The 56,180-nt window shown below is 67.7% G+C and carries 56 protein-coding genes and 1 riboswitch (2 of these 57 running past the window's edge); of the genes, 28 read left to right on the top strand and 28 right to left on the bottom strand.

Features of this window, described 5'->3' with window-relative positions; translation table 11 throughout:
- Positions 1-1,171, top strand: partial view of an ABC transporter permease gene (locus L0M17_RS05820; protein ID WP_241052773.1) — the 3' portion only. It extends 44 nt beyond the left edge of the window; only the last 1,171 of its 1,215 coding nucleotides appear in the window; its start codon lies beyond the left edge, outside the window; its stop codon occupies positions 1,169-1,171.
- A 28-nt stretch (positions 1,172-1,199) separates the two neighbouring features.
- On the opposite strand, the gene L0M17_RS05825 is transcribed toward L0M17_RS05820, so the two are convergent.
- Entirely contained in the window at positions 1,200-1,823 is a 624-nt protein-coding gene (locus tag L0M17_RS05825) for a PH domain-containing protein (protein WP_241052776.1), read from the bottom strand.
- Between the two features lie 188 nt (positions 1,824-2,011).
- On the opposite strand from L0M17_RS05825, the gene L0M17_RS05830 reads away from it, so the two are divergent.
- Positions 2,012-3,787, top strand: coding sequence for an ABC transporter ATP-binding protein (locus L0M17_RS05830; RefSeq protein ID WP_241056322.1), 1,776 nt, complete (start codon positions 2,012-2,014; stop codon positions 3,785-3,787).
- Positions 3,788-4,001: 214 nt separating this feature from the next.
- Entirely contained in the window at positions 4,002-5,927 is a 1,926-nt protein-coding gene (gene typA / locus L0M17_RS05835) for a translational GTPase TypA (protein WP_241052779.1), read from the top strand.
- A gap of 452 nt (positions 5,928-6,379) precedes the next feature.
- On the opposite strand, the gene L0M17_RS05840 is transcribed toward typA, so the two are convergent.
- Positions 6,380-6,871, bottom strand: coding sequence for a helix-turn-helix domain-containing protein (locus L0M17_RS05840; protein ID WP_241052784.1), 492 nt, complete (start codon positions 6,869-6,871; stop codon positions 6,380-6,382).
- Between the two features lie 66 nt (positions 6,872-6,937).
- Between L0M17_RS05840 and L0M17_RS05845 the strand changes: the two genes are divergently transcribed.
- Positions 6,938-8,212 carry an MFS transporter gene (locus tag L0M17_RS05845; RefSeq protein ID WP_241052788.1) on the top strand — a complete coding sequence of 425 codons (1,275 nt, stop codon included), beginning with the start codon at positions 6,938-6,940 and terminating at the stop codon, positions 8,210-8,212.
- 16 nt (positions 8,213-8,228) lie between these two features.
- Here L0M17_RS05845 and L0M17_RS05850 read toward each other — a convergent pair whose 3' ends face one another.
- Entirely contained in the window at positions 8,229-8,480 is a 252-nt protein-coding gene (locus L0M17_RS05850) for a putative acetyltransferase (protein WP_241052791.1), read from the bottom strand.
- A gap of 210 nt (positions 8,481-8,690) precedes the next feature.
- Here L0M17_RS05850 and fdxA point away from each other — a divergent pair, with 210 nt between their 5' ends.
- The 3 genes from fdxA to L0M17_RS05865 all read left to right on the top strand — a co-directional run bounded on the left by fdxA (position 8,691) and on the right by L0M17_RS05865 (position 11,603).
- Positions 8,691-9,014 carry a ferredoxin gene (gene fdxA, locus L0M17_RS05855; protein ID WP_043125416.1) on the top strand — a complete coding sequence of 108 codons (324 nt, stop codon included), beginning with the start codon at positions 8,691-8,693 and terminating at the stop codon, positions 9,012-9,014.
- A gap of 2 nt (positions 9,015-9,016) precedes the next feature.
- Complete coding sequence (gene dapC / locus L0M17_RS05860; RefSeq protein ID WP_308196817.1) at positions 9,017-10,207, top strand: succinyldiaminopimelate transaminase; 1,191 nt, start codon at positions 9,017-9,019, stop codon at positions 10,205-10,207.
- Between the two features lie 112 nt (positions 10,208-10,319).
- Complete coding sequence (locus L0M17_RS05865; RefSeq protein WP_241052794.1) at positions 10,320-11,603, top strand: citrate synthase; 1,284 nt, start codon at positions 10,320-10,322, stop codon at positions 11,601-11,603.
- 306 nt (positions 11,604-11,909) lie between these two features.
- Here the strand turns inward: L0M17_RS05865 and galE are convergent, their stop codons facing one another.
- Positions 11,910-12,926 carry a UDP-glucose 4-epimerase GalE gene (galE, locus tag L0M17_RS05870; RefSeq protein ID WP_241052797.1) on the bottom strand — a complete coding sequence of 339 codons (1,017 nt, stop codon included), beginning with the start codon at positions 12,924-12,926 and terminating at the stop codon, positions 11,910-11,912.
- Positions 12,927-13,042: 116 nt separating this feature from the next.
- On the opposite strand from galE, the gene L0M17_RS05875 reads away from it, so the two are divergent.
- Together L0M17_RS05875 and L0M17_RS05880 are read left to right on the top strand one after the other, a co-directional pair.
- Positions 13,043-13,615: a TetR/AcrR family transcriptional regulator gene (locus L0M17_RS05875; RefSeq protein WP_241052799.1), complete on the top strand. Its 573-nt coding sequence runs from the start codon at positions 13,043-13,045 to the stop codon at positions 13,613-13,615.
- Positions 13,616-13,663: 48 nt separating this feature from the next.
- Entirely contained in the window at positions 13,664-14,275 is a 612-nt protein-coding gene (locus L0M17_RS05880; protein ID WP_241052801.1) for a hypothetical protein, read from the top strand.
- Positions 14,276-14,290: 15 nt separating this feature from the next.
- Here L0M17_RS05880 and L0M17_RS05885 read toward each other — a convergent pair whose 3' ends face one another.
- Positions 14,291-15,142: a hypothetical protein gene (locus tag L0M17_RS05885; RefSeq protein ID WP_241052803.1), complete on the bottom strand. Its 852-nt coding sequence runs from the start codon at positions 15,140-15,142 to the stop codon at positions 14,291-14,293.
- Positions 15,143-15,208: 66 nt separating this feature from the next.
- Positions 15,209-16,228: a 2,3,4,5-tetrahydropyridine-2,6-dicarboxylate N-succinyltransferase gene (gene dapD / locus L0M17_RS05890; RefSeq protein WP_241052808.1), complete on the bottom strand. Its 1,020-nt coding sequence runs from the start codon at positions 16,226-16,228 to the stop codon at positions 15,209-15,211.
- Between the two features lie 60 nt (positions 16,229-16,288).
- On the opposite strand from dapD, the gene dapE reads away from it, so the two are divergent.
- Positions 16,289-17,419: a succinyl-diaminopimelate desuccinylase gene (dapE, locus tag L0M17_RS05895; protein ID WP_241052813.1), complete on the top strand. Its 1,131-nt coding sequence runs from the start codon at positions 16,289-16,291 to the stop codon at positions 17,417-17,419.
- Positions 17,420-17,438: 19 nt separating this feature from the next.
- Here dapE and L0M17_RS05900 read toward each other — a convergent pair whose 3' ends face one another.
- The 4 genes from L0M17_RS05900 to L0M17_RS05915 form a co-directional block, all read right to left on the bottom strand.
- The gene (locus tag L0M17_RS05900) at positions 17,439-18,320 is read right to left on the bottom strand and encodes an amino acid ABC transporter permease (RefSeq protein ID WP_241052816.1); all 882 of its coding nucleotides are present in this window, start codon (positions 18,318-18,320) and stop codon (positions 17,439-17,441) included.
- A complete protein-coding gene (locus L0M17_RS05905) occupies positions 18,317-18,964 on the bottom strand; it encodes an amino acid ABC transporter permease (RefSeq protein WP_241052823.1) in 648 nt (215 codons plus the stop codon). Before L0M17_RS05905 ends, L0M17_RS05900 begins: the two co-directional genes overlap by 4 nt.
- A 70-nt stretch (positions 18,965-19,034) precedes the next feature.
- Positions 19,035-19,943 carry a glutamate ABC transporter substrate-binding protein gene (locus tag L0M17_RS05910; protein WP_241052826.1) on the bottom strand — a complete coding sequence of 303 codons (909 nt, stop codon included), beginning with the start codon at positions 19,941-19,943 and terminating at the stop codon, positions 19,035-19,037.
- Positions 19,944-20,006: 63 nt separating this feature from the next.
- Complete coding sequence (locus L0M17_RS05915) at positions 20,007-20,762, bottom strand: amino acid ABC transporter ATP-binding protein (protein WP_372497992.1); 756 nt, start codon at positions 20,760-20,762, stop codon at positions 20,007-20,009.
- 92 nt (positions 20,763-20,854) lie between these two features.
- On the opposite strand from L0M17_RS05915, the gene L0M17_RS05920 reads away from it, so the two are divergent.
- From L0M17_RS05920 to L0M17_RS05935, 4 genes are all read left to right on the top strand, one after another.
- A complete protein-coding gene (locus L0M17_RS05920; RefSeq protein ID WP_241052828.1) occupies positions 20,855-21,706 on the top strand; it encodes an LOG family protein in 852 nt (283 codons plus the stop codon).
- A complete protein-coding gene (locus L0M17_RS22645) occupies positions 21,703-22,029 on the top strand; it encodes a DivIVA domain-containing protein (RefSeq protein WP_241052830.1) in 327 nt (108 codons plus the stop codon). Before L0M17_RS05920 ends, L0M17_RS22645 begins: the two co-directional genes overlap by 4 nt.
- A complete protein-coding gene (locus L0M17_RS05930) occupies positions 22,026-23,291 on the top strand; it encodes a putative hexosyltransferase (protein WP_241052833.1) in 1,266 nt (421 codons plus the stop codon). The genes L0M17_RS22645 and L0M17_RS05930 overlap by 4 nt, the downstream gene beginning before the upstream one ends.
- A 158-nt stretch (positions 23,292-23,449) precedes the next feature.
- On the top strand, positions 23,450-23,617 hold the full coding sequence (locus L0M17_RS05935) for a DUF3117 domain-containing protein (protein ID WP_241052834.1): 168 nt from the start codon (positions 23,450-23,452) through the stop codon (positions 23,615-23,617).
- 226 nt (positions 23,618-23,843) lie between these two features.
- Here the strand turns inward: L0M17_RS05935 and L0M17_RS05940 are convergent, their stop codons facing one another.
- Entirely contained in the window at positions 23,844-24,473 is a 630-nt protein-coding gene (locus tag L0M17_RS05940; RefSeq protein ID WP_241052836.1) for an O-methyltransferase, read from the bottom strand.
- 194 nt (positions 24,474-24,667) lie between these two features.
- Here L0M17_RS05940 and sigE point away from each other — a divergent pair, with 194 nt between their 5' ends.
- From sigE to L0M17_RS05955, 3 genes are all read left to right on the top strand, one after another.
- The gene (sigE, locus tag L0M17_RS05945) at positions 24,668-25,285 is read left to right on the top strand and encodes an RNA polymerase sigma factor SigE (protein WP_241056325.1); all 618 of its coding nucleotides are present in this window, start codon (positions 24,668-24,670) and stop codon (positions 25,283-25,285) included.
- Between the two features lie 8 nt (positions 25,286-25,293).
- Positions 25,294-26,043 (top strand): anti-sigma factor, encoded by a 750-nt coding sequence (locus L0M17_RS05950; protein ID WP_241052839.1) that lies wholly within the window; start codon positions 25,294-25,296, stop codon positions 26,041-26,043.
- A gap of 108 nt (positions 26,044-26,151) precedes the next feature.
- On the top strand, positions 26,152-26,547 hold the full coding sequence (locus tag L0M17_RS05955) for a twin-arginine translocase TatA/TatE family subunit (protein ID WP_255732529.1): 396 nt from the start codon (positions 26,152-26,154) through the stop codon (positions 26,545-26,547).
- Positions 26,548-26,588: 41 nt separating this feature from the next.
- On the opposite strand, the gene L0M17_RS05960 is transcribed toward L0M17_RS05955, so the two are convergent.
- The 3 genes from L0M17_RS05960 to L0M17_RS05970 are packed head-to-tail and all read right to left on the bottom strand — an operon-like array spanning position 26,589 to position 29,594.
- The gene (locus L0M17_RS05960; protein ID WP_241052845.1) at positions 26,589-27,704 is read right to left on the bottom strand and encodes an Mrp/NBP35 family ATP-binding protein; all 1,116 of its coding nucleotides are present in this window, start codon (positions 27,702-27,704) and stop codon (positions 26,589-26,591) included.
- Positions 27,701-28,330, bottom strand: coding sequence for a DUF1003 domain-containing protein (locus L0M17_RS05965; RefSeq protein ID WP_241052849.1), 630 nt, complete (start codon positions 28,328-28,330; stop codon positions 27,701-27,703). Before L0M17_RS05965 ends, L0M17_RS05960 begins: the two co-directional genes overlap by 4 nt.
- Positions 28,311-29,594 (bottom strand): magnesium transporter MgtE N-terminal domain-containing protein, encoded by a 1,284-nt coding sequence (locus L0M17_RS05970; RefSeq protein WP_241052855.1) that lies wholly within the window; start codon positions 29,592-29,594, stop codon positions 28,311-28,313. The genes L0M17_RS05965 and L0M17_RS05970 overlap by 20 nt, the downstream gene beginning before the upstream one ends.
- Positions 29,595-29,680: 86 nt before the next feature.
- Here L0M17_RS05970 and L0M17_RS05975 point away from each other — a divergent pair, with 86 nt between their 5' ends.
- Positions 29,681-30,649, top strand: coding sequence for a general stress protein (locus tag L0M17_RS05975; protein ID WP_241052856.1), 969 nt, complete (start codon positions 29,681-29,683; stop codon positions 30,647-30,649).
- A 163-nt stretch (positions 30,650-30,812) separates the two neighbouring features.
- Here the strand turns inward: L0M17_RS05975 and L0M17_RS05980 are convergent, their stop codons facing one another.
- From L0M17_RS05980 to L0M17_RS06000, 5 genes are all read right to left on the bottom strand, one after another.
- Positions 30,813-32,072 (bottom strand): sugar ABC transporter permease, encoded by a 1,260-nt coding sequence (locus L0M17_RS05980; RefSeq protein ID WP_241052857.1) that lies wholly within the window; start codon positions 32,070-32,072, stop codon positions 30,813-30,815.
- Entirely contained in the window at positions 32,069-32,881 is an 813-nt protein-coding gene (locus L0M17_RS05985) for an ATP-binding cassette domain-containing protein (protein WP_043125615.1), read from the bottom strand. The genes L0M17_RS05980 and L0M17_RS05985 overlap by 4 nt, the downstream gene beginning before the upstream one ends.
- 191 nt (positions 32,882-33,072) lie before the next feature.
- Complete coding sequence (locus L0M17_RS05990; protein ID WP_241052860.1) at positions 33,073-34,182, bottom strand: ABC transporter substrate-binding protein; 1,110 nt, start codon at positions 34,180-34,182, stop codon at positions 33,073-33,075.
- 108 nt (positions 34,183-34,290) lie between these two features.
- Positions 34,291-35,490: an ROK family transcriptional regulator gene (locus L0M17_RS05995; RefSeq protein WP_241052862.1), complete on the bottom strand. Its 1,200-nt coding sequence runs from the start codon at positions 35,488-35,490 to the stop codon at positions 34,291-34,293.
- Positions 35,491-35,643: 153 nt separating this feature from the next.
- Positions 35,644-37,188 (bottom strand): aminopeptidase P family protein, encoded by a 1,545-nt coding sequence (locus tag L0M17_RS06000; RefSeq protein WP_241056326.1) that lies wholly within the window; start codon positions 37,186-37,188, stop codon positions 35,644-35,646.
- A gap of 137 nt (positions 37,189-37,325) precedes the next feature.
- Here L0M17_RS06000 and L0M17_RS06005 point away from each other — a divergent pair, with 137 nt between their 5' ends.
- Complete coding sequence (locus L0M17_RS06005) at positions 37,326-38,174, top strand: PHP domain-containing protein (RefSeq protein ID WP_241052867.1); 849 nt, start codon at positions 37,326-37,328, stop codon at positions 38,172-38,174.
- A 52-nt stretch (positions 38,175-38,226) separates the two neighbouring features.
- Here L0M17_RS06005 and L0M17_RS06010 read toward each other — a convergent pair whose 3' ends face one another.
- On the bottom strand, positions 38,227-39,114 hold the full coding sequence (locus tag L0M17_RS06010) for a DNA-methyltransferase (protein WP_241052868.1): 888 nt from the start codon (positions 39,112-39,114) through the stop codon (positions 38,227-38,229).
- Positions 39,115-39,121: 7 nt separating this feature from the next.
- Positions 39,122-40,933, bottom strand: coding sequence for a DEAD/DEAH box helicase (locus L0M17_RS06015; protein WP_241052869.1), 1,812 nt, complete (start codon positions 40,931-40,933; stop codon positions 39,122-39,124).
- 1,260 nt (positions 40,934-42,193) lie between these two features.
- Between L0M17_RS06015 and L0M17_RS06020 the strand changes: the two genes are divergently transcribed.
- Positions 42,194-42,349 (top strand): hypothetical protein, encoded by a 156-nt coding sequence (locus tag L0M17_RS06020; RefSeq protein ID WP_241052870.1) that lies wholly within the window; start codon positions 42,194-42,196, stop codon positions 42,347-42,349.
- A gap of 314 nt (positions 42,350-42,663) precedes the next feature.
- Here L0M17_RS06020 and L0M17_RS06025 read toward each other — a convergent pair whose 3' ends face one another.
- The 3 genes from L0M17_RS06025 to thiE all read right to left on the bottom strand — a co-directional run bounded on the left by L0M17_RS06025 (position 42,664) and on the right by thiE (position 45,818).
- Positions 42,664-44,175 (bottom strand): RNB domain-containing ribonuclease, encoded by a 1,512-nt coding sequence (locus L0M17_RS06025; protein WP_241056327.1) that lies wholly within the window; start codon positions 44,173-44,175, stop codon positions 42,664-42,666.
- Positions 44,176-44,277: 102 nt separating this feature from the next.
- Positions 44,278-45,120, bottom strand: coding sequence for a prephenate dehydratase (locus tag L0M17_RS06030; protein ID WP_308196821.1), 843 nt, complete (start codon positions 45,118-45,120; stop codon positions 44,278-44,280).
- Positions 45,117-45,818, bottom strand: a complete 702-nt coding sequence (gene thiE / locus L0M17_RS06035) for a thiamine phosphate synthase (RefSeq protein ID WP_241052871.1) — start codon at positions 45,816-45,818, stop codon at positions 45,117-45,119. Before thiE ends, L0M17_RS06030 begins: the two co-directional genes overlap by 4 nt.
- A 14-nt stretch (positions 45,819-45,832) precedes the next feature.
- Positions 45,833-45,966, top strand: a riboswitch (TPP riboswitch).
- On the opposite strand from thiE, the gene thiO reads away from it, so the two are divergent.
- The 3 genes from thiO to L0M17_RS06050 all read left to right on the top strand — a co-directional run bounded on the left by thiO (position 45,963) and on the right by L0M17_RS06050 (position 48,254).
- Positions 45,963-47,180: a glycine oxidase ThiO gene (gene thiO, locus L0M17_RS06040; protein ID WP_241052874.1), complete on the top strand. Its 1,218-nt coding sequence runs from the start codon at positions 45,963-45,965 to the stop codon at positions 47,178-47,180. (Overlaps the previous riboswitch by 4 nt.)
- Positions 47,177-47,431 carry a sulfur carrier protein ThiS gene (gene thiS, locus L0M17_RS06045; RefSeq protein WP_241052876.1) on the top strand — a complete coding sequence of 85 codons (255 nt, stop codon included), beginning with the start codon at positions 47,177-47,179 and terminating at the stop codon, positions 47,429-47,431. Before thiO ends, thiS begins: the two co-directional genes overlap by 4 nt.
- A 7-nt stretch (positions 47,432-47,438) precedes the next feature.
- Positions 47,439-48,254, top strand: coding sequence for a thiazole synthase (locus L0M17_RS06050; RefSeq protein WP_255732538.1), 816 nt, complete (start codon positions 47,439-47,441; stop codon positions 48,252-48,254).
- Between the two features lie 122 nt (positions 48,255-48,376).
- On the opposite strand, the gene L0M17_RS06055 is transcribed toward L0M17_RS06050, so the two are convergent.
- The 3 genes from L0M17_RS06055 to L0M17_RS06065 all read right to left on the bottom strand — a co-directional run bounded on the left by L0M17_RS06055 (position 48,377) and on the right by L0M17_RS06065 (position 49,598).
- A complete protein-coding gene (locus L0M17_RS06055; RefSeq protein ID WP_241052879.1) occupies positions 48,377-48,688 on the bottom strand; it encodes a hypothetical protein in 312 nt (103 codons plus the stop codon).
- Between the two features lie 3 nt (positions 48,689-48,691).
- Positions 48,692-48,916: a DUF3107 domain-containing protein gene (locus L0M17_RS06060; protein WP_241052881.1), complete on the bottom strand. Its 225-nt coding sequence runs from the start codon at positions 48,914-48,916 to the stop codon at positions 48,692-48,694.
- 85 nt (positions 48,917-49,001) lie between these two features.
- Positions 49,002-49,598 (bottom strand): TetR/AcrR family transcriptional regulator, encoded by a 597-nt coding sequence (locus L0M17_RS06065; protein WP_241056330.1) that lies wholly within the window; start codon positions 49,596-49,598, stop codon positions 49,002-49,004.
- Between the two features lie 124 nt (positions 49,599-49,722).
- Between L0M17_RS06065 and moeB the strand changes: the two genes are divergently transcribed.
- On the top strand, positions 49,723-50,910 hold the full coding sequence (gene moeB / locus L0M17_RS06070; protein ID WP_241052883.1) for a molybdopterin-synthase adenylyltransferase MoeB: 1,188 nt from the start codon (positions 49,723-49,725) through the stop codon (positions 50,908-50,910).
- Positions 50,911-50,966: 56 nt separating this feature from the next.
- Here the strand turns inward: moeB and L0M17_RS06075 are convergent, their stop codons facing one another.
- Positions 50,967-52,316 (bottom strand): glutamyl-tRNA reductase, encoded by a 1,350-nt coding sequence (locus L0M17_RS06075; RefSeq protein ID WP_241052885.1) that lies wholly within the window; start codon positions 52,314-52,316, stop codon positions 50,967-50,969.
- A gap of 120 nt (positions 52,317-52,436) precedes the next feature.
- On the opposite strand from L0M17_RS06075, the gene hemE reads away from it, so the two are divergent.
- From hemE to L0M17_RS06095, 4 genes are all read left to right on the top strand, one after another.
- Positions 52,437-53,492 carry a uroporphyrinogen decarboxylase gene (gene hemE, locus L0M17_RS06080; RefSeq protein ID WP_241052894.1) on the top strand — a complete coding sequence of 352 codons (1,056 nt, stop codon included), beginning with the start codon at positions 52,437-52,439 and terminating at the stop codon, positions 53,490-53,492.
- A gap of 18 nt (positions 53,493-53,510) precedes the next feature.
- Complete coding sequence (gene hemG, locus L0M17_RS06085) at positions 53,511-54,974, top strand: protoporphyrinogen oxidase (RefSeq protein ID WP_241052896.1); 1,464 nt, start codon at positions 53,511-53,513, stop codon at positions 54,972-54,974.
- An 83-nt stretch (positions 54,975-55,057) separates the two neighbouring features.
- A complete protein-coding gene (hemQ, locus tag L0M17_RS06090) occupies positions 55,058-55,786 on the top strand; it encodes a hydrogen peroxide-dependent heme synthase (RefSeq protein ID WP_241052901.1) in 729 nt (242 codons plus the stop codon).
- A 74-nt stretch (positions 55,787-55,860) separates the two neighbouring features.
- Positions 55,861-56,180, top strand: the 5' portion of a protein-coding gene (locus L0M17_RS06095; protein WP_241056331.1) for a ferrochelatase. Its footprint extends 850 nt past the window's final position; only the first 320 of its 1,170 coding nucleotides appear in the window; the start codon lies at positions 55,861-55,863; its stop codon lies off the right edge, out of view.

Raw genomic sequence — 56,180 nt, forward strand, 5'->3', positions numbered from 1 at the left:
CGGCGATGCCGCGACCACCGCTCAGCCCGCCGCCGGCATCGAACCGGTCGTCGAGGCGAAGGGCCTCAGCCTCGGCCAGATCGTCCGGAAGCGCTTCTTCGGCCACACCGGTGCGCTCGCTGGCCTCGTGGTGTTCGCAGCCATCTTCATCCTCGCCTTCTCCGCCGAGGGCTGGGGTCCGTTCCCAGGCTGGTGGAAGTACAAGTTCGATCAGGTCACGCCGCTCGTGAACTTCGGGCAGCCCACGTGGACCTTCGTGCCGTTCAGCTTCGGCGACCACCCGTTCGGCCAGGACCGGATTGGGCGCGATCTCTTCGCGATGACCATGCGCGGCGCCCAGCAGTCGATCACGATCATGATCATCATCGGTCTCGTTGCAGGCATCATCGGCGTGGTCGTCGGTGCCCTCTCCGGCTACTTCCGCGGATGGGTCGAGACGGTCCTCATGCGCATCACGGACGTCATCATCATCATTCCCGTGCTGCTCCTCGCGGCAGTCATGTCGCAGACCGCGGGGCGGCGTGACTCCGGGAGCTGGTTCGCGCAGTTCGCGGCGAGCAACGGCGTCGTCGTGCTCGGCATCTTCCTCGGGTTCGTCGCATGGGTCTCCCTCGCCCGTCTGGTGCGCGGCGAGTTCCTCTCGCTGCGCGAACGCGAGTTCGTCGACGCGGCGCGCATCTCCGGCGCGTCCAACATGCGCATCATCTTCAAGCACATTCTGCCGAACGCCGTCGGCGTCGTGATTGTGAACGGCACCCTGCTCATGTCCTCGGCGATCCTGCTCGAGACCGCGCTGAGCTACCTCGGCGTCGGCGTCAAGGCGCCGGACACCTCCCTCGGCCTGCTCATCTCGCAGAACGAAGAGGCCTTCTCCACCCGTCCGTGGCTGTTCTGGTGGCCGGGCCTCTTCATCGTGCTCATCTGCCTCAGCATCAACTTCATCGGCGACGGCATGCGCGACGCGTTCGATCCCCGGCAGAAGAAGTTCAACCCGAAGAGGGCGAGATCGCGGCAGGTCCAAGGCGCGGCCAAGGGGAGCGTTCCCGCCGCGGCTGGTGTCTCGGTCCCGCTCCCCGAAGTCGAGGGCACACTGAATGCGGAACAGGGAGTCGTCCCCGACGAGGAGACCCACGGAGGGGCGCCCGATGCCACGCGGGACAGGAATCCCTGACGTGCGCGCGAGCGCCGGCGTCCCCTCGCTAGGCGAGGGTTGCGATCGTCGCGGCGGCAAGCAGGACGGCCACCGCGAGGATCCACCACTCTGCGCCGCGGGCCACCGGAGTCTCGTCGACCAGGCCGCCTTCGACCGCACCGCGCTCCACCTGCTCCGCCCAACGGCGGCGCACAAGGAACGCGGCTTGGCCCGAGACCGTGTGCCGGAGGTCGCCGGGGCGCACCGACTGCCCCGGCCCATAGCTGGTCGCGGGGAGGCCGGAGATGCTGTCCGGCTTCGCGTGGCGGGCGCCCAGGACGCCGGGAGCGGGCGCGGCCCACGCGCTGAAGCGCCCCGCGCCCGTTCCGAGCGTCAGGGCATACCTCGTGTCGACGAAGGCGAGCGCCTCCCACGGCACGCCGACGTCGCGGAGCGGGTTGACGAGTTCGACGCCGGCATCGCTCACGACGACGGCGGGTCGCCAGAAGAGGGCCCAGCCAGCGAAGGCCAGGAGCACGAGGGGTGCTACGAACCGGACGCCTCCGAGGCCAGACTGGATGAGCGTCACGACGAGTCCGAACGCGGCGAGCACCCACAGGAGAATCGCGAGCACCTTGTTGCTGCGGGCTTTGAACACGTCGACGGGGCCGGTGTGGTGGAGGGCGCTCATTCCCTCATCATGCAGGATCGGCCCCTTGATTTTCAGAATTCCGACTCGGCGGGCCAAAGGTCCGCAGGGACGGTGCACGGAAGGAAGAGCAGAGGATGACCGAGAACCTCGGCATGGCAGGAAAGCCTGGAAGGCAGCGCCGCTCGGCGAGGGGCGCCGTCGTCGCCCCCGATCTCGTCAAGGGCCAGATGGTCCTCGAGGTCAAGGACCTGAGCGTCGACTTCGGCGTCGAGAAGGAGTGGGTGCCTGCCGCGATCGGCCTCAACTATGAGGTACGCGCGGGCGAGGTCCTGGCGATTGTCGGCGAGTCAGGCTCGGGCAAGTCCGCGAGCTCCATGGCGCTGCTCGACCTTCTCCCCTCGAACAGCCGCGTGCAGGGCAGCGTCAAGCTCACCGGCCAGGAGCTGCTGGGGAAGGACCGCTCAGCAATCCGCCGCGTGCGCGGCAACGACGTGGCGGTCATCTTCCAGGAGCCGATGACGGCCCTCAACCCGGTGTACACGATCGGCGGCCAGATCATCGAGACGATCCGGCTGCACAACCCGATCTCGCCGGATGAGGCGAAGTCGCGTGCCCTCCGCATGCTCGAACTCGTCGAGCTCCCGGATCCGGAGAAGGCCTTCAAGTCGTACCCGCACCAGCTCTCGGGCGGCCAGCGGCAGCGCGCGATGATTGCGCAGTCGCTCTCGTGCGATCCGAAGCTGCTCATCGCCGATGAGCCCACGACAGCACTCGACGTCACGGTGCAGGCCGAGATCCTCGACCTCATGCGCCATTTGAAGGACAAGCTCAACAGCGCCGTGATCCTCATCACCCACGACATGGGTGTGGTCGCAGACCTTGCCGACCGCATCGTCGTCATGCGCCGCGGCCTGATCGTGGAGACCGGCACGGCCGAGCAGATCTTCGGCAACCCGCAGCACGAGTACACCCAGGCGCTTCTTGCCGCGGTGCCACACCTCGGTCAGGGTTCGGAGGCGGAGGCTGAGGTCGACATCACTGCAGCGCTGGCCGCTGCGACTGGCGCTGAGCTCGAGGCGGTCGACGCCGCGGAGCTCGCCCACCGCGAGCAGGAGAACCGTGCCGCCCTCGCCGAGGCGGCCGAGGCGGAGGCGAAACGCCGCGGCGCCCCGGTGCTCGAGCTCAAGGACGTCGCGATCGAGTACCCCAAGCAGGGCCGCGTCCCGGCGTTCCGTGCTGTCGAGGGCGCGAACCTCGTCGTGTACCCGGGGCAGGTCGTGGGCCTCGTGGGGGAGTCGGGTTCCGGCAAGACGACGATCGGCCGTGCCGCCGTCGGCCTTCTCCCCGTCGCGGAAGGTTCGCTCCAGGTCACCGGCCGGGAGATCTCACGCCTCAAGAAGAACTCGAAGGAGCTCCACGAGATCCGCCGCTCGGTCGGCATGGTGTTCCAGGACCCGTCGTCGTCCCTCAATCCCCGTCTTCCGATCGGCGAGTCGATCGGCGAGCCCATGTACCTCGCGGGAGTCGCGAAGGGCGCGGACCTCCAGAAGCGCGTCGAGACGCTGCTCGACCAGGTCGAGCTCCCGAGGTCTTATCGCAACCGCTATCCCCACGAGCTCTCGGGCGGCCAGAAGCAGCGCGTGGGAATCGCTCGCGCCCTCTCGCTCAAGCCGAAGCTCATGGTTGCGGACGAGCCGACCTCGGCCCTCGACGTCTCGGTCCAGGCCAAGGTCCTCGAGCTGTTCCAGGCCCTCCAGAAGGAACTCGGCTTCGCATCCCTCTTCGTGACGCACGACCTCGCGGTCATCGACGTCCTCGCCGACCATATCTGCGTCATGCAGCGCGGACGGATCGTCGAGCAGGGCTCGCGCGATGCGATCCTCCGCAATCCGCAGGAGGCCTACACACAGCGGCTGCTCGCCGCGGTGCCGCTTCCGGATCCGGAGAAGCAGCGCGAGCGCCGCGAGCTGCGGGAGCTCCTGCTCGCGAGCGGCATCGACTGACGCGCTCGCCTGGATCTCGTCTGATGGCCACGTCCCGCGGGTGACAACCTGCGGGACGTGGCCATCAAAAGTACACCGAGGACTCGGCGGCTTGGGGGAGAGCGTAAACTAGATGTGCTGGCCCTTCCGAGGGTCTGTTCCGTTGTGCCGCCAGCGCGTCCTCTCGATGCCCGGCGCCGGACCATCGCGACCCACCGAATCGAGCCCAAAGCGTATGTCTGAAACCGTGTCCACTGTCTTCCGCACCGACCTCCGCAACGTCGCCATTGTCGCTCACGTCGACCACGGCAAGACGACGCTTGTCGACGCCATGCTCAAGCAGACCAACTCGTTCGCCGCCCACGGCGAGATCGAGGACCGGGTGATGGACTCGGGCGATCTCGAGCGCGAGAAGGGCATCACCATCCTCGCCAAGAACACGACGGTGCAGTACGCCGGTCCGGCCGCCGCCGAGGTGGGGGAGCCCGGCGGTATCCTCATCAACGTCATCGACACCCCGGGCCACGCTGATTTCGGCGGCGAGGTCGAGCGCGGCCTGTCGATGGTCGACGGCGTCGTCCTCCTCGTGGACGCCTCGGAGGGCCCCCTCCCGCAGACCCGCTTCGTGCTCCGCAAGGCCCTCGCCTCGCACAAGCCGGTAATCCTCGTCGTCAACAAGACGGACCGGCCGGACGCCCGCATCTCAGAGGTTGTCAGCGAGACGATGGACCTCCTGCTCGGCCTCGCCTCGGATCTCGCCGACGAGGTCCCCGATCTCGACCTCGACAAGGTCCTGGACGTCCCGGTCGTCTACGCGGCCGCCAAGATGGGTGCTGCGTCGCTTGAGCAGCCCGCCGACGGAACCGTTCCGGGCAACGACAACCTCGAACCGCTCTTCGAGACGATCGTCAAGCACATCCCGGCCCCGACCTACGATCCTGAGGGCGTCCTCCAGGCGCACGTCACGAACCTCGACGCCTCGCCGTTCCTGGGCCGCCTCGCGCTCCTGCGTATCTACAACGGCACCCTCCGCAAGGGCCAGCAGGTCGCCTGGGCGCGTCATGATGGCACGATCAAGCCGGTCAAGGTCACCGAACTGCTTGCCACGAAGGCCCTCGAGCGCGTCCCCACCGAGTCCGCAGGTCCCGGCGAGATCGTCGCCGTCGCCGGCATCGAGGACATCACGATCGGTGAGACCCTCACGGACATCGAGAACCCGCAGCCCCTCCCGCTCATCAAGGTCGACGACCCGGCCATCTCCATGACGATCGGCATCAACACGTCGCCGCTCGCCGGCCGAGTCAAGGGCGCGAAGGTGACCGCCCGCCAGGTCAAGGACCGCCTCGACAAGGAGCTCATCGGCAACGTCTCGATCCGCGTCCTCCCGACAGAGCGTCCCGACGCCTGGGAGGTCCAGGGCCGTGGCGAGCTCGCGCTGGCGATCCTCGTCGAGCAGATGCGCCGCGAGGGCTTCGAGCTCACCGTCGGCAAGCCCCAGGTAGTCACCAAGAAGGTCGACGGCCACGTTCTCGAGCCGACCGAGCACATGACCATCGACGTGCCCGAGGAGTACCTCGGCGCCGTCACGCAGCTCCTCGCAGCGCGAAAGGGCCGTATGACGAACATGGCGAACCACGGCACCGGCTGGGTCCGCATGGAGTTCATCGTCCCGTCCCGTGGCCTCATCGGCTTCCGGACGAAGTTCCTCACGGACACGCGCGGTGCCGGCATCGCGTCGTCGATCTCCGAGGGCTACGAGCCGTGGGCCGGCGAGATCGAGTACCGCACGAACGGATCGCTCGTAGCCGACCGTTCCGGCGTCGCGACCCCGTTCGCGATGATCAACCTCCAGGAGCGGGGCACGTTCTTCGTCCAGCCGACGGCCGAGGTGTACGAGGGCATGATCGTGGGCGAGAACTCACGCGCCGACGACATGGACGTCAACATCACCAAGGAGAAGAAGCTCACCAACATGCGCTCCTCCACGGCCGACAACTTCGAGGGCCTCACCCCGCCGCGCACGCTCACGCTCGAGGAGTCCCTCGAGTTCGCGCGCGAGGATGAGTGCGTCGAGATCACGCCCGAGGACATCCGCATCCGCAAGGTCATCCTCGACGCGAACGAGCGCCTCAAGGCGAACCGGGCCCGCGCCCGCGCCTGACCCCTCGCCCCCGAGGGGTTTGGTTCCCAGGGGAGCACAACAGGCCCAAGCGGGGGAGCAACAGGCCCAAGCGGGGGAGCAAAAAGCCCAAGCCAGGGGAGCCACGAGCCCAAGCCAGGGGAGCCACGAGCCCAAGCGGACGACGGCGGGTGCACACCCGGCGTCGTCCGCTTTTCGTTGCCAAGGTCGTCCGGTCGCGCCGTCACCTTTGCGGGGTGTTGTCCCCTTGCGCCGTCACCTTGGCGGGGTGTTGTCCCGTCGCCCCGTCACCTTGTCGGGGTGTTGTCCCGTTGCCCCGTCACCTTTGCGGGGTGTTGTCCCGTCGCGCCGTCACCTTTGCGGGGTGTCGTCCCGTTGCCCCGTCACCTTTGCGGGGTGTTGTCCCGTTGCCCCGTCACCTTTGCGCGGTTCAACCCAGCAGAGGTGACGGCGCGTCAGGCTTGGGGCCGCACCTAGTCGGCCGTGGGGTCCCTGTGGTGCGCGATCATGAGTGAGGTTGCGTGCCCGTCGGGATCGCTCGGGAGCGCGACATACTCGTCGACGACGGCCCGGAGCTTCGCCATGAGCTCCGCCTGGTGCTCCGCGTTGAGCATGAGGCCGAGGCGCCAGACCTCGATGTCCTCGGGATCGAGGGCCGCGGTCTCCTGGACGAACGTCTCGATGAGCACGGGCGCCACGTCGTCCACGCGCTGCCCCCATGAGCGGCGGGTCGCGAGATACGGCACCTCGCGGGCTCCCCGTCGCCCGCGCCGCTCGTCCTGCGGCTCTAGGAATCCCGTCGCGACGAGCGTGCGCACGTGGTGAAGTGTCGAAGCGGGGTTGAGACCGAGGAGGTCCGCGATCTCCTTGTTCGTGCGTGAGTGGTGCAGGCACAGGCGCAGGATGCGCAGGCGCAGCGGTGAACTGAGCGCCCGGCCCTTCGCAACGTCGTCGGACGATGGCATGCCACCACTCTACAGATCCGAATGCGAGTGATTGACACTTCCCAATCAGAAGTGCACACTGGCGGCATGCGCGCCTCATCCGCCGGACCGGCCGTCGTCGTGCCGCTCACGAGGCGCCCGGCGTTCCTCGTCTTCTGGGCGGGGCAAGGGGTCTCCCAGCTTGGCGCGCAGCTCGGCCAGCTCGCTCTCCCGGTCCTCGCGGTGAGCCTTCTCGGTGCCAGCGAAATGGACCTCGGGGTGCTCAACGCCGCGTCGATGGCGGCCTTCCTCGTGGTCGGCCTTCCCGCTGGGGCTTGGGTGGATCGCTGGCTCAAGCGGCGAACCATGATCCGCGCGGACCTCGTCCGCATGACAGCCATGCTCGCCGTCCCGCTCCTGTGGTGGGCCGGCGTCCTGCAGATGTGGCACCTCTTCGCCGTAGCGGCGGTGGTCGGTGTGGCCACCGTGTTCTTCGACGTGTCCTATCAGAGCTACGTACCAGTGCTCGTGGACCGCGAACTCGTCGCCGATGCCAACGGGAAGCTCGAGGCCACGGCCCAGGTTTCGCGGCTCGGCGGCCCGGCGCTCGGCGGTTTCATCCTCACCGTGGTGAGCGCCCCGCTGCTGTTCGCCGGCGAAGCCCTCGGCTATCTCGTCTCGGCGCTGTGCCTACTGCGAGTGAGCGATTCGGAGGTCAAGCCCGAGCGGGTGGAGGGCAGCAGGCTTTCGCGCGAGATCCGCGAGGGGGCCACGTTCGTGGTGGGGCATCCGCTCATCCGCCGCGTCGTCCTCAGCACTGCCATCGGCAACTTGTTCTCGTCGATCACCTACGTTCTCATGCCCCTCGTGATCCTGAGGGAGCTGGGGTTCGGGCCGGCGGGGTTCGGCACCATGCTCTCTATCGGATCGGTCGGCGGCCTGCTCGGGGCACTCGCCGCCCCGCGCCTCGCCTCCCGCCTCGGCGAGGGGCCGCTCCTGCCGCTCGGGCTCACGGTGGGCGGGGCCGCCGTCGTGCTCTTCCCGATCGCGCTCGCGGCAGGGCCGGGCCCGCTCGCGCTCGGCCTCCTCAGCGCGGGCGAGTTCGTCATGAGCTTTGGAATCATCGTCTTCAACGTCATGCAGGTGAGCATGCGGCAGCGCGTCTGCCCGCCCAGGCTCCTTGGGCGCATGAACGCATCGATTCGCTGCCTCGTGTGGGGCGTCATGCCGATTGGAAGCCTCGTTGGCGGCTGGCTCGGGGGACAGCTCGGCATCGCCCCGACCCTGTGGGTCGGGATCGTGGGACAGCTTCTCGCGTGCGTCCCCGTCGCCACCGGGCCGTTCTTCCGGCTCCGGCGGCTCCCCGACGCCCAAGGGGAGTGAGCCTCTTCCCGGCGGCCTAGGCCCGCTCGCGAGGACCGCGCGGGCCGCGGGGAGCCGGGGGAGGCGGGACGGCCTTCGCCGCGACGACGACGGCGAGGGGGACCTTCGTGGCACCCCGCCGGGTCGCGATCACGGCCTCGACGTCGTCCAGCCCTGCGAGGTCGCCCAACGCATCGGTGAAGCCGCCTTCGATCCGATAGCGGACGACGACGCGCGTCCCGAGCGGCAGCGAACGGAGGACGTCGGCGGGGCGCTGGGTCGGAGGCACCGCACCATCGTAGGTCTCGGGGCTGGGCCCATCGCGAAAACGGCGAGGCCACATGCTACTCCGTGTGACGGGATATGACAGGGCTGCCGCCGGGTCGGTCCACGGCAGTGGGACTGGCTGGATTGGCGCGGTTGCGCGGGATGATAATAGGCTCGTTCCGCCGGGGACGCTGGGCGTCCCCCCATCACCGAGTCGTCAGAAGGTGCAGCAGTGACATATGTGATCGCGCAGCCGTGCGTGGATGTGAAGGACAAGGCCTGCGTCGAGGAGTGCCCGGTCGACTGCATCTACGAAGGTGAGCGGTCCCTCTACATCCACCCGGACGAATGCGTCGACTGCGGCGCGTGTGAGCCCGTGTGCCCGGTCGAGGCCATCTACTACGAGGATGACGTCCCGGACGAGTGGGCCGACTACTACAAGGCGAACGTCGAGTTCTTCGACGATCTGGGCTCTCCCGGCGGCGCCGCCAAGCTCGGCAACACCGGCAAGGATCACCCGCTCGTCGCGGCCCTGCCCCCGCAGAACCAAGCCTGAGCGTGCAGCAGGGCAGCGGCGCGGCTGACGCGAGCGGGAGTCGGACTGGCCTCGGGACCGAGCGGGCTTTCGGGCTAGACCTCCCCGATTACCCCTGGGAGGCCATGGCGCCCTATCTCGAGACCGCGCGGTCCCATGAGGGCGGCGTCGTCAACCTTTCCATCGGCACCCCCGTCGACCCGACGCCGGAGCTCGTCCAGAACGCGCTCCGGGCCGCTGCGAACGCGCCCGGATACCCGACTGTCCACGGCACCCAGGCGGTGCGCGAGGCGGTCGTCGAATGGTTCGGCCGCCGCCGGGGAGTCGCGGGCCTCGACGAACAGGCGGTCATGCCGACCGTCGGTTCGAAAGAGCTCGTTGCCTGGCTCCCGTTCCTGCTCGGCCTCGGTGCGGGCGACGTCGTTGTACGTCCCCGCGTCGCCTACCCGACATACGACATCGGCGCTCGCCTCGCCGGGGCAATCGCTGTCGCTGCCGACAGCCTCGACGAACTCGATTCCGCGACCCGCTCCCGCGTGCGGCTCGTCTGGGTCAACTCGCCCGGCAATCCGACAGGTGCCGTGCGTGGGGTCGACGAGCTGCGCGCCGTCGTCGACGACGCCCGCGGCCTCGGCGCCGTCGTCGCCTCGGACGAGTGCTACGCCGAGCTGGGCTGGGGACAGTGGGACGTCCAGCGCGGCGGTGCGGCTGTGCCCTCGGTGCTCGATCCGCGTGTCAGCGGCGGCGACTTCAGCCGTCTGCTGAGCGTCTACTCGCTCAGCAAGCAGTCGAACCTGGCCGGGTATCGCGCCGCGTTCGTCGCGGGCGCTCCGGAACTCATGCCGAACCTCGTGAACAGCCGCAAGCACGCGGGTATGATCCTGCCCTTCCCGGTGCAGGAGGCGCTTCGCGTGGCGCTCGGGGACGACGCCCATGTGGAGGCCCAGAAGGACCGGTACCGCGCTCGCCGCGAGCGTCTCATCCCGGCGCTCGAAGCGTTCGGACTCAAGATCAGCCATTCGGAAGCCGGCCTCTACCTGTGGTGCAGCGCGGGAGAGGACACCTGGAGTACCGTGGCTCGCCTCGCGGAGCGCGGCATCGTCGTCGGGCCGGGGGTGTTCTACGGGGACGACGGCGCGGGCCGAGTCCGTGTGGCGCTCACCGCGAGCGACGAGCGGATCGACGCCGCCGTCGAGCGGCTCACGCAGTCCTAGTCTCGGGCTGGCGCGCAGCTCCCGTCCCGCGTCGCACCCGGCGCCGATTCGTTCCGTGCGAGCGGTCGGGAGTAGTTTTGGAATGTTGCGAGCTACCCATGTAAGGGGAACCATGACTGAGAAGAACGGTGCCACCCTGCGCCATGAAGGCGGGGAGCTGACCCTGCCCCGCATTGCCGCGGTCGAAGGCAACGACGGCTACGACGTGTCGAAGCTTCTGAAGGAGACAGGTGCTGTCACCTTCGATCCTGGCTTCATGAACACTGCGGCGACCACTTCGTCGATCACTTTCATCGACGGCGACGAGGGCATCCTCCGCTACCGCGGATACCCCATCGAGCAGCTGGCCCAGCACTCGAGCTTCCTGGAGGTCTCCTACCTCCTGATCTACGGAAACCTCCCCACGCCGTCGGAGCTGGAGAGCTTCGACCAGAGGATCCGCCGCCACACGCTCCTGCACGAGGAGCTCAAGAGCTTCTTCGCCGGGTTCCCGCGTGACGCTCACCCGATGCCGGTCCTGTCCTCGGCGGTGTCGGCGCTGTCGACGTTCTACCAGGACTCGCTTGACCCGTTCAACGAGGAGCAGGTCGAGCTCTCGACCATCCGGCTCATGGCGAAGCTCCCCGTCATTGCCGCGTATGCACACAAGAAGTCGATCGGCCAGCCGCTCCTGTACCCGGACAACTCCATGAACCTCGTGGAGAACTTCCTCCGGCTGTGCTTCGGCCTTCCGGCCGAGCCGTACGAGCTCGATCCCCTCGTGGTCAAGGCCCTCGACCTTCTGCTCGTGCTGCACGCAGACCATGAGCAGAACTGCTCGACGTCGACCGTCCGACTCGTCGGCTCGGCGAATGCGAACCTCTTCGCTTCGATCTCCGCAGGCATCAACGCGCTCTTCGGCCCGCTGCACGGCGGTGCGAATGAGGCCGTCCTCAACATGCTCCGGCGCATCCAGTCCGAGGGCATCAAGCCCGAGGACTACATGGAGAAGGTCAAGAACAAGGAAGACGGCGTCCGCCTCATGGGCTTCGGGCACCGGGTCTACAAGAACTACGACCCGCGCGCGAAGATCATCAAGGCGACCGCCCACGAGGTCCTCTCGAAGCTCGGTGGCAACGACGAGCTCCTCGATATCGCCATGCGCCTCGAGGAGAAGGCCCTCGCGGACGACTACTTCATCCAGCGGAAGCTCTACCCGAACGTCGACTTCTACACTGGCCTCATCTACAAGGCGATGGGCTTCCCGGAGAAGATGTTCACGGTGCTCTTCGCGATCGGACGCCTCCCGGGCTGGATCGCCCAGTGGCGGGAGATGATCAAGGATCCCCAGACGAAGATCGGCCGCCCGCGGCAGCTCTACGTCGGGGAGGCACAGAGGGACTACCCGGCCCGCTGACGGACCCCCTCCCCGCCCTCATCCGTTTCGGGTACGGATATCCGCTTCCCTGATCGTTTCGGGTACGGATATCCGCTTCCCTGATCGTTTCGGGTACGGATATCCGCTTCCCTGATCGTTTCGGGTACGGATATCCGCCTCCCTAATCGTTGCGGGTACGACGACGCCGGCCCTCGCCTTTCCATGGAAGGCGAGGGCCGGCGTCGTCTGTTTTTCGGGGTGCGTTCGCGTACCGGAAGGACGAGCGGGGGGATTATCTGTACCCGAGACGTCGTGGCGGGGGACTATCTGTACCCGAGACGGTGGTTAGGGGGCGCGGTAGCCCATCGGATTGTTCTTCTGCCACCGCCAGTGGTCCTCGCACATCTGGGCCACAGTCTTCGTCGTGGACCAGCCGAGGTCGTGCAGGGCGGCGGAGGGATCGGCCCAGAAGGCGGGCAGGTCCCCGGCGCGCCGTGCTGCGATTTCGTATGGGATCGGTGCGCCGACTGCGGCCTCGAAGGCGTGCACCATCTCCAGTACCGAGGTTCCCCTGCCCGAGCCAAGATTCCAGCGGAAGACGCCCGCGTGGCCCTCTAGGTACCGCAGGGCGGCAGCATGGCCTTCGGCGAGGTCGACGACGTGGATGAAGTCGCGCTGGCATGTGCCGTCGGGCGTGTCATAGTCGCCGCCGAACACCATGAGCTTCTCCCGCCGGCCGACAGCGACCTGGGCGATGAACGGGACGAGGTTGTTGGGGATGCCCTGCGGGTCTTCGCCGATCTGCCCCGAAGGGTGCGCACCCACGGGGTTGAAGTAGCGCAACAGTGCTATGTGCCACCGCTCGTCCGAAGCGCCGAGGTCGCTCAGGATGTCCTCGATCTGCTCCTTCGTCCGCCCGTAGGGGTTCATGGCCCCGATTTCCATCTTCTCGATGTAGGGCGTCGGGTTGTGCTCTCCGTAGACGGTGGCTGAGGAGGAAAAGACGATGGTGCGTACGTCGCGGCGCTGCATGGTGCGTAGTAGCGCGATCGTGCCAGCGACGTTGTTGAAGTAGTAGTCCAGCGGAATCGCCACAGACTCGCCCACAGCCTTGAGCCCCGCGAAGTGGATCACGGCCTCCGGGGAGTGCTCGCCGAAGATTGCGTCGAGGGCGGCCTCGTCCGTGATGTCGGCCTTGACAAAGGCCGCGTCGCGGCCAGCCAGCTCGCCGACCCGCCGGAGCGACTCTTCGCTCGAGTTCGAGAGGTTGTCCACCACCACAACGTCATGACCACCCTCCAGGAGTGTCAGAACCGTGTGGGAGCCGATGTAGCCGGTGCCGCCGGTCACAAGGATTCGCATGCGTCTATCCTACGGGCGGCGGAGGTGGCCGCTCGTCGTGGCGGAGGTGGCCGCTCGTGGGATGGGTGCTCGTGGCCGGGCACGGATGGGACGCTCGCGTGTGCTAGACAGGACAGGTGCCCAGATTCGTCGACGCGGCCGCGCGCCGTCGTGAGATTGTCGAGGCCGTCAAGCGGATCGTGGCCGCGGACGGTCTTGCCCGCGTGTCCCTGCGAGAGGTCGCCGCGGAGGCGGGCCTCGTCGTCGGTTCAGTGCGGCACTACTTCGAGACAGCGGAGGATCTCCGCGTCCACGCATTCGGCGCGGTTGCCGACGACGTCGTCCGGCGCGTCGAGGACGCCTACGGCGTCGTAGCCCAGCTGTGCCAACTCCTTCCGCTTGACTTGGACCGCGCCGTCGACCTTTGCGTCTTCAGCGCCTTCCGCTTCGCGGCCCGGACGGACGAGTCCCTGCTCGAGGTGGCAGACTCTGCCCACGCCAGGATCGCGGCCGCCGTCGGCCGTTCGGTCCTGGCCGTGCTCCCGGGGATGGAGCCTCACGAGCTCGTGGCCGAGGCCGAGCGGCTCCTTGCAACGGCGGAAGGCCTCTCGCTCCACGCTTTGGTCCACGGCAGGTGGCTCGATGCGGACCTGTGCATCGCCGTCGTGCAGGCCCAAGCGGATACCCTAGGGCGGCTCCCGATTGCCTGAGGCGGGAATACACTGGAAGGTGCTGATGGGACGCAAGGAGCCGATACCATGCACCAGACAGCGGGGCCTGGGTGGCGTGTCACGATCGACACGTCTGACCCAATGCTGCTCGCCCTCTATCTCAAGGACAATGCGGGGCTGGCGGGGGCAGGTTTTCCTCCGCTCGCCCCGGTCGAACCGCGCATCCGTGAGTGTGACCACCACCAGCTCACGCAGCACGTAGGCGGCGTCGAGGCGCTGCGCCGCGAGTGGGAGGAATGGTGGGCCGGCCTCGTCGGGGATGCGCCGGACGCCGTCCCGGATGTCAGCCCGCCCGACTTCACGGAGTTCAGCACGACGCCCGCGCTCCAACGATCCCTCCAAGCCCATTTCGGGAGCGCCTTCACCTGGGCGCGCGAGAGACGTGCAGAGTATGAGCGGCTCGAGGCGCGGCGGGAGGCCCGGGGAGACCATCGAATCCTGCAGGAGATGGTGGCGGGACGGCAGCTTGAGGTCGGTCCTCTTGCGAAGGACTTCGACCTCAGGATCATCGAGCTTCCCCTCGCCGAGGACAGGGCTTGGCTCGTCACGAGCGACAAGGTGATCATGAGCCAGTCGCTCGTGGACGACGCCGAGACCTTCCGGAGCTTCTTGGAGCCGGTTCTCGAGATCCTCGTCTAGCGAGACGGGCGGTTCTCAGGGCGCGTCGGCGACCGTGATGATCACGACGCCCGGAGGGTTCTGGGCGTCGCTCCACCCTTTGTTGCCGTCGCGGACCCACGCTTGGCCGTCCACTTGGACACGCGTCACGCCCAGCCCCTTTGCATTCGCGACCGCCCACTGGGCAACCGACCACGCGAGGGGCCCCGAGGCTTGGACCGATACGGTCTTGCCGGCGACGACGCCGACAGCCGATTGCCCATAGTCCTCCTCGAGCGCCGACCTGACGGCGGACGGGTCGCCAGCGGCGTCGGGCTTCCGGAGCGTGCAGTTGAGCGAGGCCTCGGAATTGCCGGTGAGCGCGGAAGCGTAGGCCCGGCCGAGGTCCTCGTGTTGTGAGTACGCCTCGGGGTAGGCGGAGCGCTGCACCTTCTGGGCCGCATCAGTGACACTCAGCGACTCGTATCCGGGAACCTTGACGAGCGCGTCGTAGAACGCGTTTGTCGCATAGACCGGGTCCATCAGTTGCTCTTCGCTGCCCCAACCTTGCGAGGGCCGCTGCTGGAACAGTCCGCGCGAGTCGGGGCCGGCCTTGTCCCCGTAATTGATGTTGCGGAGCTTCGCTTCCTGCATCGAAGTTGCGATGGCTATGGTCGCAGCGCGGGCCGGCAGCCCACGTCGCACGGCGATTGCGGTGATGAGCGAGGCGTTGGCGGCCTGATCGGTGGCAAGGCTCTCTTCGTTGCCGTTCAGGAGGGCCGTGCAGCCTTCGACGATCGGCGCCTCACCCCGATTGAGCACAGTCGAGGCGATGTAGATGCCGGTCCCGGCGAGCACGAGGGCGACGACGAGCGTGAGCCAGCGTCGCACGGTGCGGGCCAAGGCCAAGGCGGGGCTCCTTGCTCAGCGCGGGCCCCACGAGGGCCCTACGCTGCTTCTGCAGGCGGGTGTGAATCAGTTGGCGTGGAGCGCCTCGTTGAGTTCGACCGTCTGTCCGCTGCGGGGGAGGACCTCCACTTGGCCGTTCGTCGAGTTGCGGCGGAAGAGGAGGTTCGGCTGGCCGGAGAGCTCGATGGCCTTGACGACCTTCTCCGCGTTCTCGCCGAAGGCGTCCTTGAAGCCGCTGATCCTGACCCGCGTGCCAGCCGTCACGTAGAGGCCGGCTTCGACCACGGAATCGTCCCCGATCGAGATTCCGACGCCGGAGTTCGCCCCGAGCAGGACCCGCTCGCCGAGCGAGATGCGCTCCTTGCCGCCGCCCGAGAGGGTCCCCATGATGGACGCGCCGCCCCCGACGTCGGTGCCGTCTCCGACAACGACCCCTGCCGAGATGCGCCCCTCGACCATTGAGGTCCCGAGAGTGCCGGCGTTGAAGTTCACGAAACCCTCGTGCATGACGGTAGTTCCCTCGGCGAGGTGGGCGCCGAGCCGAACGCGGTCGGCGTCGGCGATCCTCACCCCGGACGGGACGACGTAATCCACCATGCGCGGGAACTTGTCGATGCCGTACACGGTCACAGCCCCCCGGCGGCGGAGGCGGGCGCGGGTCGACTCGAAGCCGGCGGGATGGCAGGGGCCGAAGTTGGTCCAGACGACGTTCGGGAGCTTGCCGAAGAGCCCGTCGAGGTTGACGGTGTTGGGCTGGACGAGCCGGTGCGAGAGCAGATGCAGGCGGAGATACGCGTCCGCGGTGTCGGCGGGCGGCTGGTCGAGGTCGATCTGCACGAAGACAACCTTGGTCTCTGTGCCACGGTCAGCGTCGATACCGTTTTCGGCGGCTGCAACGAGCTCGGCGGGAGCCGAATCTACGACCGCTTCGTCCCTCAGGTGCTCGGCGGCGGTGCCGAGCGCGGGGGAGGGGTACCAGACGTCGAGGACGGCCGCCTCTTCGGCGCCGTCCGCCCCGGTCCCGACGGCGATCGTGGCAAGGCCGAAGCCGTGGGCAGAGCGGGGTGCGGCGGAGGTTTCAGTCATGGGCCCAAGTCTATCGAGAGGGGTCTCAGCGAGCCGAAAGCAGGCTTGCCGTGCGGGGCTATGCTTGCTCGCGTGACTCCAGCGACGCTCGACATCTCCCAGGACGTGTCCTTCCTCACCGCCGCCCTCATCGACATTGAGAGCGTTTCGGGGAACGAGCGGGGGATAGCGGACGCCGTCGAGTCCGCCCTGAAGGCGCTCCCGGCCCTCCGCATGAGCCGCGATGGCGACGCGATCGTTGCCCGGTCCGAGCTCGGCCGCGGAGAACGCGTCATCCTCGCAGGCCACCTCGACACCGTTCCGCTTCCCACGGCCGACGGCGCGCGGGGCACAGTGCCCTCGTCGTGGGATGGCGAGCCGGGCGCGGGCATCCTCTGGGGTCGGGGTGCGACCGACATGAAGGGCGGCGTCGCGGTCCAGCTCGCGCTAGCCGCAGCGCTCTTTGGTGCGGACGACGGCGCCCCGCGCCCGAGCAGGGACGTCACCTTCGTCTTCTACGACCACGAAGAGGTCGAGGCGACCAAGAGCGGGCTCGGCAGACTGGCTCGGGCGATGCCGGAGCTCCTCCGGGGTGATTTCGCAATCCTCCTCGAGCCCACGGCCGGCACGGTCGAGGGCGGCTGCAACGGAACGATGCGCCTTGAGGCCTCGACCGTGGGGGAGGCGGCGCATTCCGCTCGGGCCTGGATGGGCCGGAACGCGATTCACGCCGCCGCCCCGATCCTGGCCCGCCTCGCCGAGTACGAGCCCGCGACGGTGAACGTCGACGGCCTCGACTACCGCGAGAGCCTCAACGCCGTCCGCATCACGGGCGGCACCGCCGGCAATGTCATTCCGGACCGCTGCACGGTCGAGATCAACTACCGCTTCGCCCCCGACAAGACGCCCGACGACGCCGAAGCCCACGTGCGGAAGCTGCTCGAGGGCTTCGACGTTGTCCGCACGGATGGGGCCGCGGGCGCCCGCCCGGGACTGACGCACCCTGCAGCGGCAGCGTTTGTCGCCGTCGTCGGCCGCGAGCCCAAGCCGAAGTACGGCTGGACCGACGTCGCGCGCTTCAGTGAGCTCGGTGTGCCGGCGGTGAACTTCGGTCCGGGCGACGCCCTGCTCGCCCACAAGGACGACGAGCGCGTCTCCGCTGAGGACGTGCGCGAGTGCTTCCGCGCCCTCCGCGACTGGCTGACCGCCTAGACCTTCACGAGCAGGCCGCTCAGATCGTCTCTGCCGCGCCCTGTGCCGCCTGGGTTGCGCCGATAGGAGCGCCTCGCCGCGGGCCCGAGACCTTCTGGCTGCGGCGCAGTTGACGCTCGGCGAGCTTCGCGAGTCCCGAGAGGATGAGGCACATCCCGACGTAGAGCACGCCCGCCACGAGCGCGGACGGGATGATCGGGCTTCCGTACTGGACCTGCGAGCCGAAGAACTTGGCCTGGAACAGGATCTCGTTGTACGTCACGATGAACCCGAGTGCGGTGTCCTTCAGGGTCACGACGAGCTGGGAGATGATCACGGGCAGCATCGACCGCACCGCCTGCGGAAGAAGGATGCTCCCCATCACCTGCGACTTGCGCAGCCCGATTGCGAGGCCGGCTTCGCGCTGCCCCTTGGGCAGGGCCTCGATGCCGGCGCGGAACACTTCGGCGAGCACCGAGCCGTTGTAGAGGATGAGGGCGACGACGACGGCGAGGTACGGCGGCCACCTGAGGCCTAGGGCGGGCGGGAGGCCGTAGTACAGCAGCATCATCAGGATGAGCACCGGAATGGCGCGGAACAATTCGGTGAACCAGTGGAATGGGCGCGAGACTGAGGGGTGTTCGGAGAGCCTGCCCACCGCAAGCACCAGGCCGAGGACCAGGCTGCCGACGGCGGCCACACCGAACGCTGACAGCGTCGCGCCAGCGGCATTCACGAGGGTCTGCTGCACGCGCGGGAACGAGAAGATCTGCCACTTCTGCGCGCTGAACTGGCCGGTCGCGAGGAACCGCCAGAGGACGAACGCGATAATCGCGAGGACGACCAGGGTCGAGACGATGCCGAAGACGAGGTGCCGGGTACGGCCCTTCGGGCCCGGGGCGTCGTAGAGGACCGAACTCATCGGGCCACCTTCCACTTCTTCTCGAAGTAGCGCTGGAGCTGCGCGAGGATGAGGACAAGGATCACGAAGAAGAAGGCGACCCACAGGAGGACGACGAGCGCTGGCTCGCCGCGCTCGGCCAGGTACGCACGGATGGCGCCCGCCTCGTAGACCGAGAAGCCCGCCGCGACTGTTGTGTTCTTCAGGAGCGCGATGAGCACGCTGAAGAGCGGCGGGAGCACCGAGCGGAACGCCTGCGGCAGCACGACGAGCATGAGCGTCTGCAGGAACGGCAGGCCGATCGCGCGCGCCGCTTCAGCCTGCCCCACCGGAACAGTGTTGATGCCGGAGCGCAGGACTTCGGCGACGTAGCTGGCCGTGTACAGGCTGAGCCCGACGATGGCCGAGACCGTGAAGTCGATCTCCGGGAGGCCCAGCTTCGGGTAGCCGAACGCGAAGAAGAACAGGATCAGCGTCAGGGGAGTGTTGCGGACGATGTTGACGTAGAGCGTGCCGAACGCGCGGAGGGCCGGGATGGGAGAGACCCGCATGGCGCCGATTACGGTGCCGAGGATCAGGGCGAAGAATCCCGACACGACGAACAGGAGGACCGTGGTGCGGAACCCGGTCGTGAAGACGTCGAGATTGTTGAGGAGGGTATTCACGTGAGCCTTCGCTTTCGAGGGCGAACCCACGGCGGGCGGGGCATCGTGCGCCCCGCCCGCCGCCGATCGATCAGTAGTTGTCGACGGCCGGCTGCTCGACCTTCGTCCCCGACTTGCCGAGGGTCGAGTCGTAGATCTTCTGCCACGTGTCCTTGCCGTTGGTGAACATGTTGTTGATGAACTTCCGCAGGGCCGTATCGCCCTTCGTCACGCCCACGCCGTACTTCTCGGTGGTGAACGGCTGGCCCACGACCTTGAGGTTGTCCGGGTCCTGGGCGGCGTAGCCCAAGAGGATCGCCTGATCGGTCGTGACCGCGTCGACCTGGCCGCTCTTCATCGCATCGACGCACTGGGAGTAGGTGTCGAACGACTGCGACTTGGTCTGCGGGAAGTTCTTCTGGATGTTCTGCAGCGGCGTGGAACCGGTCGCGGAGCAAACGGTCTTGCCCGGGAGGTCCTTCTCGCTGTTGATGGTCGTGTTGTCCTTCTTCACGAGCAGGCCCTGCCCGGTGATGAAGTACGGGCCCGCGAAGTCGACCTGCTTCTTGCGCGAGTCCGTGATGGAGTACGTGCCGACGTAGTAGTCGATATCGCCGTTCTGGATGGCGGATTCACGGTTGGCGGACGGGATCGGCTTGAACTCGATCTTGTCGGCGCTGTAACCGAGCGACGCCGCGATCCACTTCGCGATCTCGATGTCGAACCCGCTGTACTGTCCCGTCGCCGCGTCCATGAAGCCCAGGCCGGGCTGGTCCTGCTTGACACCGATGCGAACCTTGCCGTTCGACTTGATCTTGTCGAACGTCGGGCTCCCGGAGAGCGAGACGTTTGAGGCGACCGAATACGGTGCGGATGCCGAGGGCTCGGATGAGCCGCCCGATCCGGAGCCGCCCGATCCCGAGCCGCACGCGCTGAGCGTGAGCGCGAACGCCGCGGCTGCGGCGGTGAAGATGGCCTTCTTGGTGCGGAAGAGTGCCACAGTATTCCTTTCTGGTAGGGGCTCCCAGCCCCGTTGCTCAGACGCTGGCAGCCCAGCGCCGGGTCAATGCGTGAGCAGCTTGGACAGGAAGTCCTTGGCTCGGCTGCTCTGGGGGTTCGTGAAGAACTGTTCGGGCGGGGCCTGCTCGACGATCTGGCCGTCGGCCATGAAGACGACGCGGTCGGCGGCCTTGCGGGCGAAGCCCATCTCGTGGGTCACGACGATCATGGTCATGCCCTCGCGGGCGAGCTCGACCATGACGTCGAGGACCTCGTTGATCATCTCCGGGTCGAGCGCCGATGTGGGCTCGTCGAAGAGCATGACCTTGGGCTTCATTGCGAGAGCCCGCGCGATCGCGACGCGCTGCTGCTGGCCGCCCGAGAGCTGGGCGGGCAGCTTGGGCGCCTGATGGCCGACGCCGACTCGCTCGAGGAGGGCCATGGCATCCTTCTCTGCGGTCGCCTTGTCCACGCCCTTGACCTTGATGGGGCCGAGGGTGACGTTCTCGAGGATCGTCTTGTGGGCAAAGAGATTGAAGGACTGGAAGACCATCCCGACGTCGGCCCGGAGCCGCGCGAGCTCCCTGCCTTCATCGGGAAGCTTCTTCCCATCGATGGAGATCTCGCCCGATTCGATTGTCTCGAGCCGGTTGATGGCACGGCACAGCGTCGACTTCCCCGAGCCGGAAGGGCCGATGACGACGACGACCTCGCCCTTGTGGACATCGAGGTCGATGTCCCGCAGGACGTGGAGCTGGCCGAAGTGCTTGTTCACGCCCTGCACAGAGACCAGGGCAGCCGAGGGTGCTTCGGTTGTCATAGGGCCAATGTAATGGAGATAACACTCCCGGGTTCGATGAGCCCGGAGGAACGCTCCAATCGTGATTCAAGTGAGACCGCTAGCCTTGGAGCATGACCACGGAATCACCGCGCCGCGACGATCGCTCAATCCCTTCTCGGCGCAAAGGCCCGCTCGAGCTCCGGCGGCGACAGGCCCTTCAGGGCACCTCCGACCAGCACCTGCTCGACACGCACGGGGCAGGCCGGTTCGTCCACACTGATCCGTGGCGCGTCATGCGCATTCAGAGCGAGTTCGTCGAAGGCTTCGGTGCGCTCGCCGAGCTCGGCCCCGCCATCAGCATCTTCGGCTCCGCCCGCACCGTGCCCGGCAGCGGCTACTACGAGACCGCAGTCGAGATCGGGAGGCTCCTGGCGCGGGAGGGAGTTGCCGTGATCACGGGCGGCGGTCCAGGCTCGATGGAAGCGGCGAACCGCGGCGCCGTCGATGGCTCTGGGACCTCGGTCGGTCTCGGGATCGAGCTTCCCTTCGAAACCGGGTTCAACCCATGGGTCGATCTCGGCGTCAACTTCCGCTACTTCTTCGCCCGCAAGACCATGTTCGTGAAGTACGCGCACGGTTTCGTCGTCCTCCCCGGGGGACTCGGCACCCTCGACGAGCTGTTCGAGGCCATGGTCCTCGTCCAGACAGGCAAGGTGACCTCGTTCCCGATCGTCCTCGTCGGAACTCGGTTCTGGGGCCCGATGGTCCATTGGCTTCGCAACACCCTCCTGACCGAGGGAATGATCTCTCCCGAGGACATGGACCTCATCCAGATCACGGACACGGCAGAGGACGCGGTCGAGCTCGTGCTCGCCGGCTTCCGTCGTGACATGCAGGAACGGCGGGGCGGCATGTTCGGCTCGGCCGAGGAGGAAGAAGAAGAGGAAGAAGTGTGGTCTCCGGACAAGGCTGACGGCGAGTGAGCTTCTTCCTCGTCGTCCTCGCCATCGTCATTGCCGCGGGGCTTGTGTGGGTCGGCGCGTCGGTGTTCCGTGGACGCCCGATCCCCGAGGTCCTCGACCGTGGCCTCGAAGAGCCGCTTTCGGGGCTTCCGCCCGTCCTGCTTCCCGAGCAGCCGAGCGCGGACGACATCGACCGCATCCGCTTCTCCCTTGGCTTGAGGGGCTACCGGATGGATCAGGTCGACGACGTCCTCGAGCGCCTGCGCGACAGGATCGCAGAGCAGGACGCCGAGATCGCCCGCCTGCGCAGGCGGGCGCGCCCCGAGGTCGAGGCTCCCGAATGAGCTACGGGCTCGACGAGCGGCCCGGCGCAACGCGCGAGGTCCCGTCGTCGTCGCCCGTCCATGCCGCGCTCGGTGCGGCCGCACGGGCGACGGCGCTCTGGCTCGCCCGCAGGCCGTGGTGGCTCCAGATCGTCCTGCTGTTTGCTGCATCGAGGCTCGTCTCGTTTGGGATCTTCGCAGCGGCAGCCCTCCAGCAGGGGACCAACCCGTGGTTCGGGCCACATCCGGACTACTTTCATTTCCTGCAGATCTGGGACTCCGAGTGGTACGGACGCATCATCCAGAACGGGTACCCCTCCATCCTCCCGCGCTCGTCCACCGGGGCTGTCACGGAGAACGCATGGGCCTTCTACCCCGTGTTCCCCTACCTCGTCCGGTCCCTCGCGCTCCTCACGGGGATCTCGTGGCAGGTCCTTGAACAGGTTGTCCCCATCCTCGCGGGCTTCGCCGCAGCGCTCGTGATCTACCGGCTGTTCCGCCACTTCGCCGGACACGGCACTTCGATGTGGGGTGTTGCCTTCTTCGCGTTCTTCCCGATCTCGGCGATTCTCCAGGTTCCGTATGCCGAATCACTCGGGACGGCGTTCCTCGCATGGGCGCTGCTGTGGATCGTCGAGCGGCGATACCTCATGGCGATCCCCGTCGTCGCCATCGCGTGCCTCACACGGCCAGTCGGCGTGCCGCTCGCGGTGATGCTCGCGGCTCTGTTCGTCATCCGGTGGGCCTTTCGACGCCGTCGTCCGCCCGCGCCCGGCGAACTCCTGCGCCTCGCCGTTCTGACGGTGGGGACGACCGCCTCGGCCCTTGGCTGGCCCGCGATCGCGTGGGCGGGGACCGGGGTCATCACTGCGTACACGGATACGGAGGCGGTCTGGCGCGGCAATGACCTCGTGCCGTTCATGCCTTGGTTCGACACCGGCAACTACCTTTTCGGCCCCGTGCTCGGCCCGGTCGCACCGTTCGTGCTGGTCGCCGTCGTGGCCCTCTACCTCACGAGCGCCCAAGTGAAGCTCCTCGGGATCGAGCTACGGCTCTGGTGCGCCGCCTACGCGCTGTACCTCCTGGCTTTCCTGTACCCCCAGACGAGCACCTTCCGGATGATGCTCCCCTTCTTTCCGCTCGCGCTCGCAGGTGCCGCGCTCTCGCGCTCACGCGCCTACCGTGGCGCAGTCCTCGTGATGTTCGTGCTCCTCCAGATCGTGTGGGTCGTCTGGCTTTGGGACTGGGCCGAACTGCCGGGCGGCGGCGACTGGCCCCCGTGACCGGCGTGCTTGGCTACCCCGTGGTATCGCTGCTGATAATGTAAAGATCAAGCACAAGGTGGCGAAGCCCCATCACTCGGTAAGTATCACTCGGTGAGCGGAGGTGCGCCCGACGGCCCGCAGTTTCGTGCGGGCACACTACTGGAGGGGAAGTTCAGATGGCAGCCATGAAACCGCGTACCGGGGACGGCCCGATGGAGGTCACCAAGGAAGGTCGCAGCCTCATCATGCGCGTTCCCCTTGAGGGCGGCGGGCGGCTCGTGGTCGAGCTCAACGCTGAAGAGGCTGCGCAGCTCAAGGAATGCCTCGTCGGCGTCACCGGATGATCTGACGTCCGCGCGAGCACTACGCGGTGAAGGAGGCCAACCCTGAGGGGCTGGCCTTTTTCGTGTTTAATGGCGCGCGCTTAAGGGCGCGCGCTTTTGAGCGCGCTCGTCCAGATGCCCGCATGAGAGAACTCCCAGACGGCCCGGACACCGACCCGGTCGAAGGCGACTCGGTCGAAGGCGACCCGTTCGAAGGCGACCCGTTCGAAGGCGACCCGGTCGAAGGTCAGCGGCGGGAGGCGAGGAAGAGCCCGGGACCCGTAGGGACGAGCGCGGTGTCAAGGCGATCGTCTTCGAGGAGCCGTCGGTGGAGCCCGCGCAAGCGGACGGCGTTCATCTCGCGGTGCGCGGGATTGGCGACGCGATCGTGGTCCAGGGCGTCGTTGATGACGAGGAGTCCGCCCTGACGGAGGAGGCGAACCCCTTCGTCCGCGTAGTCCGGCGTTCCGCCCGGATCGGCGTCGAGGAACACGAGATCGTACGAGGCATCGTTGAGCCGGGGGAGGACGGTGTGCGCGCGGCCCGGAATCGTGCGCACTCGGCTCGACGGGATGCCCGCCTCGCCGAATGCCTGCCGCGCGGCCTTGAGATGCTCGATGTCTGTGTCGATGGTCGTGAAGGTCGAGCGTGCCGGGAGCCCGCGGAGCAGACAGACGCCGGAGACGCCGGCGCCCGTTCCGACCTCCACGACGGCATGCGCCTTCGAGGCGGCGGCGAGCACCGTCAGGACGGCGCCGACTCCGGGGGAGATGGGGGACACGCCCAGCTCGAGGGAACGCTCGCGCGCACGGGCCACGACGGTGTCCTCGGCGGCAAGCCCCTCGGCGTAGGACCAGCTCGCGGACTTGTCGATCATGCTAGGAACGCTTTCGGCTCGGGATGCCTCAAGCCTATCCTCTCGGCGCCCGCGGACCGCGCTACGCTCTGGGCGGAATGACCAGCGAACCTTCAGCAAGGACTGTCACACTGAGGTTCCGCAGCGGTTGCAGGTGGATCCGGAGTCCATGGCACAATGCGGCCGCCGATGCTGTGAAGGTGAGGTGCGTGGACGTGCTCAAGCAACGTGCTGCGACCCCCGAGATCCCTGCCGAAGTCGCCCCTGCCGACTGGGTGCCTCCCACGTGGGAAGAAGTGGTTGCCCAGCACTCTGCCAAGGTGTACCGCTTGGCCTATCGCTTGACGGGCAACCAGCACGATGCCGAAGACCTCACCCAAGAGGTCTTCGTCCGAGTCTTCCGTTCGCTCGAGAACTTCAAGCCCGGCACGCTCGACGGCTGGCTCCACCGCATCACCACGAACCTCTTCCTCGATCAGGCGCGCCGCAAGAACCGCATCCGCTTCGATGCACTCGCTGAAGACGCCGAAGCCAAGATCCCGGGCCGGGAGCCTGGCCCGGAGCGCAGCTACGAGATGAACAATCTCGATCTCGACGTCCAGGCCGCCCTCGAGGAGCTTCCGCCGGACTTCCGCGCCGCCGTCGTCCTCTGCGACCTCGAAGGGCTCTCCTACGACGAGGTTGCTGCGGCGCTGGGTGTGAAGCTCGGGACCGTGCGCTCGCGCATCCACCGCGGCCGCACCCTTCTGCGCGAGAAGCTCGCGCACCGCGATCCGCGCCGTGGCGCTGGGAAGCCTCGGCTCTCCCTTCCCCGCGTCGCGGGCCTCCGCTGAGGCGGGGCATGAGCGAACGACGACGCCTGGGAGCCTTGGGCGGCTTGGCCGACCATGGGCGTGATGCGGCGCACCTGCAGTCGTGTGCCGAGTGCCGGGGAGCGCTCGAGACGGAACGGCGCTATCTCGCCGCGCTGCGTGGCGCGCCTGTGCCCGCGGCCAGCTCAGCCCTGACGCAGCGGCTCATCGAGCAGACCCGCGAGCTCGCGTTGGAGGCGGAACTGGCGGAAGCTGCTTCGTCCAAAGGGCGAATGCTGCGTGCCGCTGCCGTTGCGCTGACAGGTGCCGCTGCCGCCTTGGCGGCGCTGGCCGTTACGGCCTACGCGGTGGCCGGGGACCCCACGGCGGCCTCGCCGACGGCGAGCTGGCCGTCCGCCGTCGGGATCGACAACGGAGGGCGCGTCCTCACGGCCACAGACCTCCAGGCGCTGTCCGCGGCGGGCTGGAACTGCCCTGAGCTCGAGCGGAGCGGATTGCACGTCGAATCGGCCAAGGGATACATCCTCAACGGCGTGCCGACTCTCGTTCTGCGCATCGGCGATGGTGCCCACGCGATTTCCCTCATGGAGCAACGTCCCGGAAACGGCGGGACACCAACACCGCAGACCACCGTCCTTGCCTCCGACTTCCCGTCATCCGAGACCGCGAACCTTGTCCGCGAGTCCGTCCCGCGCCCCACACCGCCGCCCGCCGAGAGTCCCGCGGATCGCCTCGCGCGCGGACTCCACCTCGTTCTCAGCGCAGCTGGGCGGCCCTGAATGCCGCGAGACGTCCCGAAACGTCGCAGAAGGTTGATGATATTGATGGAGGGCCGGACCGAATCGTCCGCTCCTACGCGCAGAAGGTAATCTTCGATCGTGCCCGGAATGAATGAGCTCTTCATCCTGCTGGTCATCGCAGTTCTGGTGATCGGCCCCAAGCGTCTGCCCGAATACACGCAGAAGCTGACCAATGTCGTCCGGGAAGTGCGTCGTATGGCCTCAGGAGCGAGGGAGCAGCTCAAGGAGGAGACGGGCGTCGACCTCGACGAGGTCGACTGGCGCAAGTACGACCCACGTCAGTACGACCCGCGGAAGATCATCCGGGACGCGCTGCTCGAGGACAACAACACAGCGGGCCCTTCGACGTCGGCCGCTGCGGCACCCGCTGAAACGGCGCCGTCGTCGGCTCCCTTCGGAGAGCCGGCCTCTGCCGTCCCGCTGCGTGTAGCTGAGCGGCTGGCTCCCGGCCAGCCGGCTCCGTTCGACAGCGACGCGACCTGAGACGAGCACTTGCGGGGCACGAGTTTCCTTTGCCCGACTCTCTAACGCGGCGTCATTCCGAGGCTCCGGCCAACGAGCCCTCGCGGCGCGGCGGCAAGCTGGTCGGCGATGGCCTTGAGAGCCACTGCCGAGGGTGAGTCGGGCGCGCCCAGCACGATGGGCTCGCCCGTGTCCCCGCCTTCGCGAAGGGCGACGTCGAGTGGAACCTGGCCGAGGAGCGGCACCGACGCCTCTAGCGCTTCGGAGAGCCGATCGGCCACGCGCTGACCCCCACCGCTTCCGAAGACTTCGAGCACGGTCCCGTCCGGGAGGACCATCCCGGACATGTTCTCGACGACACCCGCCACCCGCTGACCGGTCTGAGCGGAGACAGATCCAGCTCGCTCCGCGACATCGGCGGCCGCCGCCTGCGGCGTCGTGACGACGAGGAGGTTCGCGTTGGGCAGGAGCTGCGAGACCGATATCGCGACGTCGCCGGTTCCGGGGGGGAGGTCCAGGAAGAGGACGTCGAGGTCTCCGAAGTAGACGTCGGTGAGGAACTGCTCGAGCGCGCGGTGGAGCATGGGGCCCCGCCACGCGACGGGCTGGTTGCCCCTGACAAACATGCCGATTGAAATGGCCTTCACGTCGTGGGCGACAGGCGGGAGGATCATGTCGTCCACCTGTGTGGGCCCTTGGGTGATGCCGAGCAGCGCGGGGACCGAGAAGCCATGCACATCGGCGTCCACGATTCCGACGCGGAGTCCGCGGGCGGCGAGTTCGCAAGCAAGGTTCACCGTCACGGAAGACTTGCCGACGCCGCCCTTGCCGCTGGCCACGGCGAAGACTTTCGTGAGCGACTCGGGGCGGCTGAAGGGGATGCCGCGCCCAGGCCTCAGCCGATCTTTGAGCGCCTGCCGCTGCTCCGGCGTCATGACGTCGAGCTGGACATCGATCTCGGCGACGCCCGGAACACCGCGGAGCGCTGCGCGGACATCGGCCTCGATCGTGCTCCGCAGCGGGCAGCCCGCAATGGTGAGCAGAACGCGCACGGTGACCCGGCCGCCGTCGACCGCTACCCCCGCAAGCATGCCGAGCTCATCGATGGGACGGCGAAGTTCAGGGTCGACAACGGTCGAGAGCGCGGCGCGAACCGCCGCCTCGTCGGGTGAGCTCACTGGTGGTCGGTCCTTTCGGGCGGCACGCCTTGGGACGTGTCCGCAGAGTTGAGATTCGCGCGATCCTTCTTTTCCTTGTGGTGCTTCTGCGCCGACGCGGCGACTGCGGCGTCGCGGTCAGCGAGCTCCTCGAGGATGGATCGCAGCTCGGCGCGCAGTTCCGCCCGGACGAAGTCGCGCGTCGCGACCTCTCGCATCGCAAGCCGCAGTGATGCGAGCTCGCGGGTGAGGTATTCCGTGTCGGCGAGGTTGCGTTCGTTGCGGGAGCGGTCCTGCTCGATCTGGACGCGGTCGCGGTCGTCCTGCCGGTTCTGCGCGAGCAGGATGAGCGGCGCCGCGTACGAGGCCTGGAGCGAGAGGATGAGGGTGAGGAGCGTGAAGTTGAGGGACTTCGGGTCGAACTGCCACGCCTCGGGTGCGAGTGTGTTCCAGCACAGCCAGAGGACGCAGAAGAGCGACATGTAGACAAGGAACTGCGGCGTCCCCATGTAGCGGGCGAAGCGTTCGGCGAAGCGGCCGAAGGCGTCGGGGTTGGGAGCGAAGGCCGGGAGGAATTTCGCCCGAGTCTCGAGCGGGGTATCGAGACCGGGGAGCAGCTTGCGGGGGTCAGCCAAAGCGTCCTCCAATCTTCCTCAGCGGCGGCGCGTCGTCGTCGTGGGTGCGCCAGTCGTCGGGGAGAAGGTGGTCGAGGAGGTCATCGACAGTCACCGCTCCGACGAGCCGGCCGTCGTCGTTGACCACAGCGAGCGAGTTGAGGTTGTACTGGGCCATCGAGTAAGCGACGTCGTTCACCGGTGCCAGATCGGAGACGGGTTCGAGCCCCTTGTCGACGATCGAGCCGAGCTGCTCGGGCGGCGCGCTCCGGAGCAGCTGCTGGATGTGGACCGTGCCGAGGTAGCGGCCGGTGGGGGTTTCGAGTGGGGGTCGGCAGATGAAGACCGCCGAGGCGAGGGCGGGGCTGAGCTCTTCGCGCCGCACGTGGGCGAGGGCATCGGCAACCGTGGCCTCGGGAGGCAGCACGACCGGCACCGGCGTCATGATGGACCCGGCCGTGCCCTCGTCGTACTGCAGGAGGCGGCGGACGTCGTCGGCCTCTTCCGGCTCCATGAGCTGGAGGAGTTCCTCGGCCTTGTCCGCGGGGAGGTCGGCGAGGAGGTCAGCAGCGTCATCGGGGTCCATTTCCTCGAGGACGTCCGCGGCGCGCTCGTTGTCGAGTGACGAGAGGATCTCCACCTGATCGTCCTCCGGCAGCTCCTGGAGGACGTCGGCCAGGCGCTCGTCCTGGAGTTCCGAGACGACTTCGAAGCGGCGCTGATCGCTCATCTCCTGGATTGCGTCCGCGAAGTCTGCCGGGCGCAGGTCCTCATGGCTTGCGAGGAAGTGTGTCGCCGCGCGGGTCCCGGCCCGGGTGTCAAGGCGTGCGTCCTCCCAGTCCACGAGCACCGTCTCACCGCGACGAAGCCCGCGCAGGCCGCGACCGGGCGCCTCCCTCCGCACGAACAGCTTGCTCACAAGCCAGTCACCGTTCCGCTGCTGGTCCATGGCCACATCCTCGACTGTGCCTTGGGCACCATCGTCCACGAGGGTCACGCGGTGGTCGAAGAGGTCTCCGAGCACGAGCATCTCCGCGCCGCGCTGCTCGAAACGGCGGAGGTTCACGAGGCCGGTCGTGATGACTTGGAACTGGTCCATGGACGTCACCCGCGTCATGGGGACGAACACGCGCCGCTTGCCTGGAACCTCGACAACCACGCCAACCGCCTGCGGCTCGCGCTTCCCGCGGGCGATCACGACGACATCCCGCAGCCGTCCCACTCGGTCGCCGAGCGGGTCGAACACGTCGAGGCCGAGGAGTCGCGCGACGAACACGCGGGTGGGAATGGGACTCACGCCCCTAGGCTACTCCAGAGGCAAGTCGCTGCTCACTCTGAGCGGAAACACAGGCCGTGAGCGGCTTCTCGGGTAAGAATAAAGGCATGTCGAACATCTTCGGGTCGTCTGGCCACATCGATCAGACGCGGTCCCTGCCGCAGGGTGACGTGATCGGATCGTACACCTCCTATCTCGATGCCCAGAAGGCGGTCGACTACCTCGCGGACCAGCAGTTCCCCGTGGAGGTCGTCGCCATCGTGGGCAACGACCTCAAGCTCGTGGAACGTGTCACGGGCCGGCTGAGCTATCCGCGTGTCGCGCTCAACAGCGCCCTCAGCGGCATGTGGTTCGGTCTCTTCGTCGGGGTGCTGCTCTCGTTCTTCTCGTCCGGCGCAGGCTACTTCTCGATCATCACATCGGTGCTCATGGGTGCCGCGTTCTTCATGCTGTTCGGCATCGTCACGTACGCGATGCAGCGAGGCAAGCGGGACTTCACCTCGACCAGCCAGGTCGTCCCGACGAGCTATGACGTGGTCGTGGCCTTCGAGGCCGCTGCCGAGGCGAGGCGGCTTCTCCACCAGCTGCCGATGGGGCAGAGCCAGCAGGGGTGGGGTGGCCACCAGCCTTGGCAACACCATGGCGATCAGGGGCCGCACTACGGTGAGCCGGGGCAGCATCAGGGCCATCAGGACTGGGGTCAGCAGCAAGGCCAGTGGCAGGATCCGAACCAGCAGGGCTCGAACCAGCAGGGCCCGAACCAGCAGAGCCCGCAGCGGCCCTCGGGCTGGAGCGATCCGTACGGCGTGAACTCGCCCCAGCAGTCGGGGCAGGAACCCCCGGTCGAGCAACAGGAACCGGTCGAGCCGCCTCGGAGCGGCTCCGGCTACCGCGATCTGCCGGACGGCCGGCCGCAGTACGGCGTGCGCATCGACACGGACCGACCCCAGGGCCGGGAGCACCAGAGCACGGAGCCGCAGAGCCAGGAGCCGCAGAGCCAGGAGCCGAGGCATGTTGAGTCCGAGGGTGGCTCCGAGTCCGGAGATCGCAAGGACGACGACGCACCGGAGCGCTGAGCGCCCAACGCGCCGGGACGCCGTCGTGCGTTCCCGGCAACAGCGTGCCCGGCAAGCCGGGCATGAAGAAGGGCGGTCGGCCATGTGGCCGACCGCCCTTCTCTTTCAGTCTCTGAGTGTCCGGGTTCTGACGCCTGTTCGGGTCCTGGTTCCCGTTCTGGTTCTACGCCTGCCCATGGGATGCCCGCGAGCGGCGAGAGAGGGAGTCGATGATGACCGCCAGCAGCAGGACTGCGCCAGTGATCATGAATCGGATCGAAGCGTCGAGGTTCAGCAGGGTCAGGCCGCTCGAGATCGACTGGATGACCAGGATGCCGAGGAGTGCCGACCACGCGCTGCCGCGGCCGCCGAAGAGGCTCGTGCCACCGATGACGGCGGCGGCGATCGCGTTGAGGTTCGTGTCCGTGCCGCCGCTTGAAGCGCCCACGGATGCGAGTCGGGCTGCGGCAAGAAGGCCGCCGAGGGCGGCGAACGTCGAGCACAGGACGAACACGCTGATGTAGATGCGGTTGACCTTGATGCCAGCGCGGCGTGCCGCCTCAACGGAACCACCCACGGCGAAGACGGCGCGGCCCCAGCGAGAGCGCGTGAGCAGGAAGTTCATCAAGACGACAAGCAGCACGAAGAAGACGAACATGGCACCCACGCCGCGGTCTGTTGCGAGGTACCAGACGCTCACCCCGAGTGCGATGAGGAGCAGAACCGACTTGACCAGCATGACGCTCATGGATCCGGACGAGAGGCCGGCTGCCCGACGGCGCCGGGACCTGCGCCAGTCGCTCCAGAACAAGCCGAGTGCCGCGATTGCGGCGAGCGCGTAGGCGGCCCACGGTGGCAGGAACATCTGCTGGGCGAAGGTGACGATCCACATGCTGAATGGGATATTGATCGAACTGTTCGGTCCGAGAACCCAAAGCTGCAGACCCAGGAAGCCGAGCAGACCGGCCAAGGTGATGACGAAGCTCGGGACGCCGAAGCGGGTGAAGAGGAGGCCGTAGACGAGCCCGGCCACCGTTCCGGCGAGGACCGCTGCGACCACCGCGAGCACTGAGTTCCAGTGGAGCTGTGTGAGCGTGACGCCCAAGACGGCAGCGGAGAGGCCACTCACCGAGCCGACGGACAAGTCGATCTCTCCGAGCAGCAGGACGAGGACGATGCCGATCGAGATGGTTCCGATCGCCGCACACTGGAGGCTGAGGTTCACCAGGTTGTCGGCCGAGAGGAACGCGGGGTTGAGCATCTGGAATACCGCCCAGATGACGATCAGGCCGATGACGACAGGAAGGGACCCCAAGTCTCCGCTGCGTACTCGTCGAATGAAGCTCTCGACGGCTCCGGTCAGGCCCTCGCCGTGGAAGAGCCGTTCGTCCTGCAGATCGGCTGCGCGTTCCGCCGCGCTCCCGGCCGTGGCGGCGTTGCTCATGATGCGTTCCTCTCGGTGTTGCGTGCTTCCGCCCGGCGGGTGACGACATTGTCCGTCGCTCCGGTGATCGCGGAGATGATCTCTTCGTAGCTGACGTCCGGGACCCGGAAGTTCCCGTTGTTCCGACCGAGGCGGAGGACCACGACGCGGTCTGCGACGGCTTGAACGTCGGCCATATTGTGGCTGATCAGGATGACGCCGAGGCCGCGTTCGCGGAGGCGCTCTATCAGATTCAGGACTTCTGCTGTCTGCGCGACGCCGAGGGCCGCCGTCGGCTCATCGAGGATCACGATGCGAGGTTCGCCGATGAGGGAACGAGCGATCGCAACGGTCTGGCGCTGGCCGCCGGACAGGGAGGCCACGGCGATGCGCACTGACGGAATGCGTGCCGAAAGCTGACGGAGCAGGCTCCACGAGCGCTTCTCCATCTCTTCCTCGTCCAGAGTTCCCTTGGTGATTTCTCGACCGAGGAAGAGGTTCGAGACGACGTCGAGGTTGTCGCAGAGGGCGAGGTCCTGGAATACGGTGGCAATGCCGAGCTCCCGCGACGCCGCAGGGCTGCCTATGCTGACCGGCTGGCCGTCGAAGCTGACGCTTCCCGTGTCATGCGAATAGACGCCGGCGAGGATCTTGACGAGGGTCGACTTGCCCGCGCCGTTGTCGCCGACAATGGCGACTACTTCACCGGCGTGCACGTCGAGGTCGATTTCGGTGAGGGCCTGGACGGCGCCGAATCCCTTCGAGATGCCTCTGAGGGAGAGGACGGGTTGGCGCGTCGCCGGTTCGGGCTCGGCGACGGCGGGATCCATCGTCACGGCGTTCTCCTTTGAGCTGGTGGTTCTGCAGGTGCCGCTGTTTGAACGGCGCTGCTTGTCTGAAGGGGTGCTGGTATCTGAACAGGTGCTGATATCTGAACAGGTGCTGATATCTGAAAGGGTAAGAGCGAACGGCACCGGACGGAGGGCCCGAAGCGGCCCTCCATCCGGTCATCGGCCAACTGCTATTTGATGCCGTACTTCGCGCATGCTGCCGCGTACGTGCTCGTGCAGATCTGCGCTGCCGAATTGGAGCCATAGAAGTTGTCCTTGACGACAGTCGACTCGATGTTCGTCGCGGTCACTGCGACAGGGGTCAGCAGGAACGACTGGATCGCACTGCCGCCCGTCGTGTTGACGGTGGTATCGCCGTTGGGCTTCTTGCCGTTGACGAGGTCGATCGCCAGCTGGGCGGCCCGCTCGGCTTCCGGCTTGATGGCCTTGTAGACCGTCATGTACTGATCGCCTGAGAGGATGCGCTGGATGCCGGCGAGCTCAGCGTCCTGACCGGTCACGGGCGGCATCGGGGACACGTTGGCCGCCTTGAGGGCTGCGACCGCGCCGCCGCCGGTGCCGTCGTTTGCCGCGTAGACGCCCTTGATCTTGCTCCCGAACTGCGTGATCTGGCCAGCCACCCAGTTCTGGGCCTGGGCAGGATCCCAGCCAGGGGTGTCGTACTCGGCGAGGACTTTGTAGCCGCTCGAGTCGATGGCGGAGTGAGCGCCCTTCTTGAACATCGCAGCGTTCGGGTCGGTCGGCGAGCCGTCGACCATGAGGATTCCGCTCCCTGCGGGGACGTTGTCCTGCTTGAGCTTGTCGACGAGGGCCTTGCCCTGGAGTTCGCCGACCTTCTCATTGTCGAACGAGACGTAGTAGTTCACGTCGGGGCTGTTGGTCAGGCGGTCGTAGGAGACCACCGGGACGTTCTTGGCTTTGGCCTCATTCACGATCGAGGCCGCTGCCTGGCCATCGAACGGATCAAGGACGAGCACCTTGGCGCCCTGAGTCAGGAGTGACTCAGCCTGCTGCTGCTGGGTGCTCGCGCTGCCGTTGGCGTTCGCATAGAGGACCTGGCAGCCGGCGCACAGGGACTTGATCTGCGCCTCGAAGAAGGGCTTGTCAGCAGCCTCGTAGCGAGCTGTCACCGAGTCCGGCAGAAGCAGGCCGATCTTCGCGGTGCCAGCATTCGCGGTCGAGGATCCGCTGCTGGCTCCATTCGAACATCCAGCCATGGAAACGGCCGTGAGCAGGACCGCGGCCGAGGCGACGACCGCTCGCATGGTGGCGATCTTCATTGAAAAAACCTCCCATTCGCAGCCGCCTTCCTTGGCGGCTCCGTTGAGTTTCGCAGGAGGGCACCTTGGCGTCAAGAGTTGAATTCAATGACCCGGCTTGAGTTGCCGTCAGGCCTTCTCGACGGGTTCCGGGGCGGCAAGGTCTGTATCGATGGCGATGCAGTCGATCGCATAGGCGATCGCTCCCAATGTTGCGCCCCGGAGTCCGAGCTGCGCCTGGACGATGTCCGGCATGAGGTCCTCGTCCACGATGAGCGAGCGCTCGACTGCGTGCCGCAGGGGTCCGAGCAGAAGTTCGCCTGCCCGGGCGAGCTCGCCTCCGACGACGATCCTCTCGGGGTCGAGAAGGTTGCACAGGTTTGCTGCGGCGAGACCGATATGCCTGCCCGCTTCAGCTATGGCGCGGATGCATCGCGCGTCCCCCGTCATGGCCTGGACCACCACATCGCCAAGATTCAGGCTCCCCAAATGGTCCCTGAGCCCTTCGATGATCGCCGGGCCTGAGGCAACCGTCTCAAGGCATCCCCGGTTGCCGCAGCGGCAGATAGCGCCGTTTTGGCGAACGGTGAAGTGGCCGAACTCTCCGGCGACTCCGTGGGACCCGCGGAACACCTGCCCGTTCAGGAGGAGCCCTGCCCCGATCCCGTCCCCAATCTCTAGGGTCACAGCGTTCCGCTTGCCGCGCGCAGCACCGTGACGGGCTTCAGCCAGCGCGGCGAGGTTCGCGGCATTGTCGACGTAGACAGGGCGGCGGAGCCGCCTCGCGAGCGAGTCTGCGACCTCGACGCCGTCCCATCCGCGCATGATTCCACGCCGCGCAATGGTGCCGCTCCCGCGATCGTAGGGCGCTGGGAGTGCAAGCCCGACGGCGAGCACTTCGTCACGCGAGGCCTCCACCGATTCGAGCATGTCGGTCAGGAGCAGCGAGACACGGTCGAGCTCATTGTCGGCCCGGTGATCTCTTGCGAGGGGCATGTGGTTCTCAGTCACGACCGTGTTCGCGACATCGGCGAGGGCGATCCGCATGTGGCGCGCCGAAAAGTGCACTCCGACGACGAGTCCGAGACTGTGCGCGAGGGTCACGCGTTGGGCGCGCCGCCCACTGCGGATGCTCTGCGTCGTGTGCAGCACTCCGGACGAGGAGAGTTCCTTGACGATGTTCGAGACCGTCGCAGGGGACAGGCCCGTCGCACCGGCCAGCTCGACTTGGGTCAGGCCCCCGTACTTCTTGATGACATCGATGATTCGCGCTCGGTTGGCTTCACGAAGTGAAGTCTGAGAGCCCGGGGTCCGGCGCTGGATTGCCACGAGGAGCAGAATACATGGCTGGGGCACGGTCCGTACGGCCGGAGCCCTACGGACCGTGCCCACCCCGCATATCGAGCCAGTCCTGGGCCTGGATCGCCCCCTGCCAGCCAGTCATGCCAGACCGGGCCGCCACGCGGGCCTGCCACTATCGGGTCAGCGAAGCTGTGCCATCCAGGCCTCGACCTCGTCCGCCTCACGGGGGAGCGCCGACGTGAGGCTCACGGGACCCTCCGCCGTCATAAGGATGTCGTCCTCGATCCGCACGCCGATCCCGCGGTACTCCTCGGGCACGGCGAGGTCTTCCTCCTTGAAGTACAGGCCCGGTTCGATCGTGAAGACCATGCCCGGGGCGAGTTCACCGTCAAGATAGAGTTCGGCACGAGCCTGTGCGCAGTCGTGGACGTCGAGGCCGAGATGGTGGCTCGTGCCGTGTGGCATCCAGCGGCGGTGCTGCTGGCCTTCCGGCGAGAGAGCCTCCGCGGCGGAGACCGGCAGAAGACCCCATTCTTCGAGACGGGCTGCGAGGACCCTCATTGCCGCTGCGTGGACCTCTCGGAAGCGGATCCCCGGGCGGGCAGCAGCGAACGCGGCATCGGCGGCGTCGAGCACGGCCTGGTAGACGCGGCGCTGGACTTCGCTGAACTTGCCGTTGACCGGAACCGTGCGCGTGATGTCCGCCGTGTACAGGGACTCGGCTTCGACGCCTGCGTCCACGAGCAGCAGGTCACCCTCCCGCACCGGTCCGTTGTTGGTGATCCAGTGAAGGATCGTCGCGTGATTGCCCGCCGCGGCGATGGTGTCGTAGCCGAGGTCATTGCCCTCTTCGCGGGCCTTGGCGAAGAACGCGGTCTCGACGACCCGCTCGCCGCGGTGGTGGGCCACGGCCCTCGGGAGGGCGCGGATGATCTCCTCAAACCCGGCGGCTGTGGCGGCCGCCGCTTCCTTGAGCTGCTCGACCTCCCACTCGTCCTTAGCGAGCCGCAGCTCGGAGAGGGCCTCCTTCAGCTGATCGTCAAGGGCGTCGAACTCGCTCAGATCGAGGGCATCAGGGTCTTGGGCTGTGTTGTAGCGGGCGGTGTCGATGAGCGCGTCGAGGTCTTCGTCGACCTTGCGGACGAGGCGGATTGACAGGCCGCCGATTTCCGGCGCGCCGACGCCCTTCGTGAGAGCTACCTCGAGCTCGTCGAGGTGAGCGGTCGCGAGGCCGAGTCGTGCTTTGAGCTCCGCGAGGGTGGGCCGGGGGCCCACCCAGAACTCGCCCGTGTGCGCGTTCGCATAGAACTGCTCGGTGTCGCGGCCGGCGAGCGGACGGAAGTAGAGCGTCGCGACATGGTGACCGCCGTCGTCGCCCGCTCCCTCTTCGACTGGCTCGAGGACGAGCACGCCATCGGGCTCGTGGTCGGCGCCGAGCCCCGTGAGGTGGGCGAACGCGGAATGGGGACGGAACCTGTAATCGGTGTCATTGGAGCGCACCTTGGGCGGCCCGGCGGGGATCACGAGGCGCTCGCCCGGAAAGCGTTCGGAGATCGCACGACGACGGCGTGCGGCGAACGTCGCGACCTCGGCGGGGGGCGGGAGCTGTTGGTCGGAAGGGGCCCATTGAGAGGCCATGAAACTCTTGAAGGCGTCCGAGGACGGCCGCTGCGATCGATTGTTCACGCGCTCCTCAAGGGGTTGTGGGGAGGGCTGCTCGGGGATGTCGCCAGATTCGGGGCTGTAGCCGCCGCCGGACGCAGTTTCTGAAGCAATCACTATGCCATTCTTCCATCGGCGCTTGGCAAGTCCAGCACCTTGGAAAGGCGAATCTCCGCCGCACGGAAGGCTATCGTGGTCGCGTGAGGATCGATCTGCACGCTCATTCGAGCGTCTCCGACGGGACAGACACCCCCACCGGACTTGTTGCGGCCGCTCGCGCGGCCGGATTAGACGCCGTCGCCATCACGGACCATGATTCCACGGGCGGTTGGGCCGAGGCCACGGACGCTGCGCGGGCCCTCGGAATCACGCTCGTGCCAGGCATGGAAGTCTCGTGCCGGACCCCCGAAGGGATCAGCGTCCACGTTCTCAGCTACCTTCAAGATCCCCACCACGAGGGGCTGCTCGACGAGATCACCAAGGCCAAGGACGCGAGGCTGAGCCGCGCGGAGCATATGGTGTCGCTGCTCGCCGAGGACTACCCGCTCTCGTGGGACGACGTCACGCACCACGTCGCGCCGGGTGCAACGGTCGGCCGCCCGCACATCGCGGACGCGCTGGTTGCTGCGGGGATCGTGGAGGACCGTTCCGAGGCCTTCGCGACCATCCTCTCGTCGCGATCGAGGTACTTCGTGCAGCACTACGCCCCTGAGCCGGCCCTCGCCGTCGAACTCGTCCGTGCTGCAGGCGGCGTCCCAGTGTTCGCGCACCCTGTGGCCGAAGCACGGGGCCGCACTGTCGGCGAGGCGACGTACCACGACATGATCGACGCCGGCCTCGCGGGGCTCGAAGTCTACCATCGCGACAACCCGGAGGCCCGGCGCCCCTTCCTGCTCGAGCTTGCCGAGCGGAACGGGCTGTTCGTGACCGGATCCTCGGACTACCACGGGCTGGGCAAGGTCAACCAGCTGGGCGAGAACACGACGTCGGTGGAGGTGCTCGGGGAGATCGAGCGGCAGGCGCGGGGCGCCGTCGTCGTGCGGGTATGACCGTGCGGCAGGCGCGGGGCGCCGTCGTCGTGCGGGGTGATGCCCCGGATCCTCAGGCCGGACGCGCCTCCGCCCGCACAATCTCGGCTGACGGGAGCCTCGCGGCCATGATGTCGACGGCCTGAGGGTTGGAGTCGACGCAGACGAAGCGCCGGCCGAGAGCGCGGGCAGCCGCTCCGAGCGTGCCAGAGCCCGCGAAGAAGTCGAGGATCCAGTCCCCGGGGCGGGAGCTCGCGGCGACCATGCGCCGCACAAGGCCGAGCGGCTTCTGGGTCGGATAGCCGGTCTTCTCACGCCCGGTGGGGGAGACGATCGTGTGCCACCAGACGTCGGTCGGCAGCTTGCCGAGTTCGCGCTTCTCCGGGGTCACGAGGCCGGGCGCCATGTATGGCTCGCGGTCCACTTCCGCGTTGTCGAAGTGGTACTTCGCGGGATCCTTGACGTACACGAGGATCGTGTCGTGCTTCGTCGGCCAACGCCGCCGGGCGCGAGCGCCGAAGTCGTAGGCCCACACGATCTCGTTCAGGAAGCACTCGCGGCCGAAGACCAGATCGAGCATGACCTTCGCGTAGTGGACCTCGCGGTAGTCCAAGTGCAGGTAGAGCGTGCCTTCGGGGGAGAGGAGCCGCCAGGCCTCGAGAAGCCGCGGTTCGAGGAACGTCCAATAGTCCCCGAACGCATCGTCGTACCGGTGGAGGGCGCCCTTGATCGTCTCGTAGCGCTGGCCCCCGAAGCCAACTCGGTCCCCCTCCGAGCTGCGGACCGTAGTGAGCGACTGTCGGCGCTGGGCCCGGCCGGTGTTGAACGGCGGGTCTATGTAGACCATCGTGAACGCGCCGTCGGGCAGCAACGGGAGATACTCCGCGTTGTCTGCCTCGACGACGAGGTCAGGCCCGTCCGGGCGCCAGCTGCCGCCCGGACGCACGGGACGCACCGACACGCTGTCCCTACTCGGCCTGGGAGCGGCTGACGACCTCGCCTTCGACGCGGCGAGTCCGCGAACGACGACGGCGGGCGGCCCGCATGCCGCGATCGACGCCTTCCTCGGTGTCCCCTTGGAGGAACACCGCGGCGGCGGCTGCGGCTGGACCCTGCTCCGTCTCGCCGGCCTTCGCTCCGCGGCCCCTGGCCGTGGTCGCGGGGACGCCCTCGGTGGAGGCGGTCTCGTCGCCGTTCACCGTCCGGCGTCGGCGTGGACGGCCCTCGCCTCGCGATTGGCGGTCAGAGCGGCCGCGGCCGTGCCCGCGCTTGCCCTCGCCATCGCTGCGTTCGGCCTTCGCCTCGCGATCGCCTTCGTTGCGCGCTGCAGGCTCGCGCCGTTCGCGCTTCTCGCCATACTCGCGCTCACGGCCCTTGCCGCTGCGGCGGCGTGACTTCTTGGCAGGACCACCGAGGTCCTCGAGCTCCTCGCCTTCGACTCCCTCAAGAACACGCTTGTGCCGGGGCAGGCGCCCCTTCGTGCCCTCGGGAATGTCGAGGTCCGTGAAGAGGTGGGGAGACGACGAGTACGTCTCGACCGGCTCGGCGACGTCGAGCCCCAGAGCCTTGTTGATGAGCGACCAGCGAGGGACATCCTCCCAGTCGACGAACGTCACTGCGGTGCCCTTGTGCCCGGCACGGCCGGTGCGGCCGACGCGGTGCAAGTAGGCCTTCTCGTCCTCAGGGCACTGGAAGTTGATGACGTGGGTGACGTCTTCGACGTCGATGCCGCGAGCGGCTACGTCTGTCGCAACCAGCACGTCGACCTTGTTGTTGCGGAATGCGCGGAGGGCCTGTTCGCGCGCGCCCTGCCCGAGGTCGCCGTGCAGGGCCGCGGCAGCGAAGCCCCGGTCCACAAGTTCCTCTGCGAGCTTCGCAGCAGTCCGCTTCGTCTTGGTGAAGATGATGGTCCGGCCACGGCCCTCGGCCTGGAGGATGCGGGCCACGACCTCGTCCTTGTCGAGTTGGTGGGCGCGGTAGATGACCTGCCGGATGTCCTTCTTCGTGATGGAGTCGTCGTCCGGGTCAGCGGCTCGGATGTGGGTCGGGCGGGACATGTAGCGACGGGCCATCGCGACGACGGGGCCGGGCATGGTCGCCGAGAAGAGGAGCGTCTGGCGGACCGCTGGCACGGCGCCGAGCAGCGTCTCCACGTCGGGCAGGAAGCCGAGGTCCAGCATCTCGTCGGCCTCGTCGAGCACGACGACGCGCACGTTCTTGAGGTTCAGGTGCCGCTGGCGATGCAGATCGATAAGGCGGCCGGGAGTGCCCACGACGACGTCGACGCCGCGCTGGAGCGACTCGATCTGCGGCTCGTACGCACGCCCGCCGTAGATGACCTCGATGCGGAGGTTCGTGCGCTTCGCCGCGGTCCTCAGATCCTGCGAGACCTGGACGGCGAGCTCACGGGTCGGGACGACGATGAGCGCCTGCGGTGCACCTGGAACGGGCAGCTTCGCGTACTCGGGGCTGTCCGAGGAGACGGTGCGCTGAAGGCTCGGGATGCCGAAGCCGAGCGTCTTGCCGGTACCGGTCTTCGCCTGACCGATGATGTCGTGTCCGCTGAGGGCAACGCCGAGCGTCATCGACTGAATCGGGAACGGGTGAAGGATCCCGGCATCCGCGAGCGACTGGGCAATCTCGGGCAGGACGCCGTAGTCGCTGAAGGTCTTCTGAGCCTCCTGCCGGACTGGGGCGTCGTTGGTGATGGTCTCCTCGGTCTCGAGCACCTCGGCGCCCGAGTCGTCCAAGAGGACTTCGTGGGTGTGGACTTCGTTCAAAGGGTGGTGTCCCTCTCCATCTGGGCCGGGTCGAGCCGCTCGACGGACGAACCGGGGACGAGGGGCAGAGAGCCTCGCCTCGCCCGGAGGCGTTCGGAGCAGCCGCACAGCAGCCATCCAGTGGAAGCCGATCGCGGGCTATCAGGGCGCCAGCGGCAGTGGCCGGCAAGGTAATAAGCAGATCGCGGATGTACGACCGGGCATCCAATAACATTCCAAGGATACCGTGGGGGCTTGCAATTCCGGGAATCGTGGCCTAGGACACGCGTGGGCGGGGCGGTCGCGGGTGGTTGAGCGGCAGTTGCCCGGCACTGGGCACGGCAGCAGACGCGGCGCGCCAGCTTCTCTCCGGCGTACTTCCTCGATCGGTTTCCGCCGGTTGGGCGCGGTTCCGCCGGTTCGCCGTGGTTCCGCCGGTGGGCACCCCCTCTGATCCGGCGTACCCCCTTCGTCGATCGGTTTCCGCCGGTTAGGCGCCGTTCCGCCGGTGCCGCATGGCCGTTTGAGGAAGCATCCTCAGGCAGCGTGGTACCGTCGGGCCCGTTCGAATGCCCGCTGAAGCATCGCCTGAATGCGCTGAGGGTGGGCCAGATCGCTCCAGGTAATCCGAACGATTACCCACCCGTCGTCCACGAGTGCATTCTCCCGCGCTCGCTCGCGCCGGAGAATTTCGGAAGTGGGGGCAGCGGTGTCCGCATATTTCACGAGGCCGTCGAATTCGAGGGCGACTCGCACGTCCGGCCACGCGAAATCGAGGCGATACGTATGTCCGCCAACCGCCACCTCGAACTGCCGGACGGGAGCAGGCAACGGGAGCGATCGCAGAACAAGAAGTGTTCTCGTTTCCCCGGGCGATTCTGAGAGCCGGCTGGCCAAAGCAACGACTGCTCGTGCCGCCTCAATGCCTCGCCGATGTCGGGCCCTCAACACCGCGTCTAGGAGGGCGCCGCCATCGACCAGGCCCTGAGCGAGCGCCGACTCGCACACGATCATCGCTGGCTCTCGCGGAAGGATCCGAAGGCAATCGATGACGGTTTCAGATGCGGAGGTGCACGGGAGCCCATCGACCGGACTTGCCGGGACGTCTGGGCGATACGACTTAGCGACATCCGACGCGTGGTCCTTAGAGGAGGATTTGAAGGGCTGCACAACGTGGATTCGACGTTCCGCGGTCCACAGACTTATTCCGAGGAGCGCGGCCGCGCTCACTGCGGAGTAGGAGAAGTTCAGATCCGCACCCGTGGAAGCACGCTGCCAAGCATGAGCCCGAATGTGCCGCAGCCGATCAAAGTGCTCGCGTTGGGCACTGGCGCGGTCGGCGTCTTCCGAAGACGTCAGCCCGTAGCAGCCGCGTCGGAGCCGAACTATGACGCCTTCCGCGACCAGGTCTGGGACAGATCGGTCATCGAATCCTAAGACGGCCAGTTCTTGGGGTGTGCAGAGTCCTTCGGCGAAACGAGGTCGGGGGCCGAGGTGGGAGAGATCGAGAGGTTTCATAAGGCCACTCTCGTATCTCGGACCCCGGCGAGTCCTGCGGTTGGCGGCGTATGTGGAGAACATCGGCGAAAACTCTGCAGGCAGTTCCAGAAGGGGAACCGGCGGAGGCTGATTGGGGTAGGGGGTTGGCCGGAAAGGCGGGGGTGCCGACCGGCGTATCGGAGTGCAACCGGCGTAAGAGAGGGGAAGCGGCGGATAAGAGGGGAACCGGCGGACAGGCACCGAGAGGGGAATCAGGCCTGCACCCGCTCGAACAGGACCAGCCTCTTCTGGATGTCCGCCGTCACGAGGCGAACGCGGATCGTCGTCCCGGACTCCATATCGCCCTCGCAGCGTGCCGTGACCGCGGGATCCGCGAGCTGGACCGTTCCGAACGGCTTCGCTGGGCCCGAGGGTCGCATGCCGTTCTGTGAACTCGCGATGCGATCCAGCGGCTGGTCCGGGCGCCCGTTGCCATTTGCCGTCGACGTGCCGTTCACGGGCGAAGGCTTCGAGCCGGAGACCACGACGGCGTCGAACTCCTGCCCGACGCGTTGCACCAGGAGCGCGGCCTCGACGAGGTCGAGTGACGCCCGCTCGACCTGTGCCGCGCGAAGGTCGGACGCCGCCATGAGGCCGGGCAGCGCGGGGAGGGCGTCGCGCACCCAAGCGGGGATCTCGCCGTCGTTCGCCAGCGCCTCACAGAGCACCAGAACGAAGCGGTCGACGAGTCGGCGCAGGGGAGCGGTCGTGTGAGCATACGGCGCAGCAATGGCCGTCTGGACGTGATGCTCCGGGATGCTGCCGTCGAAAGGGGTGTAGGCCGCGCCGCGGAAGAGGGCCGCGGCGGCATGGAGGATCGCGAGCTGGCACGGGTCGGAGGCGTCCAGCGTCCTCAGGTATTCGCCGTACGGGACGCTCGGGTCCCATTCGCGGCCGAGAGCCTGGGTCTGCCTGCGGAAGTGGCGCAGCGACTTCTCGTCGGGAGGCGGCATCGTCCTGAGAATGCCGATTCCGCCGTCCATCATGAGCTTGGCCGCCGCCATCCCCGTCATGAGCGAGATCTGCGCGTTCCAGTCCTCGACCGGGCGCGCGGAGAGAGCCTCGATCCGGTAGCCGCCGTCGTCCGTCGGAACAATGTCCTGCTCGGGCAGGTTCAGGCTCGCACCGCCTCGTCGACGCTCGAGCTCGACCCGCTTGAGGCCCACCTCCTTGAGGAGCATCAGCGAATCAGCAGCGCTGCCCGCGTCGATCTGTTCCTGCACCTCGGCGTAGGCGAGCCTCGCGCGGCTCCGGACCCGGGCGCGCTGAAGGCCGACGTCGGTCATCTCGCCCTGCGCGTTGAGGCGGAAGTCCCACACGAACGCACCGCGCACCGAGTCGGCGAGAAGGCTCCCGGCGTCGTCGGTGATGTCCTGCGGGTGGAGGGGAACCTTCTCGTCCGGGGCGTAGATGGTCTGGCCGCGCCGGCGCGTCTCGGCGTCGAGCTCGCCGTCGGGACGTACGAACGCGGGCACGTCGGCGATGGCGTAGCGCACCCGATATCCCGAACCGTCACGCTCGATATGAAGGGCCTGATCCAGATCTGTCGAGCCCGGGGGGTCGATCGTGACGAACTCGACGTGGGTCTGATCGGGAGAGGGGAGCTCGAGCGACGCTATCGCGGCCTCCGCGTCCGCTAAGGCAGCTGCCGGATAGTTCGACGCGAGCTGGAACTCCTCCCGCAGCGCGGCAAAGGCAGCCTCGAGTGCCGCAGCCCCTGGCACGCCGCCGGGCGTTGTGGCTCGCCGCGCCTTCGGGCTGATGTTTTGATAGCCCACGAGCGCCAGCCTAGACCCCCACACCGCGAGCGGACAGAACGCTCTGGGTCAGGCCGTCTGGCCGAACCGCCGCGGATGCGCGGGGAAGACCCCGAGAAGGCGGAGTTCGGTCGAGAAGAACGCGAGTTCTTCGAGGGCACGCGCGAGCGGGGGCTCGTCAGGGTGGCCCTCGACGTCCACCATGAACATCGTGGCGGCGAACTTCCCGTTCACCATGTAGCTCTCGAGCCGCGTCATGTTGACGCCGTTCGTCGCGAACCCGCCCAGTGCCTTGTACAGCGCAGCCGGGATGTTCTTGACCCGGAAGACGAAGCTCGTGACAAAGGGCCCGTCGCCGGCCTGCGGAAACTCGCGCGGGGGAGCGAGGACCACGAAGCGGGTCGTGTTGTGCTTGTGGTCTTCAATGTCGGACGCGAGGACCTCGAGGCCGTAACGCTGGGCCGCGAGGGGAGGAGCGATCGAGAGTTTGGTCGGGTCGCCCCATTCGGCCACTTCGCGGGCCGAACCGGCGGTGTCCCCCGCGACGACGGGAGCCAGGCCGTGCGACCGGATGAACCCGCGGCACTGTGCCAGGGCGTGGACGTGGCTGTGCACCTCCCGCGCCCCTTCGATCGTCGCGCCGGCGACGCCCATGAGGCTGAACCGGATGCGGAGGAAGTGCTCGCCGACGATCTGCAACGCCGTCGTGGGAAGCAGCAGATGGATGTCCGCGACGCGCCCGGCGACGGTGTTGTCGATCGGGATCATCGCGAACTGCGCCTCGCCGCCGTCGACCGCCGCGAAGGCATCCTCGAACGTCGCGCACGGAAGGGCGTCAGCGTCCGGGAAGGCTTCCAGCGCCGCCATGTGCGAGTTCGCGCCGGGCTCTCCCTGGTAGGCGACGACGGTCACGCTGTTGCCGCGCTGGTTTCGAGGGCCGGCAGCTGGGCCTTGAGGCGGGCGGCGGCGTCCGCGGGATCGTGGGCATCGGTGATGGCGCGGACGACGACGACGCGGCTCGCCCCAGCATCGACCACCTCGCGGACGTTGCCGTGGTCGATCCCGCCGATCGCGAACCACGGCAGCGTCGGCCGCCCCGCGGCCAGCGCCTCCGCGGTCCGCTGCGCCACGTACTCGACGAGCGCGAGTCCGACGGGCTTGCGGCCTGGCTTGGTGGGGGTGGCCCACAGGGGTCCCGTGCAGAAGTAGGCCAGGGCGCCGTCGTCGGCCGTACCACCGCGCCCTGTGGCGGCAAGCGCCGCATCAACCTGCTCGGGTGCATGTGTCGAAAGCCCGACGGCGACGCCGTCCCCGACGACGCGACGCGCCGCGGCGAGGGGAAGGTCGCGCTGGCCCACATGGAACACCGGGGCGCCCGAAAGGAGAGCGATGTCCGCACGGTCATTGACGGCCCACAGCTTGCCATGACGCTCGGCAGCGGCCCGGAGGATCTCGAGCAGCTCGAGCTCCTCGGCTGCCTCGATCTGCTTGTCCCGAAGCTGGATGATGTCGACGCCGCCCGAGAACGCCGCATCGATGAAGGACGCGAAGTCCCCACGGTCCTTCCTGGCGTCGGTGCACACGTAAAGCTGGGCGTCGGTCAGAAGCATGGAACTAGACTAGACCTCACGACTGCGGGAGCCCGCGTGTGACGACCTGCCGAGGGCAGGCAGCGCCAGCCGGGCTGAGAGGGCTTGTGCCGACCGTAAGAACCTGATCCGGCTTGTACCGGCGTAGGGAAGGACGAGGATTTCGTGGAGGAGTACCGGGGCGACGCCCAGCTGGCCGACGTCGCCGTCATCGGCGGGGGAGTCGTGGGCCTCGGGATCGCCTGGGAGGCGGCGCGCTCGGGGCGGCACGTCGTCGTCGTCGATCCAGCCCCAGGCTCGGGGGCAAGCTTCGCTGCAGCGGGAATGCTCGCCGCCGTGAGCGAGTACCACTACCAGGAGGAAGAGCTCCTCGGCCTCATGATTGCGTCCGCCGAGTACTGGCCGGAGTTCGCAAGCCCCCTCGCCGTCGAAGCTGGATATCTCCGTACCCCCACGCTGTGCATCGCGGCGGACGCTGCGGACCGGCAGGCGCTCGCTGACCTCCGCAGAGTACAGGAGCACTACGGCCTCGACGTCCGTTCGCTTTCCGTGCGTGAGGCGCGCCAGCTCGAACCGCTCCTGGCCCCCGGGATCTCCGGTGCCTTCGAAATCGCCGCCGACCATCAAGTGGATCCGCGCCGGCTCCTGTCCGCCCTCCTTTCCCGCCTCGGCGAGGAAAGGGTCGTTCGCGAGCGGGCACGGGGCCTCCTCTGGGAGGGCGGTCGGGTCGTGGGCGTGCGCTTGGCCACCGGCCGGGAGCTGCGTGCCGCGGAGACAGTCGTGGCGAACGGCCTCGAAGCCCGGTCCCTCGACGGCGTGCCGGTCCCGCTTCCGCTGCGGCCGGTCCACGGCGACATCCTCCGACTCCGCGTCCCCCCGCACCTCCGCCCCCTCCTGACCGCCACGGTGCGAGGACTCGTGCGGGGCAAACCCGTCTATCTCGTCCCCCGCGAGGACGGGACGGTCGTGATCGGTGCAACGCAACGCGAGGACGGCTCCGAGGGCGTCTCCGCGGGTGGGGTGTACGAACTCCTCCGGGATGCGCAGTCGCTTGTGCCGGCGGTCGCGGAGCTCGAGCTCTACGAGATGACGGCCCGCGCGAGGCCTGGCACGCCGGACAATGCGCCGCTGCTGGGCCGCGTCGCGGCGCGATGGGTCCGGTCGCCCTCCGAGGGCACAGCGATGGACGACGGCGGGGACATCCCCGGCCTCATCGTCGCCACTGGCTTCTTCCGCCACGGAGTACTGCTGACCCCAGCTGCCGCGCGGGTCTGCCGGGAGATCCTCGACGGCGCGACCGAGGAACGCTGGAACGCGTTCCGCCCCGACAGGTTCATGGACCAGGCCCAACGGGATTCTGCAGCCTCAGGAAGGACCGCATGAACGCTTCACCTACGCTTGCGCTCACCGTCAACGGCGAGCGTCGTGATCTGACCGAGGGATCGAGCATCCTCGACCTCGTCGCAGCGACCACCGGCCGCTCGCTCGGCCCCGACGGTCGCCCGTCCGACGGCGCTCGGCTGGGGGTCGCCGTCGCCCTCAATTCGGAGGTCGTGCCCCGCGCTCGCTGGGCCGCCACCCCGCTCGCGGCGGGAGACGCCGTCGAGCTCGTCACAGCCATGCAAGGAGGCTGACATGGGAATGTCCATCACCACCGCAGAAGGCACGAGGGAACCGCTCCTCGCCGACGATCCGTTCGTGGTCGACGGCGTGGCCCTCGGGTCGCGGCTCATCATGGGGACGGGCGGGGCACCGAGCCTCGACGGCCTCGGCGACGCACTCGAGGCCTCTGGAACAGAGCTCACGACTGTCGCCATGCGTCGCTTCTCGCCGGCCGAGCAGGGCTCGCTGTTCCAGCTCCTGGTCGAGAAGGGTATTCGGGTCCTCCCGAATACCGCCGGCTGCTTCACGGCACGCGACGCCGTCCTCACCGCCGAGTTAGCCCGCGAGGCTCTCGAGACGGATTGGGTCAAGCTCGAGGTCATCGCCGACGAGACGACGCTCCTCCCGGACCCCATCGAGCTGGCCGATGCGACCGAGCAGCTTGTGGGGCGCGGATTCAAGGTCTTCGCGTACACGAACGACGATCCCGCCTTGGCCCGCCGCCTCGAGCAGCTGGGGGCGGTTGCCGTCATGCCGCTGGGGGCGCCGATCGGCACGGGGCTTGGCATCCTCAATCCGCACAACATCGAGCTCATCGTTGCGCGGGCCGAGGTACCGGTCGTGCTCGACGCAGGCATCGGGACCGCCTCCGATGCCGCGCTCGCAATCGAGCTCGGGTGCGACGCCGTCCTCCTCGCGACCGCGGTGACCCGAGCCCAGGACCCGGTCCGGATGGCGACGGCGTTCCGGCACGCTGTCGCGGCTGGTCGCCTCGCGGCTCAGGCCGGGAGGATCCCTCGGCGTGAGCACGCGCTCGCGTCGAGCACGATGGAGGGCCGCGCGCAGTTCCTCTGAGCGCTGAACCGAATGCGCCGCTCCGAACCGAGCGCGCCGTTCCGAACCGAATGCGCCGTCACGTCCGCAGGGTCTGAACCCTGCGGACGTGACGGCGCAACGGAGTATGAGGCTCGGTTTGCTCAGCCCTTGAGAACGTGGGTGAGGTCAGCGACGTCGCGCTTCTCACGTCGACGCTCCACTAGCTTCGTCACCGCGAACGAAGCCACGATGCCCAGCGCCATGGGGACGACCCACGGCATCCACAGGAGCCCCGTGAGGTAGCCCGTCCCGGCTGCGACCAGAACGATCCAGGAAAGACACGCGACGACCACTCCGAGCGCCACGGGCAGCATGATGCCGTACTTGCCGTGCCGCCGGTCTGCCGCCCAGAGCGCAAAGCCGATTCCGCCCGTCACGATGACGTCGATGACGAGGGACCAGACAGTCTCCACTGGTCAGAGGGCGGCGAAGCCCACGCGGCGCTGCTCCTGGGCCCCGAGCTCGACGTAGCCGATGACCTTCGCAGGAACGATGATCTGGCGTCCCTTCTCGTCCTGGAGCCGAAGCTCCGTCTGCCCCGAGATCGCCTCGGCCACGAGCTTCGCCACCGCATCAGCGTCCTGGGTGGACTCGAGCACGATCTCGCGTCCGACGTTCTGGATGCCGATCTTGATTTCCACGTGGTCTCCCTTTTGCTCGGTCAAATTGCTCGTCAAAACATGAATTCACCGGAGGGCCCAAGCCCGCCGGTCTTCTATACGTACCTTAGGCCTCTTTGGGGAATCGAGAGATTCCGCGCCAAGCCAAACGCGAAACGAGATCGCTCGCGACGTCGAGGTCCAGATCCCGCGAGGTCTCGAGCCAGTAGCGGGCGCTCACCTGGGCCATGCCAGCGAGCCCCCGGCCTAACAGCTGCGCCTCGACCAGTGGCAGCTTGGTGTCGGCCGCGATGACGCGCGCGATGGCATCGGCAAAGCCGCGATTGAAGGTTTCGAGCCGCGATGCGACGTCGGGGTCGTTGACGAGGTCAGATTCAAAGACGAGGCGATGAGCCTTGTCGTCCTTCGCGATGAACTCGTAATAGGTGCGCATGACGGCGCGCACACGCTCGCGATTGTCGTTCGTCGAGGCGAGCGCGGACCTCATAAGCTCGGTCAGTGCCGCAAGGTGGCTGTCCAGAAGGGCGAGGTACAGATCACGCTTCGAGGGGAAATGCTGGTACAGGACAGGCTTCGAGACCTGGGCGGTCTCTGCGATGTCATCCATCGCCGCTCCGTGGTAGCCATTCGCCGCGAAGACTTCGAGGGCTGCGTTGAGGAGCTGCGCCCTCCGCTCGTCCCTCGGGAGGCGCGGTGACCGCATCGACGCTGCGCGAGGCTCGGTGCTCACAGCCCCACCTTTCTCTCACGCACAAACTATGCATTTACTCTACCCGCGGGTCGCCTCGCCGACGCATCCGCCACACGTTCGGGCATAGGCTTGAAACATGTCCCTGACGTCCGATCAGCTCACGCTCCCGCCGCTCGTTGAGCCGGCGCCTCCGCTCACTCCCAAAGAGGTGCAGCGCTATTCGCGGCACGTCATCATTCCCGAGATCGGGGACATAGGGCAGCGGCGGCTGAAGAACGCGAGGGTCCTCGTCATCGGGGCCGGGGGCTTGGGCTCGCCGGCCCTCCTGTACCTCGCCGCCGCGGGAGTCGGAACCCTCGGGATCGTCGACGACGACGCCGTGGAGCTCAGCAACCTGCAGCGGCAGGTCATCCATGGCGTCTCCGACGTCGGGCGCCCGAAGGCGCATTCCGCCCGGGACGCAGTCCGAGAGCTCAACCCTCTCGTCGATGTCCGCCTCCACGAGGTGTACCTCGACTCCTCGAACGCGCTCGAGATCTTCGAGGATTACGACCTCATCCTCGACGGCACGGACAATTTCGCGACGCGCTACCTCGTCAACGATGCTGCGGCGATCCTCGGCAAACCCTATGTGTGGGGGTCGATCTTCCGCTTCGACGGACAGGTGAGCGTGTTCTGGGAGAAGTACGGCCCCACGTATCGCGACCTCTATCCGGAGGCTCCCCCTGCAGGCTCCGTTCCATCATGCGGCGAGGGCGGCGTGTACGGGATGCTGTGCGCGACTATCGGGGCCTCGATGGTGACAGAGGCAGTCAAGCTCATCACCGGCGTCGGCCGCACCCTGCTCGGGCGAGTCCAGCTCTACGACGCCCTGCGCGCGACCTGGCGCGAACTCCGCGTAGCGAAGGATCCAGAGGGGCAACCCATCACCGAACTCATCGACTATGAGGCGTTCTGCGATGTCGCCCCCGCCGCTCCGACCGCCGCAGGGGGTTCGGTCACGGCCGTCGAGTTGGCGGAGATGCTCGCTGCCCGGGACGCGGGCCTCCGCGACTTCGAACTCATCGACGTCCGGGAACCGGGGGAGTATGCAATGGTGAGCATTCCCGGCGCGCGGCTCATCCCTCAAGGGCGCCTTCTCTCAGGCGAGGCCTGGGGTCAGCTCCCCAAGGACAAGGACATCGTCTTCCACTGCAAGTCGGGAGTGCGTTCTGCGAACGTCCTCGCAGCTGCCCGGGAGGCCGGATTCGGCACGGCGCGGCACCTCGAGGGCGGAGTCCTCGCATGGGTCAGGGATGTGGAGCCGGAGAAGCCGACGTACTGAGGCTGGCGCCGTCGTCGGCCCCTCCAGACCCGACGAGGAGGCGGGCTGCGGTGCGCTCAGCCCACCCGCGAGTGGTCGATCGGACAGTCTTCGGCGGACTCGGCAGGCTTCTGGCCGTCTCGGTCGTCGCCGAGCGACTCGGCGACGACCGAGGGCAGCTCGATGCTGATGCCGTAGAGCGCGTCGAGCGCGGCGAGGTATTCGGCTTCGCGGCCCTGCGCCGCCAGCTCACGCGCGCGAACAGTAGGCGTATGGAGGAGCTGTTTGACCATGCGGCGCATGGCGAACTCGACTTCCTCGGCGGCAGCCGTGCAGCCGTGCCGAGCCCTGACCTTCTCGATCTCGGAATCGAGGACCGCCATGGTGTGGCGGCGCAGTGCCACGATCGCGGCGTCGGCCTGACGTGCTTGGCGCTGGGACTCGAAGTCCCTCGTGGCGGCGTCGACAATCCGACTGGCTTCGCCGAGGGCCTCCGCCTGCTCCTGGGGGGCTGCGAGGCGCACGGACTCGAGGGTCACGAGCTCGATATTCTCGAGCGATCCGACGGCGGGATCGAAGTCGTGGGTCAGCGCGAGATCGATCACGATCAGTTGCTGCCGCGACTCCGAACGGATGGCGGCAAGCTCAACCGCTTCCATCGGCGTTGTCGACCCGCTGCAGCCGATGAGGACGTCCGCGTGCGCGATGGCATCGGGAAGCTGCTCGCTCGTCACGGCGACCCCGCCGCGTGCCGCGGCAAACTCCTCGGCTCGGCCTGACGACGAGAACACCTCGACGTGCGTGCAGCCGCGCTCGCGGAGCAGCGCCATGGTGGCGCCCGCGTAGGCGCCGGTTCCGAACAGGACCGCACGCTTGCCCGACCAGTCGGGCTCTTCGGCGAGATCGGTTGCGAGGTCGAGAGCGACCGAGACGATGGAAAGGCCGCGGCTGCCGAGCGCCGTCTGGGTCCCGACGTCCTTCGCGGTGCGCGACGCGGCTTGGAAGAGGCGGACGAGCGAGGGGCTCGCCGTTCCTTCCTGCTGAGCGGAGATGAGCGCGCGGCGCACCTGGCCCGCGATCTCGCGTTCCCCGACGACGGCGGAGTCGAGTCCCGAGCTCACCGCGAAGAGGTGGCGGGCGACGTCGGCCCCGTCCTTGGTGCGGAAAATGTCCGAGACAGTGGGGCCGGGCAGCCCGCTCCGCTGGCTGATCTCGGCGACGAGGGCCGAGCGGGCTGCCTCAAGGTCTTCAGGTGCGGGTGCCTCGGCGTAGATCTCGTAGCGGTTGCACGTGGAGAGCACGACGGCACCGGAGACGGCCGGGGACTCGGAGGCTGATGAGGCCACGGTCGAAGCGCCGTTGCTCAAGAGGGCAACGGTTTCCAGATTCAGATCGGCGTGAGTCGCCACCATCGAGAAAACAACCACAGCGCGACCATCATAGCTTTTCGATCCGGTGTAGAACACGCCACTTCCAACGAGATCTCGGCGACGCACTTGTGACACATCGTCAGCATGAGGCCTTGCCCCCTCTGAGAGAATCGGCCTATGACCCTCAGCCCTGACCACCCCCTGAAGGACGGCCGGACGGCGCAGTCTCCCCTCATCACGGCGTATCGGGGAGCCCGCCCGAGCAATCGCCCCGTGTGGTTCATGCGGCAGGCCGGCCGTTCACTGCCCGAGTACCGAACCGCTCGGGAGGGCGTCGGCATGCTCGAGGCGTGCCTCAAGCCCGAGCTCGCTGCGGAGATCACCGTCCAGCCGGTCCGGCGGCACGGCGTCGACGCCGGCATCTTCTTCTCGGACATCGTCATCCCCCTCAAGCTCGCGGGGATCGGTGTGGACATCGCGCCAGGCGTTGGGCCGGTGCTCGACCGGCCTATCCGAACCCCCGAGGACGTCGCTGCGCTCCCGCGTCTCGACGACTCGATCTTCGCGCCGATCCGTGAAGCGGTCCGCCTCACGGTCGAGGAGCTCGGAAACACCCCGCTCATCGGCTTCGCAGGCGCCCCGTTCACCGTCGCCGCCTACATGATCGAGGGGCGGCCGTCCCGCGACCATCTGGGCCCCCGGACCATGATGCACGGCGACCCCTCGACATGGCAGGCGCTCATGGAGTGGACCGCTGACGCCTCGGGTCGGTTCCTGCGGGCGCAGATCGAGGCCGGTGCCTCCGCCGGCCAGCTGTTCGACTCGTGGGCGGGCTCGCTCGGCCTCGAGGACTACCGCCGCAGCGCGGCCCCGTACTCCTCGAGAGCCTTGGACCACGTCCGCGACCTCGGCGCGCCCCTCGTGCACTTCGGCACCGGCACGTCCGAGCTCCTTGGCGCGATGTACGAGGTGGGAGTCGACGCAGTCGGAGTGGACTACCGCCTCCCGATCCAGGAGGCCAACCGCCGCTTGGGCGGGCGCGTCGTCCTCCAAGGCAACATCGACCCCGCGCTGCTCGCAGCGCCCTGGAACGTCCTCGAGGCGCACGTACGCGAGATCGTCCGCCATGGGGCGTCCGCTCCCGGCCACGTCCTCAACCTCGGCCACGGCGTGCCGCCCGAGACCGACCCGGGCGTCCTGACGCGGCTCGTCGAACTCATCCACTCCATCTAGGCGAGATCTAGGCGAGCCATGGAACGAGAGCAGGGCGCGGGGGGCCAGAAGCGTGCTCCCCGCGCCGTCGTTGTCGGCGGGGGAGTCGCCGGGCTGTGTGCTGCTCTCGAACTGCGGGGGCGGGGCATCGACGTCACGGTCCTCGAGGCGGCCGACCGGTGGGGCGGCTGCGTGGGGAGCCACGAGGTCGCAGGGCTCACGCTCGACAGCGGTGCAGAATCCTTCGCGACCCGGACCGACGGTGTGAAGAGCCTGCTCGGCGATCTCGGCCTCGCGAGCGAGATCGTGGCCCCGCATCCCTCAGGGGCGTGGGTCCAGCTACCCCGTGGAGCAGAGGAGCTGCCCAAGGCCGGGATCCTCGGCATCCCGTCTAATCCCTGGGACCCAGAGGTGCGTTCGGCTCTGGGCCTGTGGGGATCGCTCAGGGCGTCCCTCGACCGCTATCTGCCCACCCGGCCGCCGACCGACCAGGCGAGTGTCGCCGCCGTCGTCCGTTCTCGCATGGGCAAGCGGGTCCTCGAGCGGCTCGTCGCGCCTGTCGTAGGAGGCGTGCATTCGGCGGACCCCGAACTCCTCGACATCGACATGGTGGCACCGGGGCTGCGCGCCCTCATGGCCGAGCGGGGCTCGCTCGCCGCGGCGGTTGCGGCCCAGCGGGAGCGCAGCGCGGTGCGGTCGGGGGCGAAGGCAGGCTCGGCCGTCGCCGGGATCAGGGGCGGCATGAATCGTCTTGTCGACGCGCTTGTGGAGCGGCTCGCGGACGACGGCGTCACCCTCCTGAGCGGGCAGCGCGCTGAGCGCCTCGACCACTCGGGCGAGACCTGGCACGTCGGGACGGCAGCGGCCGACGGCGCCGCCCAGACGTTCGACGCGGAGCTGGTAGTCGTCGCGCTCGGAGGGCCCGCGGCGGTCGAACTGCTCTCGGACGCGGTACCCCAACTCGCGGGCCACGAGCCCGTGCCGGGCCCCGAAGTCAAGCTCGTGACACTCGTCCTCGACAAGCCCGAGCTGGACGCACGGCCCCGCGGGACAGGCGTGCTTGTCGCGCCGCAGTCGCCGGGCCTGCAGGCGAAGGCCCTCACCCACGCGACGGCGAAATGGTCGTGGCTGGCGGAGCAGGCGGGGCCGGGCACCCATGTAGTGCGGCTGTCATACGGCCGCGCCGAGGACGCCGGGAGGCCCCTCGACGACGGTCCCGAGACCGACGACGAGCTGTTCCGCGCCGCGCTCGCCGACGCCTCGATCCTGCTGACCGTACCCGTCGCCCCCGAGGACGTCTTGGGGTGGGACGTCGTGCGCTGGGAGGGGGCGCTGCCGTTCGCGACGGTGGGCCACCGCGAGCGGGTCGGGGAGATCCGTCGGCTCATCGCCGCTCAGCCGGGCCTCGCCGTCGTCGGCGGGTGGGCGGCAGGCAACGGGCTGGCGTCTGTGGTACCGGACGCCCGCAAGCAGGCCGGGGAGCTCGCAGACCATTCTGTGTGACTTTCATCTCTTTCTGCCTCTCTACAGCCTGTAGAAGTAGTTTTGAATTCGATTTGCCGCCAACGAAGGAGCACACTGGAGCCATGAGCCACACTTTTGATGAATCTGTCACCAAAACTCTGCCTGAGGGTGGCCCCAATGCCGAGGCTCCCGAGCAGCAGTTCTTCACCCTGTGGGCCGTCTTCGGCAGGGTATCCGGAAGCGCTGCCCCCGCGGCGAGCGCCGTCTCCGATTTCGAGGCCCTCGTGGCTCGCCTCGGCGAGAAGGGCGTGACCGTACGCGGCCTCTACGACGTCTCGGGGATGCGCGCAGGGGCGGACATCATGGTGTGGGTCCACGGCGCCAAGCCGGAGGACCTCCAGCAGGCGGTGCGCGACATCCGTCGCAGCGAGCTGTTCGCGGGCACGGAACAGACGTGGAACGCGATGGGCGTGCACCGCGAGGCCGAGTTCGCGAAGAGTCATACTCCCGCCTTCTCGCGCGGGGTCGAGCCGAGCACGTGGCTCACGGTGTACCCCTTCGTGCGCTCCTACGAGTGGTACCTCCTTCCCGCCGACGAGCGCTCGCGGATGCTGCGCGACCACGGCATGCTCGGTCGCGACTTCCCCCAGGTCATCTCCAACACGGTCTCGGCGTTTGCGCTCGGGGACTGGGAGTGGATCCTCGCGCTCGAGGCTCCCGAGCTCGTAGACCTCGTCGACATGATGCGGCACCTCCGCTACACCGACGCGCGGAACCATGTGCGCGAGGAGGTCCCGTTCCACACGGGCCGGCGCATCTCCGCTGCCGAAGTCGCCGAGGTCCTCGCGTGAGCACGCCTGGGGACGCGGCCCCCGAGTCGCTGCGCATCAGCACCTCTATCAACCCGGTCACTGAGGCGGGCCGGATGGAGCCGAAGGGCTACGACGCCGTCCTCCTCGCCTCGTTCGGGGGGCCGGAGGGCCAGGACGACGTCATCCCGTTCCTGCGCAACGTCACCCGCGGTCGCGGCATCCCGGACGAACGCCTCGAAGAGGTCAGCCACCACTACCGCGCGTTCGGCGGCGTGAGCCCGATCAACGGCCAGAACCGCGAGCTCAAGGCGGCGCTCGAGGCTGAACTCGATGCTCGCGGCATCGAACTGCCGGTCTACTGGGGCAACCGCAACTGGGATCCGTACATCCCGGAGACGCTCCAGAGGATGTACGACGACGGCCATCGCCGCGT

Origin of the sequence: Sinomonas terrae, assembly GCF_022539255.1 — a bacterium.
Classification (GTDB): domain Bacteria; phylum Actinomycetota; class Actinomycetes; order Actinomycetales; family Micrococcaceae; genus Sinomonas; species Sinomonas terrae.

What these genes read in the sequence shown, in the direction of transcription:
- L0M17_RS05825 (WP_241052776.1), bottom strand. Translation starts at nt 1,823, where the DNA reads ATGAGCGCCCTCCACCACACCGGCCCCGTCGACGTGTTCAAAGCCCGC.
- L0M17_RS05830 (WP_241056322.1), top strand. Translation starts at nt 2,012, where the DNA reads ATGGTCCTCGAGGTCAAGGACCTGAGCGTCGACTTCGGCGTCGAGAAG.
- typA (WP_241052779.1), top strand. Translation starts at nt 4,002, where the DNA reads ATGTCTGAAACCGTGTCCACTGTCTTCCGCACCGACCTCCGCAACGTC.
- L0M17_RS05840 (WP_241052784.1), bottom strand. Translation starts at nt 6,871, where the DNA reads ATGCCATCGTCCGACGACGTTGCGAAGGGCCGGGCGCTCAGTTCACCG.
- L0M17_RS05845 (WP_241052788.1), top strand. Translation starts at nt 6,938, where the DNA reads ATGCGCGCCTCATCCGCCGGACCGGCCGTCGTCGTGCCGCTCACGAGG.
- L0M17_RS05865 (WP_241052794.1), top strand. Translation starts at nt 10,320, where the DNA reads ATGACTGAGAAGAACGGTGCCACCCTGCGCCATGAAGGCGGGGAGCTG.
- galE (WP_241052797.1), bottom strand. Translation starts at nt 12,926, where the DNA reads ATGCGAATCCTTGTGACCGGCGGCACCGGCTACATCGGCTCCCACACG.
- L0M17_RS05880 (WP_241052801.1), top strand. Translation starts at nt 13,664, where the DNA reads ATGCACCAGACAGCGGGGCCTGGGTGGCGTGTCACGATCGACACGTCT.
- dapD (WP_241052808.1), bottom strand. Translation starts at nt 16,228, where the DNA reads ATGACTGAAACCTCCGCCGCACCCCGCTCTGCCCACGGCTTCGGCCTT.
- dapE (WP_241052813.1), top strand. Translation starts at nt 16,289, where the DNA reads ATGCTTGCTCGCGTGACTCCAGCGACGCTCGACATCTCCCAGGACGTG.
- L0M17_RS05900 (WP_241052816.1), bottom strand. Translation starts at nt 18,320, where the DNA reads ATGAGTTCGGTCCTCTACGACGCCCCGGGCCCGAAGGGCCGTACCCGG.
- L0M17_RS05915 (WP_372497992.1), bottom strand. Translation starts at nt 20,762, where the DNA reads ATGACAACCGAAGCACCCTCGGCTGCCCTGGTCTCTGTGCAGGGCGTG.
- L0M17_RS05920 (WP_241052828.1), top strand. Translation starts at nt 20,855, where the DNA reads ATGACCACGGAATCACCGCGCCGCGACGATCGCTCAATCCCTTCTCGG.
- L0M17_RS05930 (WP_241052833.1), top strand. Translation starts at nt 22,026, where the DNA reads ATGAGCTACGGGCTCGACGAGCGGCCCGGCGCAACGCGCGAGGTCCCG.
- L0M17_RS05935 (WP_241052834.1), top strand. Translation starts at nt 23,450, where the DNA reads ATGGCAGCCATGAAACCGCGTACCGGGGACGGCCCGATGGAGGTCACC.
- L0M17_RS05940 (WP_241052836.1), bottom strand. Translation starts at nt 24,473, where the DNA reads ATGATCGACAAGTCCGCGAGCTGGTCCTACGCCGAGGGGCTTGCCGCC.
- L0M17_RS05950 (WP_241052839.1), top strand. Translation starts at nt 25,294, where the DNA reads ATGAGCGAACGACGACGCCTGGGAGCCTTGGGCGGCTTGGCCGACCAT.
- L0M17_RS05955 (WP_255732529.1), top strand. Translation starts at nt 26,152, where the DNA reads ATGAATGAGCTCTTCATCCTGCTGGTCATCGCAGTTCTGGTGATCGGC.
- L0M17_RS05975 (WP_241052856.1), top strand. Translation starts at nt 29,681, where the DNA reads ATGTCGAACATCTTCGGGTCGTCTGGCCACATCGATCAGACGCGGTCC.
- L0M17_RS05980 (WP_241052857.1), bottom strand. Translation starts at nt 32,072, where the DNA reads ATGAGCAACGCCGCCACGGCCGGGAGCGCGGCGGAACGCGCAGCCGAT.
- L0M17_RS05985 (WP_043125615.1), bottom strand. Translation starts at nt 32,881, where the DNA reads ATGGATCCCGCCGTCGCCGAGCCCGAACCGGCGACGCGCCAACCCGTC.
- L0M17_RS05990 (WP_241052860.1), bottom strand. Translation starts at nt 34,182, where the DNA reads ATGAAGATCGCCACCATGCGAGCGGTCGTCGCCTCGGCCGCGGTCCTG.
- L0M17_RS06020 (WP_241052870.1), top strand. Translation starts at nt 42,194, where the DNA reads ATGAGCCCGAATGTGCCGCAGCCGATCAAAGTGCTCGCGTTGGGCACT.
- thiE (WP_241052871.1), bottom strand. Translation starts at nt 45,818, where the DNA reads ATGCTTCTGACCGACGCCCAGCTTTACGTGTGCACCGACGCCAGGAAG.
- thiS (WP_241052876.1), top strand. Translation starts at nt 47,177, where the DNA reads ATGAACGCTTCACCTACGCTTGCGCTCACCGTCAACGGCGAGCGTCGT.
- L0M17_RS06050 (WP_255732538.1), top strand. Translation starts at nt 47,439, where the DNA reads ATGTCCATCACCACCGCAGAAGGCACGAGGGAACCGCTCCTCGCCGAC.
- L0M17_RS06065 (WP_241056330.1), bottom strand. Translation starts at nt 49,598, where the DNA reads ATGCGGTCACCGCGCCTCCCGAGGGACGAGCGGAGGGCGCAGCTCCTC.
- moeB (WP_241052883.1), top strand. Translation starts at nt 49,723, where the DNA reads ATGTCCCTGACGTCCGATCAGCTCACGCTCCCGCCGCTCGTTGAGCCG.
- hemE (WP_241052894.1), top strand. Translation starts at nt 52,437, where the DNA reads ATGACCCTCAGCCCTGACCACCCCCTGAAGGACGGCCGGACGGCGCAG.
- hemG (WP_241052896.1), top strand. Translation starts at nt 53,511, where the DNA reads ATGGAACGAGAGCAGGGCGCGGGGGGCCAGAAGCGTGCTCCCCGCGCC.
- hemQ (WP_241052901.1), top strand. Translation starts at nt 55,058, where the DNA reads ATGAGCCACACTTTTGATGAATCTGTCACCAAAACTCTGCCTGAGGGT.